This is a genomic window from Acidobacteriota bacterium (genome assembly GCA_030697165.1).
Classification (GTDB): domain Bacteria; phylum Acidobacteriota; class Vicinamibacteria; order Vicinamibacterales; family UBA2999; genus 12-FULL-67-14b.
The window spans coordinates 171,331-227,652 of the sequence record JAUYQQ010000019.1; the positions used below are offsets into that span (position 1 = coordinate 171,331).

Genomic DNA, 56,322 nt, shown 5'->3' on the forward strand with positions numbered 1-56,322 from the left:
CGTGCCTCCGCGCAGCAGGAACTCGCGCAGGATCACCACTTCCTTCTCCGTCAGCACCAGGTTGCTGGGCTCGACGATGTAAATCCAGGGGTATTCGAAGAGCTTCTCGTCTTCGAGCGTCAGCACCTGCGGCTCGCCCACTTCGATGGCGGTCACTGACTTGATGCGGCGCGACAGGTTCTGTTCGGCCGCCGGCGCGTCAATCGCCCACGGGTCGTCCCAGTACGCCAGCTGCGAATTCCTGGCGGCGCCCTCGCCCTGGTACGACCCGTATTTGATGCGCACGAAGGTCCAGGTCAGCCCCTGGAACTTGTCGCCGCCAATGACCGGGATCTGGGCGCTCACCTCGGTGGCGAGCCACACCGCCGCCACCAGCAGGGCGATGGCAGCAACCCATCGCGGCTGGCGCATCAGCGGCTTCCTTGCGCGAGCTTGAGCAGCAGGTCCTGTGCCCGGGTGTAAGTTGGCGCCACCTCGAGAGCCGCGAGCGCCTGCTTCCTGGCCTCGTCGCGCTGCCCGGCTTCGGCGAGCGCCTCGCCCAGGTCGGCGTGCGCACTCGCGCGATCAAGCGGCTTGGCGGCCAGCGCGACCCGGAACATCCGGATGGCGTCGTCCAGCCGCTTCGCTTCGAAATCGAGGCGGCCGAGAGTGGCATGCGCCGCCCCGTCGAACGGGTCGATGGCGACGACGCTCTTCAGCGCGACCTGTAAGTGGCTGCGATCGCGCGCGGGGTCGACCAGCGTTGCCAGTTGCCGGGCCGAAGCAATGTCGGTATTGCTCATGGCGGTCAGGGTCGCCAGGGCCGCCGCGGCGCGGGGCTGGTCGCCCTTCTTGGCGGCCACAGCGGCAATCAAGGCGTAGGGGCTGTCTCCGCCGGTCACGTTAGGCACCAGCTTCGCCGCGCGCTCGAAGGCGGCCATCGCGGCGTCGGGATCGCTCGCGGCGAGCGCTTCACCGAGCGCCATCTGCGCGGTGTAGTTGTCCGGGTTGGCTGACGCAATCGTCTTCACCTGTTCGAGCGGCGTATCAGCGGTCAGCCCCTTGGGCACGGCCAGCGCGCGGCGCACGCCGGCATACCGGCTTTCGAGGAACGCGTCGAAGCTTGCCTGCAGCGTGTCGAGATCGACGCCCAGGGCCTTCTTGATCGCAGTCTCCGTATCGGAGCCGTCACCGTAAGCCACCACCAACGCGCGCAGCTTAGGCTGCCCGTACACGTCAACGATGTGCTCGACGACGAGTGACGCCTGGTAGTAGGAGTACGAAATCTGCTCCGCGCTGCTGAAACCGGAGTTGAGGTCGCGCAGGCTGATCAGCTTGCCCTTGTCCATGTAGCGGGCGAACGGGATGTCCATTTCCCGTCCCCATTCCTGGCGCGCGCGCCGTTCTTCGTAGACCGACGCGCCTTCGCTCAGCCACCGCGGCAGGCGGTTGTTCGACAACTGCAACGTGATGACGTGCGCCATCTCGTGCCACAGGGTCTCGGCCCAGTTGAAGCTGCCCGGAGGGCGCGCTCTCGGCGAGTCCATGGTCACGACCTGGCCGAAGCACGCGCCGAGCGCGCCGATCATGCCTGGCAAGCCGAGCGTGCGCACCGCGAAGTCGTCGTGGTTGGGGAACAGTTGGACCAGGATGGGCCCCTTCGGCGTGAACTCCCACCGCTTGGTGAGGGCCGCCATCGACTCCTTGGCCAGCTGCGGCACGTACTGCCGCAGCACGGCCTGCTCGTCGGGATGCAGGCGAATCACCATGTCCCCTTCGTGAATGGTGTCGAAGGGCTCCAGCGTGTCGAGCAGCTGCAGCAGGTTGTAGGTGACCACGTTCCACGGGTCCACCTTGAACGCGGTTTCGAGCGCGCGCCGGGCGTTGCGCTCGTCGCCGGTGCGCATCAGGTGCGCGCCCAGGTCGGCGTACGACTTCGGATTGGCTTGATCGAGCGCAATGCCCTGGCGCACGTGCTCGACCGCTTCGTCGAAGCGGTAGTAGTGCGCGGTGATCGATCCCACCACCCGGTGAATCTCGCCGTAGGTGGGGTGGATCTTCAGGGCCGCGGCGACCGCCGCGTCGTAGTCGGCCATGCGGCCGTCGACGTAGGCCAGCGCTGCCTGCATCGACAGCGCCTCGAGGTGCCGTGGGTTGACCGCGAGCACCTGGTCGATCGAGGCGAGCGCATCTTTCTTCTTGTCCTGGTAGATCGCCATCTCGGCGACGAACAGGTGCGCGCCCGGATCAATCGGGTTCTGCTTGAGAGCCTGCTGCGCGAGGCCGACGGCCTGTGGCGGATTCTGGTCGGCCACCGAGCGGGCCAGGCCGAGCAGCGCGGGACCGTAGTCAGGATCGGCCTTCAGCGCCTCCTGGAACGAACGGGCCGCGTCCTGGTTGTTGTACTTCTCGACGAACAGGTTGCCCCACTCGGTGTTAATCACCGGGTCGTTGGGCGCCATGCCATCGGCATCGCGAAAGAACGCGTTGGCATCGTCGAAGCGGCCCAGGGCGCGGGCGGCCCGGGCGGCGCGCAGGTAGTCGCGAGCGGTGGGACTGCGTTGCTGGCCGAGCATGACCACCTGGAGGGCGCGGCGCGCATCGTTGCGGCGTCCCACCAGCTGGTGCAGCAAGCCCGCTTCGAGCGACGCATCGCCAGCCGGGTTGGCCGCGGCAAACGGCTGCAGCACCGCGTCGGCGCGCGCGTAGTCGCCGCGCGCGGCGATGGCCTTAGCCCGCAACACCGCCAGCTGTTCATCTTTCGGGAAGGCGTCGGCGAACTTCTCGATCTCGTCGAGACGGCCGGCGCGCCACGACTGTTCGGCGTTGGTGCGCGCAGCGGCCACCGTCGGCGATTGCTCGGCCGTCACGAACGGCGCGAGACCAATCGTGAGGACGACCGGACCCAGGAGCAACCAGAGACGGCGAGACATGGTCTGGGGTCGAGTATAGCCTCGGCGCATGTGATTTGGACGCCGGAACCGGCGTGCAGGCCGGGCTCGAAGCTCTGCGGGTCAGATGCGAAATCCGTCTAGGATGGTTGGGTGCCGCCCACGCCCCGCCCCACCCGCACCGCCGTCGCCGCCGACACGACCGAGGCCGTCGATCGGTTCATGGTCACGCTCGAACACCCGCACAAGGATGCGATCCAGCTGATCCGCCGGATCATGTGCAGCGCCGATCCGGCGATTGCCGAAGGCGTGAAATGGAACGCGCCGAGCTTCCGGACCACGGGGTACTTCGCGACCACGCACCTGCGCACGAAAGAGGGCATCGGCATCGTCATGCACCTCGGCGCAAAGGTCCGCGAGGTCCCGGCGTTTCAGCTCGAGGATCCACAGGGCCTGCTCAAGTGGCTGGCGAAGGATCGCGCGCTGATGAACTTTGCCGGGATTGAGGATGTGAAGGCGCACGAGGAATCGATCCAGCACATCGTGCGGCAGTGGATCGCCGCTTACTAAAACAACGGGCGCCAGGTAAAGAACATCACCGCGACGAACCCCTGCAGGCACGCGAAGCAGGCAATCCACGCGGTGCGGTGGCGCTCGGGAATGGCGTCGCCCATCCACAAGAAGGCCGGAAACAGCACTGCGGTCACGCGGCCCATTGAAAGCATGCCACCCGCCGCCATCGGCGGCAGCAAGTTGACGAGCAGCAGCACCGCATAGGGCAGGCCGAAGCGGCGATAGACCGGCCACGCGGCACCCAGCATGAACAACACCCCGAGCAGGTAGAACAGATCGATGGTCTGCGTCGACGCGTAGCTGTAAAGGCCGTTGCTGGCAATGTAATCGACCCGGTCCAACACCAGCGAGTCGAGGCCGCGGTAGACCCGCCCCCACGCCACGTTCTGCAGCGTCCACTTGAACGGGTTGCCGGTAAGTTGATAGATGAAGGCCGAGAACGCGAGCATGCCGAAACCCGGCGCCGCGGCCGACAGCAGGCGCTTGCCAATCTGCGGCCAGCCCGTGGGCGGCGGCAGGATCGGTCGCCAGCGCACGGCATCCCACATCGGCGCCACCGCCATCAGGCCGAGCACGATCGAAAGAAAAGCACCGTTCGGCCGGGTCAGGCCGCACCCGAAGCCCCAGGCGGCGGCGCGCCAGAGCTGGCCGTGACGGAAGTGATAGACCGCGCCGACCAGGGTCAGCAGGAACAGGGCCTCGGTGTAGGCGGCACTGAAGAACACCGCGAACGGATACGCGGCCAGCAGCATGACCGCCGTCGCGGCGGCCGCATCATCGCGCAGCTCGTCGCGCGCCAGCCGCAGGAAGTAGCCGAGCGCGAGAAAGAACGCGACCAGCGAGATGCCCACGCCGGTCCAGAGCGGCTGGTGGCCGAGCACCGCCGACAGGTAGCGCATGGCCATCGGGTACGCCGGAAAGAATGCGATGTTCTGCTGGACGTTGGCGTCGACGGCCGGGTCGAAGCGATACCCCTGCATCGCAATGCCGAGATACCAGCCGGTGTCCCAGCGGGCCGGCAGGTCGAGGAAGTCGTTGGAGTAAATGCGCCAGCGCGACGTGGCCTCTGCCGGGAAGCCGATCAGAATCACCGCGAGAAACCCGACCGCCAGCACGCCGCCGCGGGTCGCAATGTGAATGGGCAACACGGTCCTGGTCACCGGATCGCGCCACCAGCGGACGACCGCTTGCACCACCCGTTGTGGCAGCGGCAGTTGCCGCACCAGCGCGTGGCGAACGATCATCGCCACGGTGCTCCACAGCGCGGGACGCCACCAGTCGGTGACTGACAGCCGCACGTCGAACACGTTGACCCGGAAACCGCCGCCAATGATCACCGAGAGCGCAACGATGGCCATCACGACGGCAACCACGTCGAGCGCCGTCGCCCATTTGGGCAGTTTCACGCTGAGTATTGTAGTCCGCCTACGCCAAGGCTTCGGCGGGACAAGTCGGTGGCGAGCTACCGCTTCACGGAAGGCGGCCGAGCGCCCGATCTTCCACGCGGATGCGGGCGCGCATCAGCATGCCGAACGCGAAGGTCGCCAGCACGCCCGTGATCGGCGCAGCCACGATCATCGCCACGCTGACCAGCTCCCCCACCACAGCCAGGTAGTTGGGGTGGGCGATGAGGCGATAGGGACCGGTGGTCACGAGCGGCACACCGGGAAGAATCAGCACGCGGTAACTCCAGCGCGGGCCAAGCGACGAGATCGCCCACACCTTGAGCGCCTTCGCGAGCCCGAACAGCACCAACCCGCCAGCCAGGAAGGCGTTGGGACTGGGGCCGGCGATCGCGCCTTCGACGGCCATGGCCACAAACGAGAGTGGATAGACCCAGCGCATGGTGGCAATGACGTCGCCCGGCGGCTCGACCGCGCCCTTCGCGCGCAGTTGGCGCTCGTTGAACGACGACAGCACCAACTCGCCGGCCATCATCAACAACGCGGCCACGACGGTCAGGACGGCAATGGCAAGGGCTTGATTGGTCATCACTCTCTGCTGTGGCGTCCGGCCTGATTGATGTGGCGTCCGGGTCTATTCTCTGATGTAGCGTCCGGCTTTAGCCGGACCCGTCCCACAATCCCCAGCGTAGCGGATGACGGCCTGGAACACCGACGGCATCACGCGAGCCGCGAGCGCGGCGGTCGTCACGCCCTGGGGATACGTCACCAGTGACCGGAGGGTGCGGTTGAACCGCCATTTGGCGGCGAACGCGGTGCGCCGGCGCCGGGCCAGTTCGACGTGGGCGGCCAGCGGGGAGAGTCGGCCGGCCAGGACTTCGAGGGCAACGGCGGCGGCATGCTCCGCACCCGCCAGCGCCAGCCGCAAACCGTCGCCCGTCATCGGATCGATGAAGCCCGCCGCATCACCGGCCAACAAGAGTCCCGGTTCGCCGGCGGCGTCGGCATCGACCGCCATCGGCCCCAGCATCACCGGCTCACCGACTGGCCGTGCCGCCGCACAGCGATCGCGTAGTCCGGGATCGGCGTCGAGCCGCGAACGAATCAGGTCCATGGGCGATCCGAATGGCGGGTCGCCGGCCGCGTGCGGCATCACCACGCACACGTTGGTCAGGCCCCCGGGCACCGGCGCGACCCCAATGTAGTGGCCCGCGCGCACGTGCATCTCACCAACGGTGCTGCACCCGGCGACATCGGTGAAATAGGCGCCGATGGCCCACCGCCGTGGCCGCGCCGGCTGGCGCGCCAGGCCGCGGGTAAACGCGAGCGTCGAGCGACGCCCGTCGGCGGCGATCACCATGCGACCCGGGTGGGTCATGGCCCCACCGTCGTCGCGCGCTACCATCACGCCACTCACCCGCCCCTCAACGACGAGGGCGCCCTTGATGGCAGCGCCCTCTTCGACCTGTGCGCCCGCCGCGGCCGCCGCGCGAAGCAACCACTCATCGAAGACGCTGCGCGTCACGGCGCGCCCCGTGACGCCGCCGCCGTACACCCCGCGGACCGCGACGCGCCCCGGGCCGGTAATCAGCATGCCGTGAATGTCATCACTCTTCGCCACCAGCGGCGCCGTCTCGACGTGGCGCGCCAGCATGGCCAGCGCGCCGGGGTTCAACGTGTCGCCGCACAGCTTGTGCCGGGGAAAGCGCGCTCGCTCGAAGACGCGCACGCGGGCGCCGGCTCGCGCGAGGATCAGTGCCGCGAACGCGCCGGCGGGGCCGCCGCCGGCAATGACCACGTCATCCATGGGAACGGCCGAGCACGAGCGCGCTGTTCTTCGAGCCGAAGCCGAGGCAGTTGCAGAGCGCCGCCTCGGGTTGCGCGGCGCGGCCGTGGGTGGGGATGAAATCGAGATCGCAGGCGGGATCGGGATCGGTGAGGTTGATCGTCGGTGGCAGGAAGCCGCGCGACAACGCCAGGGCGGTGGCCACCACGCCGGCCGCGCCGCTGGCGCCCTGCGGGTGGCCGATCATCGACTTGGTGGACGAACCGGGGATGCGATCGGCCGCGCCGCCGAACGCCAGGCGGGTGCAGCGCGCCTCGATGGTGTCGTTCAACTGCGTCGAGGTGCCGTGGTAGTTGATGTAGCCAATGTCGGCGGGGTGCCGTCCGGCGCGGGCGATGGCCGTGTGCATGCAGCGCACGATCTGCTCGCCGTCCGGGTCCATCTGCACGCGGTGGTATGCGCACAGGTCGAGGCATAGCCGTCGATGGTCGCGTAGACCGCGGCGCCGCGCGCGCGGGCGCGCTCCTCCAGTTCCAGGGTCAACATCCACGCGCCCTCGCCCAGAACGAAGCCGTCGCGTCCGCGATCGAACGGCCGCGAGGCCTCGGCACCGCGATCGTTGTAGTGGGTCGAGACGGCGCGCATGCGCGAGAAGCCGAAGATCATGCCCGGCAGCACGCAGCCATCGGTGCCGCCCGACAGCAGCACGTCGCACTCGCCCTGGCGCAGCAGCATGCACGCGTAGCCCAGCGCATCGGTCGAACTGGTGCAGCCAGTGGACATGACATGGCTGATGCCGCGCACCCCGAGCGCGATCGAGATCTCGCTCGACACCATGCCGCAAATGCCGAGGGCAATGGCGTAGGGCGTCACGTTCTTGCCGCCGGTGGTGAAAAAATCCTGGTATTGCCGCTCGCCGACGTCGATGCCGCCGCCGCCACTGCCGATGATCACGCCGGCATTCGCCTCGCCGAAGACCAGGCCGGCGTCGTTCCAGGCCTCGCGGGCCGCGATCACGCCGAACAGTGCGGCACGGGAGTAACGCTTGGGATCGGCGTGCGAGTCCCTGGCGCTGGCTTCGCCGCTCAGGGGCTGGGCGGCGGTGATGTCCAGGGGCGGCACGGGCGCCGCCACCTTGCAGGGGTAGGTCGAGACGTCGAACTCGGTGATGGCGCGGGTGCCACTGCGCCCCTGGCGAATGGCGTCCCAGTACACCTCGCGCCCGGCCCCGAAGGCCGAGACGACCCCAATGCCCGTGATGGCCACGCGCGGCACGCTCACCCGCTGAACCCCCTGAACCCGTGAACCCGTGAACCCGTGAACCATTAATCCCGTCCATAATACGTCCGTGCGAACGGCATTTGTCTGGATCGGCGCGCTGCTCTTCGCGGTGTCACTGGCGTCGGGGGCGCTGGTCTACGGGCTCCACCTCGGCGTGCCCGCGCCGCCAGCGGAGCCGCTGTGGCCGGCCGTGGCCATCAACGTCGCGCTGTTCACGGTGTTCGCGCTGCATCACAGCCTGCTGGCGAGGACCGGCGCCAAGGCGTGGATCACGCGCAGCGTGCCGGCGGACCTCGAGCGCAGTGTTTACGTGTGGGTCGCCAGCTTGTTATTCATCGCCGTCTGCTGGCTCTGGCAACCCCTGCCTGGCGTGGCGTGGACCTTCAGCGGCGTCTGGAGCTGGGGCATGTGGTTGGTGGTGTTGACCGGCGCCTCAATGACGGGGCGCGCCGCAAGCGCGATCGGGGTATGGGAACTGGCGGGCGTTCGCGTGCCGGCGCCCGACCGCCCGGTCGTGTTCACGACCACCGGGCTGTTCGGCTTCGTCCGGCATCCGATCTACCTGGCGTGGATCCTGATGGTGTTCGCGGTGCACCCCATGACCAACAGCCGGCTGCTGTTCGCGGTGATCAGCACGGTGTACCTGATCGTGGCCATTCCGCTCGAAGAAGCGTCGCTGGTGGAAGCGTTCGGCGACAGGTACCGCACGTACCAGAAAGAGGTGCGATCGCGCCTGTTGCCCGGTATCTGGTAGTTACCCTCTCCAACCCTTGGTGGGCCGCGTGAAGCGTGCCGGGAGGGCGGCGCGGGTGGTCGCGTCCATCGGCTTCGCCGGCGCGTCGGCCGCCTCGCCTTCCTCGGTCTCGACGTCCTTCGGCAGGCCGTCGATTTGATCGAGGAACATCATCGAGTGCAGCGACGGGATCTCGAACTTCTTGCCGCAGGTCTTGCACGTCACCTCATCGTCCAGGCGCAGCAGGTGATCGCGCAGCTTGTCGAACTTCTTGCGGTCGTCAGCGTTCTGCGGCGCACCCTTCTTGGTGCGGCGCACCCAGCGGATGGTGTAGTCGTTGGTCCGCTTGCAGCGCGGGCACGGGTACTTGGCCGGGCGGGACTCGGGCTTCTCGCTGAAGAAGGCGCGTTCGTCAAAGCTCACGACTTCATTGTAGCTTGCCGGGCGGCCGATCTGGGACGGGGATGCACCATCTGACGGGGTGACGCCACGCAACGGGACTGTCCCGACCAATGGCACCGCCCCGTCGAGCAGTGTCCTCCCGTCAAGTCGTGCCTCCCGTCATAATCACCAGTGTGACAGTCGCGTTCTACATCTCTGGCCACGGGTTTGGTCACGCCTCCCGGTCGATCGAGGTCATCAACGCCCTGGTTGACCGGCACCCTGGCGTGCGCGTGGTCATCCGCTCCGCCGTGGCGCCGTGTCTCGTCAGCCGCACGGCGCGGCCAGGGGTCGTGCTCGAACCGGTCGAGACCGACACGGGCGTGATCCAGCTCGACAGCCTCAACCTGGACGAAGCCGCCACCCTCGTCCGCGCGCGGGAGTTCATGGCCACGTTTCCGGAGCGCGTCGCGGGCGAAGTGGCATACCTGAGGCAGGCCGGCGTGACGGCCGTGGTCGCCGACATTCCGGCACTGGGCATCGCCGCGGCGCATGCGGCGGGCGTGCCGGGCATTGCCCTCGGCAACTTTACCTGGGACTGGATTTATTCGGGCTACGCCGGCAGCGCCGACCTGGCCGACGCGATCGGCGCCGTGTACCGGCACACCACGCTCGCGCTGCGGCTTCCCATGTGGGGCGGGTTCGCCACCATGCCGGCGGTGCTTGACGTGCCGTTTGTCGCGCGGCGGTCGTCACGCGACCCGGCGGAGGTCCGCCGCCTGCTGGGCCTGCCGGCGGACGAGCGCCTGGTCCTCGTCTCGTTTGGTGGCTACGGGGTGGAGGGGTTGAACGTCGCGGCCCTGCGCCAACTGGCCGGCTACCGGGCGCTGCTGCCGGGAGATGTCGACGAGGCCGCGATGTACGCCAAGGGCTTACGCTACGAAGACCTCGTGCGCGCGGTCGAGGTCGTCGTCAGCAAGCCCGGTTACGGCATCGTGTCCGAATGCCTGGCCAACGAGACCGCCCTGCTCTACACGTCGCGGGGACACTTCATCGAGTACGACGTCCTCGTGGCGGCGATGCCGCGATTCCTGCGAGCCGCCTTCATCGACCAGGCCCACTTGTTTGGCGGCCACTGGCGTCCGCACCTCGATGCGCTGCTGGCGCAGCCGGCGCCACCCGAGCACCCGCCGACCAACGGCGCGGAAGTCGCGGCCGACCGGATTCTGGAAATTACAGGAGATCAAGAGATCAGGAATAAGTAATGAACAACTCCTGAACTCCTGATCTCCTGTTTATGTCTTGTTGAGCGCGTCCTCGCGCAGCACGATGAACAGCCCGTCGGACTCGGCCACGCGCCGTGCGCCATCGATCAACACCGCCCGCACGTAGACCTTCCGCCCGTCCACGCGCTCGATCCGCGACTCGACCGTCGTCTCGGTCTCGAGCTTCACCATTTCGAGGAACGACACCGAGATCTTCGCGGCCACAGTCCGGTGGCCGTTCATCCAGCACGCGCCGCCCATGGTTTCGTCGAGCACGGCCGCCATCGCGCCGCCGTGCACATGCCCGGGCGGTCCCTGCGTCTCGCGGCCGAACCAGGCCTTTGCGTACAGCACCCCCGGCTCGGGTCCGCGGAAATAAGCAATGCGCACGCTCTCACCCGACGGGTTGGCGACGAGAAACGAATGGGAGTCCAGAGACGGAAACGGCTGGACGGGTGTCCAGCCGGTTTCAGGATTCGCGGGCGGTGGTAACACCGAACTGTTAGTCTTTGACGACCGTGATCAGCGTCCACATTTTCGGGATGTTGACCTTCTCGAGCGACACCGGGTTCAGTTCGGCCTGCGCGAGGAACCCCGGCAAGTCGAGGTCGGCGGTGAAGCCGATGTGCACCGTCGCGGGCGAGATCACTTTTTCGATCCAGCCCATCACGCGGTTGGCACTCTTGAAGTGATTGAGGATGATGACGCGGCCACCGGGCCGGCACACGCGATACATTTCGCGCGCCACCTTCACCGGTTCCGGCACCACGCTGATCACGTACGGCGCGTAGACGACGTCGAAGGAGTCGTCAGCGAACTTGAGCTGGGTCGCGTCCATCTCGGCGAGGTCGCAGTGGTGCAGCCCCTTCTCGTCGATGCGGCCCTGGGCCTTGGCGAGCATCTTGCTCGACAGATCGATGCCGGTAATGCGGCAATTGCGCGGATACAAGGCGAGGTTGATGCCGGTGCCGACGCCCACTTCGAGAACGTGGGTGCCGGCACGAAGCGCCATCTTCTCCATGGCCTCGAGCCGGCCGGGATGAAGTGTCGGGCCATACGTGTAGTCGTACGCCGCGGCAATGCCTTGATAGACCTTCTCGACAAAATCGGTCTCGACTGTGGTGACCGACAGGGCCCTGGTGGCCGCATCGCCCGAACGCCGCGTTTCTGCGTCAAATAGGCCCATTTTTTAACAGTCTCCGAACCGAATCGGACTATACCACGTCGAGCACATCGAGGGCGGAGTCCAACCGGCCCGACGGCGTTGAGATCTGCACACCCGCAGCCATACCCTTGATGGCTTCCACGAGTTCTCGCGCCACTTTCACGCCCTCGGCGGCCGCGCTGTCGGCGCTGGTCGTCCGGCGCATCCGTTCGACGATGGCATCGGGCACCGTCACGCCGGGCACTTCATTCGCCATGAACTCGGCGTTCAGTGCGCTTTCGAATGGCCAGATGCCGACAATGATCGGCACGCCGAGCGGTGTGACACGGGCCAGGAACCGTTCGAAAGTGGACACATCGAACACCGGTCTCGTCACCGCGAATTCCGCGCCGGCCTCGACCTTGAACTCGAGGCGCCGCATCTCCTGATCGAGATCGCGCGACGGGTTGACCATCACGCCGGTGTGGAACGAGGTCGGCTCGCCGATCGACTGGCCGCCGATGTCGAGCCCATGATTGAGCCGCGTGATCACGTTGGTGAGTCCGATCGAGTCGACGTCGAACACGGCGGTCGCGTCGGGGATGTCCCCCAGGCTGCGCACATCACCGGTGATGCCGAGCAGGTTGCGCACGCCCATGGCATGCGCGCCGAGCAGGTCTGACTGGATGCCCAGCAGGTTGCGATCGCGACAGGAGTACTGCAGCAGCACTTCCACGGTGGCATGCTGCTGGACCAGCACCGCCAGCGACAACGCGCTCATGCGCGCGCCCGATCGCGGGCCGTCGGGAATGGTCACGACATCCACGCCGCGCTGGGCGAGGCGCGCCGCGTCGGCCAGCGCCGCGTTAAAGACGTGCCCGCGGGGCGGCACCAGCTCGATGGCGCGGATGAAACCGCCATTGGCCAGCTTGCGGCCCATGGCCGACTTCGACTCGCGCGGCAGGGCCGGGCGCGCGTTGGGCTGGCTCGCCACCGGGGTGCGCACCTCGGCGGTGCCGGCGTGGCGCGCCAGCCCCGGCGCCATCGACTTCGCTGCCAGCGCAATCTGGCGAATGTGCTCGGGCGTCGTGCCGCAGCAGCCGCCCACCAGCCGCACCCCCGACGCGATGAACCGGCGCGCGTACGATGCCATGTATTCCGGCGAACACAAGTACAGGTTGCGGCCCTCGATATCACGGGGCCGGCCGGCGTTGGGCAGCGCCGACAACCACACATCGGTGATGTCGCTGATGCGCTCGATGGTCTCGAGCATCGGCGCCGGGCCGACGCTGCAATTGACGCCGACAACGCTCGCGCCGCGCGCGATCAGCTCGGGCGCAAACTGTTCGGGCGGCGCGCCGTCGAGGCTGGCGCCGTCTTCCTCAGTGGTCATCTGCGCGACGATCGGCAGGTCGCACACGCTGCGCACGGCCGCGATTGCGGCGCCAATCTCGTTCAGGTCGCGAAAGGTTTCGAGGATGAAGAGATCGACACGGCCATCGAACAGCGCCTGAGCCTGCTCGCGGAACATCGCCTCGGCTTCGTCCACGCCGGTCTTGCCCCACGGCTCAATGCGCACGCCAAGCGGGCCGATGGCCCCGGCGACGTAGGCGGGCTGCCCCGACTTCTCGACCGCGCGCCGCGCCAGCGTGGCGCCGGCCAAGTTGATCTCGCGCACCTGATCGCCCAGGCCAAAGCCGCGCAGCTTCATGCGGTTGGCGCCAAAGGTGTTGGTCTCGATGACGTCGGCGCCGGCCTTCAGGTAATCGCCATGGACGTCGACGACCAGGTCGGGCTGGGTCTGGTTGAGCGACTCGAAACAGCGGTTGATGAATACGCCCTTGGCGTACAGCATGGTGCCCATCGCGCCATCGCACACGAGCACACGTTCATCCAACGCAGTTAAAAAGGGTTTCACTCGAGGTAACACTGATACAGACGGCCATCACCCGGACCGGGTTCGCGCCACGCCAGCCGGCGGCCGGCTACCGCACCGGCATCGGCGCCTTCTGATCGGCCGCGGCGGGCACCAGCAGCTCGGTCTTGTCCCACACGAAGTCGTCTTTGCTGTACACGGCCAACTCGTAATCCTTGCCCATGAAGATTGCCGCCACCGGGCAGGCTTCTTCGCAGTACCCGCAGAAAATGCAGCGCGTCTTGTGGATCTGGTAGGTCGACGCATAGCGCGGGCCCGCCATCACCGTGCCGTCGTTCTCGGCCGCCTCGAGGTAGATCGCGTCGGCCGGGCAGGCCACCGCGCACAGCCCGCAGGCCACGCACTTCTCGAGGCCCGCCTCGTCACGCATCAGGACCTGCTTGCCGCGATACCGCGGAAACATCGGGACCTTCTGGTCCGGATAGTTCACCGTGATGGGACGGCGGAACAGGTGTTTGAAGGTGAGGGCAAAGCCTTTCGCGAGCGGACCGATCATAGAAGGAAATGATACCATTTCGTCCGCCTGCGCTCGCCAGGATAGTGCGCGAGCTACGGCGGACGCCCGCCGTAGCGGCCAACGGCCGCGAAGGCGGGCGGACCAGCATGCTGCAAGAACCCAGATTCCTCTCCGCCACGCAGTTCCTGCTGACGACCCTGGTCGTCAAGCTCGCGGCCATGGCCGCGCTCGCGACCATGCTCGCCCGTTACCGGCGCTTTCGTCACATCCTGATCTTCGAGCAGCGCAACTGGCCCGACCGGCTGGTGTTCGCCCTGGGCCTGGGGTTGCCGCTCACGGCCGGGGTCGCGGCCCGCGTGCTGCTCAACTACGACGCCGCCGACCTGATGCTCGAGGGCGCGTTTCTCGCCGGCCTGATCGCCGGCCCCTACACCGGCGCGCTGGTGGGCCTGGCCATCGCCTTGCCGGCGCTGGCCGCCGGCGAGTACGGCGCGCCGTTCTTTGCCGTCGGGTGCGGCTTTGCCGGCGGCGGGTTGCGCGAGGCGTGCCCCAAGGCCGAAATCTGGAACTTCTCGCCGTTCGTGTTGCTAAGCATGCCGCGCCGCGTCTGGAACATGGTCCGCCGCCTCGAGGTGAACTGGCCGGTGGTGCTGCTGCTGGCCATCATCAGCCTCGAAACCCTGCGACAGGCCGTCGGCGCCCGCTACTCGGCACGCCTGTTCGTGCTGTCGAGCCCCTCGGCCTGGATCACGCTGGTCGTCTACCTCGCCACGATCATCATCGTGTCCACGCCGATCAAGATCTGGAACAACGCCCGCATCGAGCATCGCCTGCAGGAACAGGAAAAGCTGCTGCTGGCCGCCAAGGTCGAAGCCCTCAAGAGCCAGATCAATCCGCATTTCCTGTTCAACACGCTGGCCTCGGTCTCGTCGCTGATCCGCCTGCAGCCCGAAACCGCGCGCGAGGTGATCCAGAAGCTGTCGGGCCTGCTCCGCAAGCTGATGAGCAACCAGGTGCAGTTCGTCACGCTGCGCGAAGAGCTGGCCGCGCTCGACGAATATCTCGACATCGAGGTGATCCGGTTCGGGCCGCGGCTGGCCGTCCGCAAGTCGATCGCGCCCGACACGCTCGACATCATCATCCCCAGCCTCCTGCTGCAGCCGCTCGTCGAGAACTGCATCAAGCACGGCTTTGCCCGCAAGGTCGGGCCCGGCACCATCACCATCCGGAGCTGGCGTGAAAGCCGCCAGGTGTTCATCGAGGTCACCGACGATGGCCTGGGCATTTCGGAAGAGCGTCTCGTGGACGCGCTGTCGAGCGGCATCGGCCTGAGCAACGTCAACGAGCGCCTGCGCGTGTTGTACGGGGCGATGGGCCGCCTCGAGCTGACCGGCTCGCCCGGACGCGGGGCGTGCGCGCGGGTCCAGATCCCACTCGACCTCGCCAGCGAAAGAATCACCGCATGACCCCGGTCGCCCCCCTGACCGCCGTCGTGGCCGACGATGAGCAGCTGGCCCGTGACGAGTTGTGCTTTCTCTTGAACCAGCTGGGGACGGTCGAGGTCGTCGCTCGCGCCGCCAACGGCCCCGAGGCCCTCGACGAAATCGCGCGCCACGCGCCCGACGTCGCTTTCCTGGACGTGCAAATGCCGGGGCTGACCGGCTTCGAGGTCGCCCGGCAGTTGCTCGACCAGGGAACCGGACCGGGTGTGATCTTCGTCACAGCTTACGACCAGCGGGCCATCGAGGCGTTCGAGGTCAACGCCGTCGACTACCTGCTGAAGCCAATCGACGTGCGGCGGCTGGAGACCGCCGTGGCCCGGGTGCGGGAGCGCAAGGGACGAACCGACCCCCTGGCGGGCCAGTTGGACCGCCTGGTGCGGATGATGGCCGGCCAGAAAGACCGCCGGGACCAGGTGGCGGTTAAGGTCAGCGACCGGTTCGTGCTGGTCAAGGCCGACGACATCATCCATGCGTCGCTGGTCGAGGATTCGATTAATATTGTGACGAGCCAGGTCGCGGGAACGTCGAACGATCGCACCCTGGACGAGTTGCACGCGCGGCTCGACCCGGAGGTATTCTGGCGGGTTCACCGCTCGCACCTGGTCAATATCAACAAGGTCAAGGAGATCGTCCCTTGGTTCAGCCGGAACTACATCCTGAGGATGACAGACGCGAACGCGACCGAGATCCCGGTCAGCCGTTCGCAGACGCGCCGTCTTCGGGATTACCTGAAGCTGTAGTGCTGTTTGCCGATCCCGGCGACGAGACGACGCCGCTGCCGCCCGTGACGGCGGCCGACGCGATCGCGCGCGAGACCCCGTTGACCCTGGCCGTGGAGCAGGACCCGGCGCAGGTGGTGCGCCGCATGGAAGTGTGGCGCGACGAGTTCTTCGCGTGGGTGCGCACGCTGGCCTCGGCGGCGGTCTACGCCACGCTGATCGTCACGTTCGGCTTCCAGGTCGCCCGCGTCGAGGGCCTCAGCATGGCGCCGACCCTGGCCGATCAGGACCGCCTGATCGTCAACAAGCTGCGCTACCGCCTCACCTCGCCGCAGCGCGGCGACATCGTGATGCTCTACTACCCCGTCAACCCCGACAAGTCGTTCGTCAAGCGCGTGATCGCGGAAGACGGCGACACCGTGCGGGTGGTCGACGGCCGCGTCTACGTCAACGACGTGCCGATGCGCGACGACTTCGTGCCGGCCGAGTACCGCAGCCACGACGACTGGGGCCCGCAGGTCATCCCCGAGGGCTACTACTTCGTGATGGGCGACCACCGGAACAACAGCCTCGACAGCCGGCACTGGGGCTTCGTGCCGAAGAAATACATCATCGGCAAGGTGCAGATCCGCTGGTGGCCCGTGCCGAACGCGCGGGTGTTCTAGGCGGCCACGCGCCGCGCCCCACCATGTCACAGGAACTGCCAGACCTCGCCCCACCGGCGCCACCAGCCCCACCAGCCCTTCCGGCCCCACCGGCCCCATGCGAGCCGATCGCTTCGCCGGGCCAGCGGCTGGCGGCGTGGCGCGCCGGGTTCGTGGCGTGGGTCAGCACCCTGGCGCAGGCGACGGTCTACGCGACGCTGGTCGTGACGTTCGTGATGCAGGTCGCCCGCGTCGAGGGCCAGAGCATGGCGCCGACGCTGGCCGACCAGGATCGGCTGATCGTCAACAAGTTGAGCTATCGCTTGCACGCGCCGCAACGCGGCGACATCGTGATGCTCTACTACCCGCTCGACCCCGACAAGTCGTACGTCAAGCGCGTGATCGCCGAAGCCGGCGACGCGGTGCGCGTGGTCGACGGCCGCGTCTACGTCAACGACGTGCCGCTGCGCGACGACTTCGTGCCGGCCGAGTACCGCAGCCACGACGACTGGGGCCCGCAGGTCATTCCGGCCGGCTACTACTTCGTGATGGGCGACCATCGCAACGGCAGTTCCGACAGCCGCCACTGGGGCTTCGTCCCCAAGAAATACATTGTCGGCAAGGTGCAAGTTCGCTGGTGGCCCGTCCCGCACGCCAGGGTGTTTTGATCTGACAGCGCGCTACGCCCAGGTCTCGCAGGTCCTCTGGCGAGTCTTGTTCCTCAACCTGATCGTCGCCGCCGCCAAGATCGCGCTTGGCCTGGCGACCGGCGCCGTCAGCGTCCTGTCCGACGGCTTTCACTCCCTGACCGACACCGCCTCGAACATCGTCGCGCTGGTCGGCGTGCGCATTGCCGGCCAGCCGCCCGACGAAGACCATCCGTACGGCCATCGCAAGTTCGAGACCATGGCGTCGGTCGGCATCCTGATCTTCCTGGTGCTGGTCCTGTTCGAGGTGCTGTCGGCGGCGGTGGAGCGGCTGCAGTCTGGCGGCGAGCCGGTCATCAACCGGTTCACGTTCCTCGTGATGGGGGCGACGTTCCTGGTCAACCTGGGCGTCGTGATCTACGAGCGGGCGGCGGCGCGGCGCCTCGACAGCGAAGTGCTGCTGGCCGACGCACATCACACCACGAGCGACCTGTTCATTTCTTCCTCGGTGATCGGCGCGCTGATCGGGGTGCGAATGGGCTACTTGTGGCTCGACCCGGTGGCCGCCCTCGTGATTGCCGGCTTCATCGGCCGGGCCTGCTGGGAGATCTTCCAGTCGACGTCGGGCATCCTGGCCGACCGCTTCGTGATTCCGGAAGCGGCCATTCGCGAAGTGGTCAGCAGCGTGCCCGAGGTAATCGGCTGCCACCACATTCGCACGCGCGGCTCGAACGACTTTGTGTTCCTCGACCTGCACGTCTGGATGGATCGCGACCTGCGCCTGGACGACGCGCACCACTTGTCGCACGTGGTGAAGGACCGGTTGATGGCGCGCTTCCCGCAGATCAAGGACGCGATCATCCACATCGAGCCGCCGCCGCGAGAAATCGACACTTGAGAGTTGAAAGTTGAGAAGCTGGTAGTTGGTAGTTTCAGTTGGTAGTTTCAGTGTCAGTTGTCAGTGCCACTGAAACTGTAACTACCAACTGAAACTACCAACTACCAACTCTTCAACTTTCAACTTACTAGTAGCCCAGTTCCGGCTCCACCCGAAACCGCGGCAACTCTCCTCGTTCGAACCGTTCAAGGTTCTCGGCGAACAGATCGATGACCTCTTCCCAGTGTCCCTGGCGGAAGCCGGAGGTGTGGGGCGTGAGGATCACGTTGGGACAGGTCCACAGCGGATGCTCCGGCGGCAGCGGCTCCTGCGGATACACGTCGAGCGACGCCCCGCCGAGATGACCGGAATGGAGCGCGGCGACGAGCGCGCCGGTATCGAGAATCTTCGCCCGGCCCACGTTCACGACCACCGCACCTTTCGGCAGCAGGGCGATCTGCTCCGCGCCGACCAGGCCCAGCGTCTGCGGCGTCAGGGGCGCCGCGATCACGAGCACGTGGGTCTGGCGAAGGAAGGCCTCGAGCTCACCGGGGCCGAACAGCTCGTCCACGGCCGGCACCGCCCCGTGTCCGCTCCGCCGCCGCAGCGCCACCACGCGCATGCCGAAGGCCCGCGCGCGCGAAGCGATCGCCGACCCGATCGTGCCCACGCCAATCAACCCGAGCGTGCGTCCGCCGAGCAGCCACGGCAGGCACTCGCCCATGAAGTCGTTCTGCGCCCAGTGCGCCTGGCGCTGGTGCTCGAGCACGAGGGGCAACTGCTTCGACAGCGCGAGGACGACGGCGAGGGTGTGTTCGGCGATGGCTACGGCCTGCACGCCCCGGGTGTTGCTGACCACCACGTTCCTGGCGAACAGTTCAGGCAGGCACAGCGTCTCGACGGCCACGGCCGAGGTGTGAAGCCAGCGCAGCTTCGGCGCGGCCGCGAACTCGGCAGCTTTCAGAATCCACGTATAGGCCACGTCGCAGCCGGCGAGTCCGCGCGTGCGCTCCTCGTCGGTGGTGGCATGGATGAACTCGATATGGGGGAATCGCGCGCGCAGCGTGGCGACGCCGTCGGCAGGAATCTGCCACTGCGTCACCGGCTGCTGGATCGAGATGAGAACCTTCAATGGAAGTTGAAAGTTGAAGGTTGAAAATTGAAAGTTGAAGTGGTCAGTTTCAAGTTGCGGATCAAACTGTAACTGTAACTGTAACTGTAACTGGGAACTGAAACTACCAACTGTCAACTTTTCAACTTTCCACTCCTCCTGTAGTGCCCCGACCGGCCGCCCTTCTTCTCGATCAACTCAATGTCGCTGATGGTCATGGTCTGATCGACCGCCTTGACCATGTCATACAGCGTCAGCGCCGCCACTGACACGGCGGTCAGCGCCTCCATTTCGACGCCGGTCTGCCCCGACGTGCGCACCCGCGCCTCGATGCCGTAGCCGCTGGCCGTCGGCGTGAGTTCCACCGAGACGTGCGTCAGCACCAGCGGATGGCAGAGCGGAATCAACTCGGACGTCTTCTTGGCGGCCATGATGCCGGCGAGGCGGGCGGCCTGCAGCGGGTCGCCCTTCGTCACGGCCCCCGCGCGAATCTGCTTGCGCGCGGCGGCTGACATCGCAATGCGGCCGCGGGCCACCGCCTCGCGAGCGGTCACCGGCTTGGCGCCGACATCCACCATGCGGATGCGGCCCTTCGCATCGACGTGGCTCAGTTTATTCTTCAACGTCGATTCCCTGCGCCAGATGGAACGACAGGCTTTCGAGCGACACCGTCAGGTCCACGCCCTTCATCTTCACCCCTGGCGGGACCTTAAGGGAGCCGGGCGAGAAATTCAAGACCGCCTTGATGCCGGCGGCCACCACCTGATCGAGCACGTGCTGGGCCGATTCGGCCGGCACGGCAATCACGGCAATGTCGATGTGCTCCTTGCGAACCACTTTCTTGAGGTCTTTCAGGTCGTAGATGGGAACGCCGCTGCGGGATTCGTCGCCGATCTTGGCATCGGCCACATCGAACATCGAGACAATCTCGAAGCCCTCGCGCTTGAAGCCGGGATAATCGGCCAGCGCCTGGCCGAGATTGCCGGCGCCCATCACCGCCACGCGCAGCTTACGGTCGAGGCCGAGAATCTGGCGGAGGTTTCGCTTCAGGTCCTTGACGTAGTAGCCCACGCCGCGCACGCCGAACTCGCCGAAGTAGGCGAGGTCCTTGCGGATCTGGGCGGCATTCAGGTGGAACTGCTCGGCCAGGGCCTGCGACGAAATGGTCTCGTCGCCGGCCGCCTCGAGTTGATTGAGGCAGCGGAGGTAGACCGACAGCCGATTGGTGGTCAACTCGGAAACGGGTTCGGCGACCGGTCTCCGCTTGTTCGTAGAATTCACAAGCAGTTTTCAGAATACCGCAATCGACCGGGTGGAGGCGAGCCTGATGATTTGGTGATTTGGTGATCTTGTGATTTGGTGAATTGATGCGACGGCCCGTTCTCGCGCTCGTTATTGCCGGCAGCCTGCTGACCGCGCACCCAGACGCCCAACCCGCGACGCGGCGGGCCACGACCATTGCTGCGCTCCGCAGCTATCCCGGCTTCTACCACCAGCAAACCGTCTCGGTGGTTGGCGCGGTGAAGGGCGAGGACGTCGAGAACCTGTTGTTGGCCAATGACGAGGCGACCATCCGGGTGATCGCCAGGGAACTGCCCCGCGAGGGCCGGCTCGAGGCCCGCGGCCAGTTTCTCGACATCGGGCGGGTCTCGCAGGACGACCCGCGGCTGATTCCGTTCAACCTCGGTGATCGCATTCGCGCGCTGTATCCGGAGCGCTGGCCGCGCCCGGGCGAAGAGTTGTTGCTGCTGCTGTCGGGCACGCTGCCGCCCCCGCCGCCGGCGGATGCGACCACTCCCCCGCTGCGCTCGGTCGCGCTCGAACCGGCGCGTTTTGAGGGCCAGCGCGTCGCGATTGTCGGCCAGTTCCGCGGCCGCAACCTCTACGGCGACCTGCCCGAGGCCCCGGCGCCCGCGCGGTGGCAGTTCGTGCTCCGGTCCACCGACACCGCGCTCTGGGTGATGGACCTTCAGCCGAGGGGTAAGGCGTTCAATTTCGATCCGACCAAGCGCGTCGACGCGGGGCGCTGGGTCAGGGTGCAGGGCACGGTGCGCACGGCCAAGGGCCTGACCTGGCTCGAAGGCACCACGATCGAACTGGCCCAGGCGCCGGCCGAGCCGGCCACGGAGGTGGCGATCGCCGCGCCGCCTCCGGCTCCGGTCGAAGTGCTGTTCACCGCGCCGGTCGAGGGCGAGACCGACGTGTCGGTGGGCGAACGCGTGCGCCTGCAGCTGTCGCGGGACCTCGATGCCGCGTCGCTCACGGATCGCGTGCGGATCACTTACGCCAAGGACTCGACCGGGCGCGCGATCGGGTTCGCCACCAATTACACGCGCGAGAATCGAGCGATCGAGATCAGACCAAACGAGCCGTTCGAGGCATTTCGATTGGTGCGGATCGAGTTCCTCGAAGGGATCAGGGGCACCGACGGCGGCGCGCTCGCGCCGTTTGCCCTGACGTTTACCACCGGCGGATCGTAAAAAGGACCTGCTCCCCTGTTACGGCACGATGCGGAAGCCGTAGCCGACGACCTCGGTCTGATCGTTGGTCTTGATCGTGAACTCGAGCACGTATTCACCGGCGGCCAGCGGCGACAGCGTGACATCGGCGACACCCAGCCGCTGTCCGGTCGCTTCATCCACGCGGCTCGAGTAGGTCACGACCAACGGCATGGGCTGCCCTTCGCGCGTCAGCATGCGGCCGGTGGCCTCGGTAGCCGGCTCGGCGAGCGGCACCTCGATGCGCAGCCGTTCGGTTCGGCGGAACCGCGGGTCCGCCGTCGGGATATACGCCAGGCCGGTGCTGGGCCCTCGGCGCATCGCCAGCGCCCCGGTGCCGATTACCGCCGTCTCTGGCGGAACCGTGACAAACGTGCTGACCCGGATGGGCACGCGGCCGGCCCGTGGCGTGAGCTCCGCGCGCACCAGGTAACGGCCGGGCGTCACCGGCGCGTCCAGGCCGTCGATCGAGATGCTGCGTTGCCCCGGCTCAATGGCTACGACCTTCGTCTGCGATGGCGCGGCCTGGGCCGTGGCGTTGGCGCGCTCGGGTTCCACGGTGAGTCGCAAGGTGCCGCCCGACAGCCACTCGGGCTGCTTCGCCGTCGCCACATCGAGTTCGATCACCGCCCGGACCAGTCCGCGGCCGCCAGCGGCCTGGATGCGGACCGGGAGATTGCCACGGCCGGGCGCGATCGCGTCGAGCGCGCGCGTGACGGTTGGCGGGGGTGGCGCCCGCATGCCCGCAGGGCGCTCGGGCACGACGCCATAGGCGCGCGCCTCGGCCTCGGTCGGCGCGAGGTAGCCCGGACGGGCGCGGATCTCGACGTTCTCCCGCTTCACCTCGACCCGGAGGCGGCGGAAGCGGCCATCGAGCTTCGGGTTCGAGGAGTAATAGCTCGCCAGGTAATACGAGCCGACGTCCACGAACAGCTTCTGCATGGCGCCGGCGAGGTTGTTGGTATCGAGCACGGCGCGGCCGTCGGTCTGCTCCGCCATCATGCGAAGGTCGTCGTGGCGGCGCCGCAGCCAGGCGTTGTCCACCGAGAACGGCAGGTCCCAGCGTTCCGGCTGGTCGAGCACGATCAACCCGCGAGCGTCGATTGGGTAGAAGCTGACGTTGGCGCGGTTCGCGCGCTGCAGGAGCTCGCGAAACTGGACCTGGTGGTCGATGAAGGCCAGCCGGATGCGGTCGCGCTCGCAGGCCTCGAACGACTGCGGCATGCCGCTCTGGGCATCGACGGCACCCGGCCGCCGAACGCCGCCGGTCAACGGATCGGTGCCCAGTCGATCCTGCTGGGGGGCCTGGCCGCCGAGGGCACCGCCAAGAACCTCGTCGCGCTGGTAGAGCGCCCAGCCCTCGGTGAAGACCATCACGAACTTGCGATCCGGCCGCAGGCCATCGAGGTGCGCGACGAGACCCTCGAGGGCGTCGAGCGTTCCCTGCTCCCGTAGCCTTGCGATCATGGCTGCGGCGATGCCGGGATACATGTGCGAGGGGTAGCAGGCCTCGAAGGCCTCCTCGCGCGGCGACCGCTGGTTGGCCCGGCCCTTGAGGCCCCAGGCCCAGTTGTCGGCAATCATCCGCTCGATGCTCGCGGTCTTGCGGCTGAACGTGATCATGCCGGGCGTCATGTCGGCGGTCATGGCCCCGATCATGTCGTCGGCGCCGATCACGCGATCCAGGGTCTCGACGATGGGTTGGTTGGCGTGGTAGGCGCCGTCAACGGATACGTGGAAGCGATCGAAGAAGACGGTGAACAGGCGCGATGCGTCGACGGCGGCGTCCCGCATGCTGGTGACGGTCGTGGCCTCGGTCCGCGATGGTGACGGCGCCGCCGGGCCGCCCGCTTCGATCAGCTCGAGGTTCTCGATCTTCTGCGGTGTGTCGTCTTCGAAGATCTGAATCTCGTCGGGCGTCAAGTCGGTGACGGCCACGCCGTTGAGCGAGATATAGGTATCAACGCGCACCAGGTTGGCGCCGGCGCGAAAGCGCGGCAGTTGGTCCTCGGCCTGCCGCTCCTGGGCCAGGCCCACGGCCAACGACACTGCCATGAATCCGAGGACAGCCAGCCGAATCCGCATCTCGCCACTTTACCCCGAACGTCCCTGGCTTGGTCCCTGTAAACCATTGGCACAATTCGACGTATATAGAAGAAACATGTCTGGTGCGCAGGGCGACGCCACCGTTGAACAGACGGACGTCGGCAGTTATTTCATCGCCAATTACCCGCCCTTTTCGACCTGGTCGGCGGCAGGAATCAAGGACGCGGGGGCGGCCCTGCGCGACGCTGCGCACGTCGAACGGGCGCTTGGCCTGTACCTCCACATCCCGTTCTGCCGGAAGCGCTGCCACTTCTGCTACTTCCGCGTCTACACCGACAAGAACGCGCGCGAGGTCGAAGGCTACCTGGACCTGCTGGCGCGCGAGTGGGAGTTGTATGCCGCCACCCCGGCCGTGGCCGACCGCAAGTTCAATTTCATCTATTTCGGCGGCGGCACGCCGTCGTTCCTCTCGACGAAGCAACTGCAAGGTCTGGTCGGCCGCCTGAACGCGACCGGCGCGTGGGCGGGTGCTGACGAGATCACGTTCGAGTGCGAGCCCGGCACGCTGACCGAAGCGAAGCTGGCCGCCATCCGCGAGCTGGGCGTCACGCGCCTCAGCCTGGGCGTCGAGAACTTCGACGACCGCATTCTGGAACTGAACGGCCGCGCGCACCGCTCGCCCGAGATTGGCCGCGCCTACGAGTACGCGCGCAGCCTCGGCTTTCCGCAGATCAACATCGACCTGATCGCGGGCATGCTCGGCGAGACCGACGCCAACTGGCAGCGGTGCATCGAGCGCACGCTCGCGCTCGATCCCGACAGCGTGACCATTTACCAGATGGAACTGCCCCACAACACCACCATCTCCGGCGACCTGATCAAGCAGGGCGGACAGTTCGACGACCCGGTCGCCGGCTGGCCGGTGAAGCGGCGCTGGGTCGCCGAGGCCTTCGCGGCCCTCGAGCGCGCGGGGTATCACATTGGCAGCGCCTACACGGCGGTGAAGAACCCGGCGAAGACCAGGTTCGTGTATCGCGATCGCCTCTGGGAAGGCGCCGACCTGCTCGGCCTGGGCGTGGCGTCGTTCGGCCACATCAACGGCGTGCACGTGCAGAACCTCGACACCTGGCCGAAGTACCAGGAGGCGATCGAACGCGGCGAGATTCCGCTCGGCCGCGCCTATCGCCCGACCGACGAAGAGCGCCTGATCCGCGAGTTCGTGCTGCAGTTGAAACGCGGCGCCATTCGCCCGGACTACTTCGCGCAGAAATACGGCGTTGACGTGCTCAGCCGCTTCCGCACCGGCCTCGACAAGGTCCAGGCCAGCGGGTACCTGGCCGAGCGCACGGCCGACCGTGTCGCCTTGACTCGTGACGGGTTGCTGCGCGTCGACGTGCTGCTGCCCCACTTCTTTCTCCCGCAGCACGCGGGAATTCGGTACACCTAGATGCTCGACGTTGTCGTGATTGGTGGCGGGCCGGCTGGCTCGACCACCTCGACCCTTCTCGCGCAGGCCGGACTCAAGGTGGCGCTGTTCGAGCGCGAGCAGTTTCCGCGCTTCCACATCGGCGAATCGCTGATCCCCGAAACGTACTGGGTGCTCAAGCGGCTCAACATGCTCGAGAAGATGCAGCGGAGCCACTTCGTCAAGAAGCACAGCGTGCAGTTCATCAACGCCAACGGCAAGCTGTCGGCACCGTTCTACTTCTGGGACAACAAGCCGCACGAGTGCTCGCAGACGTGGCAGGTGGTGCGCAGCGAGTTCGACCAGATGATGCTGGAGAACGCGCGCGAGCACGGCGTCGACGCCCGGGACGGCGTCCACGTGATCGAAGTGCTGTTCGAGGGCGATCGCGCTGTCGGCGTGGCGATTAAGCAGGACGGCGAGCGAAGAGAGATCCGCGCCAAGGTCGTCGTCGATGCCAGCGGCCAGGCCGCGCTGCTGATGAACCGCATGAAGCTGCGGCTCTGGGATCCGGTGCTGAACAAGGGCGCGATCTGGACCTACTGGGAGGGCGCCTACCGCGACACCGGCCGTGATGAAGGCGCCACCATGGTGATCCAGACCCCGAACCGCGACGGCTGGTTCTGGAACATCCCCCTTCACAACCACATCGTCTCGCTCGGCGTCGTCGCGCCATTTGATTACCTGTTCAAGGGCCGCAAGGGCGATCATGAAGCGACCTACCAGGAAGAAGTCGAGAAGACGCCGGCCATCCAGGAGCGGATCAAGAACGCCAAGCGCGTCACCGGCTACTTCGCCACGCGCGACTACTCGTACCGCTCGACGCAGGTGGCCGGCAACGGCTGGGTGCTGGTCGGCGACGCGTTCGGCTTTCTCGATCCTCTCTACTCGTCAGGCGTCCTGCTCGCGCTCAAGTCGGGCGAGCTTGCCGCCGATGCGATCGTCGATGGCCTCAACAAGGGCGACACCAGCGCCGCGCAGCTCGGCCGGTGGGGCGAGAACTTCAATCACGGCGTGGACCGGATGCGCCGGCTGGTGTGCGAGTATTACGACGGCTTCAGCTTCGGCCAGTTCGTCAAGAACTACCCCGGCCTGCGCAACACCGTGACCGACCTGCTGATTGGCGACCTGTTCACCGACAAGGTCGACAAGGTGTGGGGACCCATGGAGACGCTGTACGCGCCCGACAAGAAACGGCTGGAAACCTGGCGTGAAGGCATTGCCCCCGAGGCCGCCGAGCACAAGGTCAACGAGCTGACGCTGCCAGAAGGGCGACGGCCATAGCCGGCTTCCGCTACGGCCGCCGGGTGCAGTTTGCCGAAACCGATTTGGCCGGCATGGTGCACTTCTCGAACTTCTTTCGCTACATGGAGGAGGCCGAGCACGCACTGTGGCGGGCAGCCGGCATGCGCATCGACTCGCCTTCGCTCGCGAGCTCCGGCGAAGCAAGCCCGCACGCGCACCTCAAGTGGCCGCGCGTGTCGGCGGCCTTTGACTTCAAGCGGCCGCTCCGTTTCGAAGACGAGTTCGAGGTCCTGGTCGGCATTGCCGCGGTGACGACGCGGTCCATCCAGTACAACCACACCATCATGCGCGGCGAGATCACGGTCGGCATCGGCACGGTGACCGCGGCATGCGTGCAGCTCGGAGCGGATCACGTCCTCAGGGCGGTGGAGATTCCGCCGGAGATCCTAAGCCGGCTTCGCGGCGTCGTCGGGACGTAGCCACTTCCACAACCGCCGCGCCAGCCACACCATCATCACGAGGATCGTCGCGCTGACCGCCAGTGCGAGCAGTGGAAACTTGAGCGTCAGCAGGCTCAGCCCGATGACGAACACGTCTTCGGCCAGGCTCGCAATCCAGTTGGTGAACGGCTCGGGGCTGGTGTTGATGGCGACGCGGGTGCCGGCCTTGGTCATGTGGCTCCCGGCCGCCACGGTGCCGCCGAGCAGCGCAATCATGCCCATCACGGCCGGCGAAGCCTCACCTAGCGCGGCGACCGCGATCAGCGCGCCGCCGACAGGACGAATCACCGTGTGGATGGAATCCCAGATCGAATCGACCCAGGGAATCTTGTCGGCGACAAACTCGATCACGTACAACGCGCCGGCAACGCCGATCACCCACGGATTGTTGAAGACCTGGAACTGTTCGGGAAGCTGCACCCACCCGTAGCGCGCGGCCAGGCCCAACACCGCCACGGTCGCGTACAGGTTCACGCCGGCGGCGAGGGAAAACCCGAGTGTGCGGCCAAGGGTGGCGAGTATCTCCATCAGGTGCGCAGCAGGTCCTCGATTCGAGCCCGGACGACTTCAATCAACCGATCGCGATCGTCCAGCGACAGGCCCGCGGTCGGCACAGGTTCGCCAATGCGGATGCGGCACAGCACCGGCCGCACGAACCAGCTGCCCTTGCGCATGGCGTCGCGGCCGCCGGAAATGGCCACCGGCACAATCGGCGCCTGCGCCTTGATGGCCATGATGAAGCCACCCTTCTTGAATGGCAAGAGCTCCGAGGTGCGGCTGCGCGTGCCTTCTGGGAAGATCAGGAACGAGTTGCCGGCGCGGATCGAGTCGGCGGCGCGCTCGATCGACGCCATCGAGGCCTCTTTGCGCTCGCGTTCGACGGCGACAAACCCGCCGGCCAGCATCACCTTGCCGAGAATGGGAAGCTTCTTGAGCTCTGCCTTGAACAGGACGTGCAGCCGGCGATGCAGCGCCTGGAACAGCACCGGCGGATCGACGTTGCTCTCGTGGTTCGAGCAAAACACCACGGCCTGCCCCGCCGGCACCTTTTCGGCCCCGGTCACCCGGTAGCGGATCCCGGCCATGCCCAGGGCCAGGCCGACACCGATGTGGCCGAGCTCGTAAAGCACGCCCTTGAGTTTGAAGGGGATGGCGATGCCAAGCCCGATGGGCCCGGCGATCAAGACGTAAAGGGAGACGACGACGTAGGTCAGTACAGAACGGACGGCCGCAAGCAAGGACGCCGGGTTCATTTCTTCCCTCGTTTCAAGGAAAAATGAACCCGGCGTCTTAAAGAGTTAGCTGGCGCGAGCTTGGCGCCGCGGCGCCGCCACCGGCGTGACGCGTGCGGCCGCCTTGGCGGGCGCCGCCTTGGTGGCACGGGTCGCGGCCCGCTGGGCCGAACGCGCCTTCTGGACGAAGCACTTCTCGAGGGCGGTGGTGACCCGCTCTTCGATGTCGGCCACGGTGGTCCGCATCACCTCGGAGATCTCCGAGACAATGAGGGCCTTGGCGCGGTCGAGCATGCGCTTTTCGCGGAACGACAAGCTCTTCGATTTGGCCAGGAACGTCAGGCTCTTCAACACATCGGCCATGTCGTAAATGGAGCCGGTGCGCATCTTGTCCGAGTTGTCCTTGAAGCGGCCTTTCCAGTTCTGGTGGTTGTCGATCTTGCCGTCGCCCAACAGTTGGAACAATCGTTCAACTTCCTCATCCGTAATCGCCCGGCGCAGGCCAACGTTATCCACGTTGGCGACGGGGACTAGTACGGTCGTTTCGTTCGACAGAATCCGGAGGTGAAAAAATCCACACGTGGTTCCGAGAATGGTCTTTTCTTCGACCTTCTCGACGACCCCGAGCCCATGATTCGGGTATATGACCTTGTCACCGATCTTAAATCCCACGTGCCCCTCGTTTCGAGATGATGTTACTGGCAGGAGTGAGTGCGCTATCAGGTTTAGGCAGTATAGCCGAGAAACGGGTCAAAATCAACGAAAATAGGCCGGAAACAGCGCGTTTTCGGGTATTCCACGATACCGAGTAACCCCTGATTCGACACACGGTTAGGGACTTTTCGCCTCCCTTTTGCGGCCACTTGATATGCTCACGGACTATGTTCAGATTTGCGCTCCAGTTGAGCTTGGCCCTGGCCCTCGGCACTCCCCTTTCCGCCCTTGCCCTGAGTGACGTCGCAGGGCAGACGCCGGCCACCAAACGGCCCGATGCGCCACAACTGGCCCCCTACGTCCCCACTCCCCAGGACGTCGTCGAACGCATGCTCGCGCTGGCCGGGGTGACCAAGAACGATGTGGTCTACGACCTGGGCTGTGGTGACGGTCGCATTCCCATTGCCGCGGCCCGGATGTACGGCGCGCGCGGGGTGGGCGTGGACATCGACCCGCAGCGCATTGCCGAAGCCAATGCCAACGCAATGGCTGCGGGGGTCGAGCACCTGGTGACGTTCCGCCTGCAGGACGCGATGAAAACCGACGTGTCGCCCGCCACCGTGGTCACAACCTACCTGCTGACGGCCTCGAACCTCAAGCTGAGGCCGCTCTTGACCGCCCAACTCAAGCCCGGCTCGCGGATCGTGGCGCACTCATTCGGCTTTGGCGACTGGACGCCCGAGAAGGCCGACTCGTTCACCGACGCCGAGGGCCGCGCCCGCATGCTGTATCTCTATCGCGCCGACGGTAAGGTCCGCCAGTGACCAGTTTCGAGAAGCTCGGCCTGTTCTACCTGGGACGCGAGGTGGACGCGGCCACCAGGACGCGTGGCGATGCCCCGTTGCTGTACGACTCGTCCGACCTGGTCACGCACGGCGTGATCGTCGGCATGACCGGCAGCGGCAAAACGGGCCTCGGCATCGACCTGATTGAAGAGGCGGCCATCGACGGCGTGCCGGTGATTGCCATCGACCCCAAGGGCGACCTGGGCAACCTGATGCTGACGTTTCCCGGCCTGTCGGCGGCCGAGTTCACCCCGTGGGTCAATCCGGATGAGGCGCGGCGTGCCGGCCAGTCCCCCGAGGCGTTCGGGACGGCGGAAGCGGCACGCTGGGCGAAGGGGCTCGCCGAGTGGGGCCAGGATGGGGCGCGCATCGCGCGGCTGCGCGACGCCGCCGAGTTCGCGCTGTATACCCCCGGCAGTTCGAGCGGCCGGCCACTCTCGATCGTGCAGTCGTTCGCCGCGCCCGAGCCGGCGATCCTGAACGACCCGGAACTGCTGTCGGACCGCGTCACCACGGCCGCCACCAGCGTGCTGACCCTGGCCGGCGTGACCGCCGAGCCGATGCGCAGCCGCGAACACGTGCTGGTCTCGACCCTGTTCACCGAGGCGTGGCGGGCCGGTATCGACCTGGACCTGCCGGCGCTGATCGCGCAGGTGCAGACGCCGGCCATCACCAAGGTCGGCGTGCTCGACCTCGAATCGTTCTACCCCGCCAAGGAACGCTTCGCGCTGGCGATGCAACTCAACCAGTTGCTGGCCGCCCCCGGCTTCAGCGCCTGGCTGCAGGGCGAGCCGCTCAGCATCGACCGCCTGCTGCACGGCGCCAATGGCCATCCGCGCGTCAGCATCATCTCGCTCGCCCACCTCGACGATCAGGAGCGGATGTTCTTCGTCTCGCTGCTGCTGAACGAACTGGTCGGCTGGATGCGCAGCCAGCGCGGCACGTCGAGCCTGCGCGCACTGGTGTACTTCGACGAGATCGCCGGGTTCCTCCCGCCGGTCGCCAACCCGCCCTCGAAAGCGCCGCTGCTCACGCTGCTGAAGCAGGCGCGCGCGTTCGGGCTGGGGCTGACGGTGGCGACGCAGAACCCGGTGGATCTGGACTACAAGGCGCTCGCCAACGCCGGCACCTGGATGCTCGGCCGCCTGCAAACCGACCGCGACAAGGCGCGCGTGCTCGATGGTCTCGAGGGCGTGGCCGGCACGGCCGGCACCGGATTCGACCGGGCCGAGATCGATCGGCTGCTGTCGTCACTCGGCAAGCGCGTGTTCCTGCTGCACAACGTGCATGAGAAGGCGCCGGTGCTGTTTGAAACGCGGTGGGCGATGTCGTACCTGCGAGGGCCTTTGGGGCGCGATGAGATTCGAACCTTGACAGGAGCGCGCCCCGCACCGCCCCCGGTTCCGGTGCCTAGGGTGCTTACGGTGCCTAGGGTGCCTAAGGTGCCTGAGGTGCCAAGGGTGCCAACGGCGCAGGCGCCAGTGCTCGATCCGGGCATCCCGCAATTCTTCGTGCCAGGCGGCGACGCTTACGTGCCCATGGTGCTGGGCGTGGCGCGGGTGTCGTATTCCGATGCCAAGCTCGGCCTCGATGAAACACGCGAGGTGGCGGTGTTGACGCCCATTGGCGACGGCCCCGTCGCGCTTGATTGGGAGCATGCCGAGCCGGCCGACTTCGCGGTGACGGACCTGCTGAAGACCCCCGAGGGTGATGCGGCCACGTTTGCCGCGCTGCCCCCGCCCGCGGCCAAGCCCCGGAGCTACGCGACCTGGGAGAAGGATTTCTCCCGATGGGCTGCGCAGTCGCAGTCAATCGAACTGTTCAAGAGCCCGCGCGTCAAGCTCCTGTCGGCACCCGAGGAAACGGAGCGCGACTTCCGCGTCCGCCTGGGCCACGAGGCCCGCGAAGCCAGGGATGCCGCACTGTCCAAGGTGCGCGACAAGTACGCCCCGAAACTCACCACACTGCAAGACCGCATCCGCCGCGCCGAGCAGGCCGTGCAGGTGCAGAGCGAGCAGGCCAGCGGCGCCAGGGTGTCGGCCGCCGTCTCGATCGGCGCGACCATCTTTGGCGCGCTGCTCGGCCGCAAGGCGGTCAGCGCCAGCACGCTTGGCCGCGCCACGACGGCGGCCCGCGGCATGGGCAAGGTGGGCAAGGAAGCCCAGGACGTGACGCGCGCCGCCGAGACCGTCGCCGCCCTCACCGAGCAACTGAACGACCTGCAAGCCGCGCTCGAAGCCGACCTGCAGGCCGTGTCGGCCGAATGGGATCCGGCGGGCGACATACTCGAACGCGTGCTGGTGAAACCCAAGCGCGGCGGCGTCTCGGTGCAATTGCTCGCCCTTGTCTGGGTTCCCCGCGCATGATTGCCGCCCTCCCCATGGCGAAATGCGTACTCGCGATTACATTTCGGACGGCCCGATAGTCCGATCGCCAACTCAACCCGAAGGCGTGGGCGAAGATCGCCGCGGCATCGAGCTTGCTTCAGCTTGTCTTGGGCGCGAGGCGCTACTACGCTCGACCCAGGGGAAGTGAACGTGCAACGCATCTGCCTTCTGTCCGCCTTTCTGATTCCGCTCGCACTCCCGGCGTGCTCGGGATCCTCTTCGTCCGCCTCATCGCCGACTTCTCCCACTTCGCCGGCGTGTGTCTATACGCTCGGGACGACTTCGTTGAACATGGCAGGCGTCGGCGGAACGGCCACCATCGGCGTCACCACCAACGCCGGTTGCGCGTGGACGGCGGCGTCGAGCAGTTCGTTTGTGAACGTGACGTCGGCGGCCAGCAGCAGCGGTCCGGGCACCGCCAGCCTCGCCGTCGCCGAGAACACCGGCAATGCGCGCAGCGCGACCCTCACGGTGGCCGGGCAGAGCGTGACCGTGAACCAGGCGGCCGGCGATCCGGTGTTTGGCAACTGGGCCGGCACGATTGCGAAGGGGACCGGCTGTCCCGCCACCCTGCCGGCATCGGCGGCATGGAGCGGCACCATCCGCCGCAACGCGGCGGGCAATCACGAGTTCCTGATCAACATCCCGTCGGCGCTGGTGTTCAACCAGGCGGTGAGCCTGCAGATCATCGGCAACGCGATGCAGTTCGCCGTGGCGGTCGACACGCTCTACACCTTCAACGCGACGCTGGCCGAGGACCGCCGTTCGTTCACGGGCACGTTCAGCGGTGGCTCGTGCAGCGGCACCTGGTCCGGCACCCGCCAGTAAGAAGCACCACCGCACCACTTCGTCGCCGCCCCTTTTATGGGGGCCGACATGGTATTATTCTTACCTGTAAGAGTCTTACCATGCGAATTACCAGCAAGGGCCAGGTCACCATCCCACAACACATCCGCGAAGAGCTGGGGCTGCTTCCAAACACCGAAGTTGAGTTCTCGGTTGAGAACGGACGTGCGGTGCTCAACCCCAAAGCCGATCCGCTGAGCCCCGGCGCGAAGCTGGTGAAGCATATTCGCGAGAGTGGGACGGGGAAAATGAACATGAGCAGCAAGGAACTGATGGCGCTACTGCGTGACGAGCCCGATGAACTCGACGCTGATTGATTCGAATGTCCTGATCGATCTCGTCGATGATGAGTCGGAGTGGCGATCGTGGTCGGACGCCATGCTCCAACTGTGCCGGGATCGTGGTCCCGTCGTCATCAACCCCATCATTTTCGCGGAAGTGTCATCGGGCTTCACATCGGCTGACCTGGTCGAAGAGATATTCCCGGCCACTATGCTGCATCGCGAGTCGCTGCCATGGGGGGCCGCCTTTCTGGCCGGGCAGGCGTTTCGCGTGTATCGAAGACGAGGCGGCGAGCGCCGATCGCCGCTCCCGGACTTCTACATCGGGGCTCACGCGGCGGTGGCCGGTCACACATTGCTCACCCGCGATGCGCGGCGTTATCGGCACTACTTTCCGACACTGCGGATCATCTCGCCGTAGCCGGGCGGCGGTCAGGCTATAATTCCAAGTTCGGGCCGGAGTGGCGGAACTGGCAGACGCGCGGGACTCAAAATCCCGTACAGGCAACTGTGTGTGGGTTCGACCCCCTCCTCCGGCACCAGCCTTCGCTCGCGCATGTGTCTGGCGAGCTTCGGCTAGGCAGGCCAGCGTTCACTGGATGATCACGCGAAGGCTGCCCACCATAGCGGCTCATTTATGATGCGCCGCGACGGTGGGCATCACGACGCGACTGAGAGCTACGGCCGGGCAGGCCGCCTCTCCTCCACGGGATTACCAAACCCACCACCCTCAGCCTGTCCATCGAACATCGCAGCGACGCGGTCTGCGTCAGGCGCCGGACAGCACCACTTGACGCCGCTCGGCAAACTCCGCGCAGAGCGACGCGCGCACGTCTGGATGCGCGATGCCGATGAGCGCCTCGGCGCGCTGGCGCAGCGACCTGCCGAACAGATTGACAGCGCCGTGTTCGGTCACCACCCAGTGCACGTGACCGCGCGTGGTCACGACCCCGGCGCCGGGCCTGATCGCCATCACGATCCGCGAGGCTTTGCCACCGGCCGCCATTGACGGCAGCGCGATGATGGGCTTGCCCCCGTGCGAGAGCGCGGCGCCGCGGACGAAGTCCATTTGTCCGCCGATCCCCGAGTAGATGCGGAAGCCGATCGAATCGGCCACCACCTGACCCGACAGGTCCACCTCGATCGCCGAGTTGATGGCCACGACCTTGTCGTTCTTGCGGATGAGCGAGGTGTCGTTCGTGCGATCGCACGGGTGGAACTCGACGAGCGGGTTGTCGTCGACGAACCGGTACAGCCGCTCACTGCCGATCACGAACGACGTGACGATCCGGCCCTGGTGCACCTTCTTCTTGCGGTTCGTGATGACGCCGCCTTCGACCAGATCGATGATCCCATCCGAGAACATCTCGGTGTGGATGCCGAGGTCGTGTTTGTTGCCGAGCCGGCGCAGCGCGGCGTCGGGAATGGCGCCGATGCCCATCTGCAGCGTGGCGCCGTCTTCCACCAGCGCGGCGACCTGCGCGCCGATGGCGTCGTCAATCGGGGTGGGCGGCGCCGCGAGGTGCTGGTGCAGCGGCCGGTTCGTGTGGATGCAGGCATCGAGGCGCGCGAACGGCACCAGCGTATTGCCGAGCGTGCGCGGCATCTGCTCGTTCACCTCGGCGATGAGGATCCTGGCCGAGAGCGCTGCTGCGAGGGCCGCGTCCACCGACGTGCCGAGCGAGCAGAAGCCGTGCCGGTCGGGCGGCGAGACCTGCAACAGCGCGGCATCGAGCGCGATCGTCCTCGTGCGGAAAAGCGATGGAATATCCGAGAGGAAGATCGGCATGAAGTCGGCCGCGCCGTCTTCGATCGCCGCGCGCAGTGGCGGGCCCGTGAACAGCGAGACCGACAGGAAACGGTCGCGGTGTTCAGGGTCCACGAACGGCGCCGGCCCCATCGTGTGCAGGTGGTACAGCGTCACGTCCTGCAGCGACGCCCGCCGCACCATCGCCTCGACGAGCGGCGTGGGCGTGGCGGCGGCGCCGTGCACGAAGACGCGCATGCCGCTCGTGAGGCGAGACACGGCATCATCGGCCGAGACCGCACGGGTCGAGATCTCGATTCGCGGCGCGCTGCTCCCGACTCCCATGGGCGGGATCACCGGGTCCCGAGTGGCCGCAGTTGCTTCCAGCGTTCGATGAACGCTACGGCCGCATTCACCGACGCCTCGGTCTCCTCGCGGCCGCGCTCGGCGGTCGCGGTCTTCACGTCAAGCGCACTCCACACGCCGGTCTCGGTCATGTCCTTCGCCGAGGTGCCCTTCCCGGTGGCGGCGGCCTTAAGCGCCTCGGCCAGGAACACCCGCGTCGCCGTGGGGTCGCCGGCCACTACCTCCGGAAGGATCTTCTCGAGATGCGGGCGCAAGGTGAGCGGGGCGGTGCGGGCTACGCCCATGTTCACGAGGTTGGGCGTCAGGTAGAGCGACCTGGAGGTCTCGCTCACGCCGCCATGCCGGTCGAAGGCCGGCGCGCCCGGCCGGGTCGCGCGCTTCACAAACGGCTGGGCGGCCGCGTCCAGTTCCACGGCAATGCCCGCCGTCTCCTGGTTGATGCGGTCGACGACATACTGCACGATGCTGGCGTTGCCGCCATGGCTGTTCATGATCAGGAAGCGCTTGAAGCCGTGGGCCAGCAGGCTCTGCGCTGCCTGGAAGTACACCAGCTGAATCGTTTCGGCCGGCAGCGTAATGGTGCCGGGAAACGCCATGTGATACGGCGAGTTGCCGGGAAACAGAATCGGCGCCACCAGCACGTCGGTCTTCTGTGCGATCAGCTTGGCACGCTCGAGTCCGTTCAGGAAGTCGGTGCCGAGCGGGCCGTGCAATCCGTGCTGCTCGAGCGACGCGACCGGCAGAATCACCATGTCGGTGCGCGTCAGCAAGTCGGCGACTTCGGGCGAGGTCATGTGCGGCAGGTAATTCCTGACCTTCTGCTCGTGCCACAGCGGATTGGCCGGCGCCGGCGCCTGCGCAAACACCGTCGAGGCTGACAACACGCACACCATCACAACGGCCACATGGACTCGCTTCATGACGAACTCCTGTCTCTCGGGTGGGTGAGCCGACGCCTACTTGCTGCGTACAGCCGTCATCGTGATTTCAAGCCGCGCCCCACGCGCCAGCGCTGACACAGCTACGGTGGAACGCGTGGGATAGGCGCCGTTCGGGAAATACGACTTGTAGAGCTCGTTGTACCTGGCGAAGTCGCTCATGTCAGCCAGATACGTCGTGACAGCGACGACGTCGTCGAGCGACATGTCGGCCGCGGCCAGCACGGTCTGGACGTTGGTCATGATCTGCTTCAGCTCAGGCTCGAGCCCGCCGGGCACCAGCTGGCCCGACACCGGGTCACCACCCGTGCTGCCGGATAGGTACAGCGTGTCGCCCACCAGGATGGCCGGCACCAGCGGCGACGGCGTGGGCTTGTAGCCGGCGGGCTGAATCACGCGTCTGGCCGGCGCCGGACCGCGGGGCTGCTGGCCCGCGACGCCGCCGAAATACAAGACGTTCGGAGCCTCGGATCGCGCCACTGCAATGTCGAGCCGGCCGTCCTTGTCGACGTCGCCGATCGCCAGGCCGTACGCCGTGCCCTGATCGTCGCCGAACGGCACGGCCGTGAACTGGCGGCCGGAGCCGTCATTGAAGAACACGGCCGGCCGCGCCTGGATGTAGCCGACGACGATGTCCGTCTTGCCATCGCCATCCAGATCGCCAAGCGCCAGCGCGTACGGCGACTTGTCTCCCAGGCCGATCGGCACGGGCGCCGACAGGCGGCTCCCGGCCTCGCCGAAGTAGACCGCCACGCCCGTCTTCTCGTCGATGGTGACCAGATCCTGCCGGCCATCGCCATTCAGATCGGCCGCGGCCGACATGCGGATGCTCGCGTTCGCGGGTCCGAACGGCACGCGGGCCGCGCCGGCGAACGTTCCCGTGCCGCCGTTGACATAAACATGGCTCTGGCCCCCGTCGCGGTGCGGCACGACCAGGTCGACCAGACCGTCGCCGGTGACATCCGCCGCGGTGATCGTCGTCGCCGACTCGGTGGCGAATTTCTCACACGCGCCGTCGAACTGGCCGCGCCCCTTGTTGAAGCAGATGTAGCTGGCGCCGGGCCGGTCGCCGGTACGATTGGCCACCACGATGTCGGGCAGGCGATCGCCGTTGAGATCCACAACGGTGGCGTTGCGCGTGGGCCAGTCGGGCTGGCCGAAGTGGGAGGCGAGGCGGAAGTGGCCCGTGCCGTCGTTCAGGTACACGAGCTTCGGATCGCGGTCGTTGCTGATGGCCACATCCAGGTCGCCGTCGCCGTCGAGGTCGACGAGGTGGCCGGAGTACGAACGGTCGGAGGCGGTGCCGAGATCGTGGGCCGCCGGAAACCCGCCGCGGCCATCGCCGAGCAGCACGCGGTCGACCAGCGGCCAGTGGCGGCCCTTGGCGAGCACGAGGTCGGGGTTGCCGTCGCCGTTGACGTCGCCGATGCTGACGTTGGCCGAGGTCTCGGCGGTTGACTCGAGCAGCACCATCCGCTCGTAGTGCGGCAGCGCGGCCGGCCGTGGCGGCGCCGCGCCGTCGAAGTACTTGACGATCTCGCGAGCCGCATGGCCCATGCGATCCTCCGCCTCGCCGTACGACCCGGTCACGCCGTTCACGAAGAACGAGATGATCACCGTGCCGGAGCGCGCCGACACCAGCGCCACGTCGTTGGCGATCACGCCGCTGTCGCCGGTCTTGTGGGCCACCGGCACGTTGAGGAAGTGTGGAATCCGACGGCTGCCGGCCAGCTGGCGGCCCAGGATCGTCTTCATCTCGGCGGCACTGGCCTTCGACGTGAGCGTGCCGCGCTCGATCGCCTCGAGCAGTCGGCCGGTTTCACGCGGCGTCATGTCGCCCAGCCAGTAAGCGCGATCCTGCACGGTGAGACGGCTTCGCTGCTGAGCCAAGGTGCGGCGGTTCGCGGGGTCGCGGACCATCTCGACCCACTTCGCCCGGTTGCCCGTGAAGAGGTCTGTGTAGAGGCCAAACAGCGCGCTGTCCTGCAACGCATACTGCAGCCCCGTGGTCTCTTCGGGCGTCAGGTTCGCGAACTCGGGGTTGATGAGCATCAGCAGCTTCTTGCGGTACTCGTGGCCGCGGCCCACCATCTGCGTGTGCGTGAAGCCGGATGCCACGAGCCACCTGTTCAACGCCTCGACGCCGCCAATTCTGCGGACCATCAGGTCGGTGGCGGTGTTGTCGCTGGTGATGATCATCTCGGTGATCAGGTCGCGGTAGGTCGGCGTCAGTCCGAGGTCGTGATACTGCAGCACGCCGCTGCCGTCGCGCAGGTCGGCGCGGCGAATGGTCACGCGCTCGTTCAGGTCGAGCGACTTCTCGTCGGCCAACTGGAAGGCGCGGACCATGATCGCAAGCTTGATGACGCTGGCGCTGCTGAACGATTCGTCGCCGCGCACGGCGGCTTCCTCGCCGGTACCCAGGTGCTTGACGTAAAGCCCGGTGCGGGCCGGAAAGCCCGCCAGTTGCGATTCGAGCAGCCGCGTGAGGCCACCGGGGGGCGCCTGCGCGGACACGGAGGCGGCCAACGGCAAAAGCAGGACGAGGGCAACGGTTCGTGGATGCATGATGATCACCCGATTAAGGTCGACGCGATATGGTAGCGCCAAACACGCCGAGACGGCGCCGCCGCCCGGATACTTCCAACTACGGGCAGTTAGGGCACCGCCGCCACTCGCCGTCCGAGCCCCGCATTAGCGACTTGCCACACTCCGGGCATTGGGCGATGCGGCCCACCGCCGGACCGGCGCGCTCCTTCGGCTTGCTCGCTTCGAGCTCGGCCGCGCTCACCGCCTCCAGGAACTCCTCCGCGAACGAAATCTTGATCGTCTTGAGCTGGTCGCCGAACCGGACGAAGACGCTCTCGCCGTTGGTGCCCTCGACCTTGCCAATGCCCCACTCCGCCCGCGTCTTGTGCCGAACGTGTGTTCCCGCTGCCATTGCCATCCTGCCAGCATAGCCGTTCGGTGATGACAGGATCCTGCGTTGCGGGCAGAATCTTCCTGACATGCCCACCCTGCCCTCCCTGTTCGACCTCACCGGCCGCGTCGCCATCGTCACCGGCGGCTCCCGCGGGCTCGGTCTCGAAATGGCCGACGGCCTCGCCGAGGCCGGCGCCCGGTTGATGATTTGCGCGCGGCGCGACGAGTGGCTCACGCCCGCGCTCGCCGACCTGCGGGGGCGCGGCCACACCGTCGAGGGCATGCCCTGCGACGTGTCGCGGCCCGACGACGTGCAGGCCGTGGTCGACAAGACCCTGGAGGCCTACGGGCGGCTCGACATCCTGATCAACAACGCCGGCATCACCTGGGCGGCGCCGCCGGCCGAGATGCCGCTCGAGAAGTGGCGCAAGGTGATCGACGTCAACCTCACCGGCGCGTTCCTGTTCTCGCAGGCGGCCGGCCGCGAGATGCTGACGGCGGGTTACGGCCGCATCATCAACGTCGCGTCGATCGCGGGCCTGATTGCGTCGGTGCACGGGCCGCACTACGCGGCCTATGCGGCCAGCAAGGCCGGCCTGATGGGCCTGACGCGGGAACTCGCGGCGTCGTGGGGACGCCAGGGCATTCGCGTGAACGCGATCGCGCCCGGCTATTTCCACTCGCGGCTGGCCGACGGCGCCATCGAAATGGTCGAACCCGAGCTGCAGGCGACGAGCCCACTCGGACGGGTCGGCGCCGACGGCGAATTGAAGGGGGTCGTGGTGTTCCTCGCGGCCGACGCGTCAAACTACGTCACCGGCCAGGTGGTGGTCGTTGACGGCGGCTGGTCCGTGACCTAGCGAATCGACGCCGCGCCTTGGCTCGCGAGGTGGCGGACCCGCACATCGAACTTCGCGAAACGCTCGTCGCTCGTCTGCCCGCGCTGGTAGCGGAAATAGATCTGCTGAATGACGACGGCGATCTTGAAGAACGCGAAGGCTTCGTAGAAGTGGATTCGCGACAGGTCGCGGCCGCTGTTGGCGCCGTAGCACTCGAGCACCTCGTCGCGACTGAACCAGCCGGGCCGATTCGTGACCGAGCCGAGGGCGTCGTTGGGTTCCAGACGGCGGCCCTGTGCCCAATAGGCCAGGAAGATCCCAACGTCGACCAGCGGGTCGCCAAGCGCGGTCATCTCCCAATCGAAGACGGCCACCAGCCGCCCTGGGTCCGACGGATCGAGCATCACGTTGTCGAGCTTGAAGTCGCCGTGGACAATGGCCGGCGGGTCGGCATTGGGCGGCAGTTGCTGCGGCAACCAGGCGGCCAGCGTCTCCATCTCGGGAATCTCGTCGGTCTTCGCACGCTGCCAGCGCTCGGTCCAGCCGCGCACCTGCCGTTCCACGAAGCCGGCCGGCTTGCCCAGGTGCGCCAGGCCATGCGCCGCCACGTCCACGGCATGCAGCGCCGCCAGCGTTTCGACCATCGCGCGGCTGGCGCGGCGGCGCGACTCGGGCCGATCGGCCAGTGGCGGCGGCTCTTCGGCGCGAATGACCAATCCGTGGCGGCGTTCCATCACGTAGAACGGCGCGCCGGCGATCTCGGGGTCTTCGCACAACAAGTAAGTGCGCGGCGCGAGGGGAAAATGCGGATGAATCGCGTCGAGCCAGCGGTGCTCGCGGGCCATGTCGTGCGCGGTCGGCGGCAACGGACCAAGCGGCGGCCGCCGCAAAACCAGCTCCACGCCGCCGTAGCGCAGCAAGTAGGTCAGGTTGGAGTGGCCGCCGTGAAACTGTTCAACCAGCGGATCGCCAGACAGGTCGAGGCCGGGAATGCCGCAGGCGGGCAGACGCTCGCGCAGAAACGCCGCAACGCGTGCCCAGTTGAGCTCCTCCCCCGCCCGAACCGGCCGCACGTCGCCAGACATGTAAGGATTCCGTCTGTGCCTATCTGTGTGAATCTGTGGCCTAGTCGGTGTAAATCTGTGGCCCTAGGCAAACCGGAGGCGCTTGAGGAGGCGCACGAACTTGGCGCGCAGGCGGTCGTCGGCGAACTCGCCTGCCGAGTCGCGCTTGTCGGACGGCGTGACGCCGTCGGAGATGTGCCCGAACATGAGCAGCCGCGCCGCTTCGAGCAGGCCCTCGGCGCCGAAGGGTTTCTCGATGAACGATTCGCCGTCACCCAGCTCGTTCACGCCCTTGAAGAGCGTGTCGGCAAAACCGGTCACGTACAAGACGCGCACCGACGGGTAACGCTGGCGCACCACCGCCGCCAGTTCGCGCCCGTTCATGTTCGGCATCATCAGGTCGGTGACCAGCAGGTCGACGCCGCGGAAACCCGGCATGTCGAGCAGCCGGGCCGCCTCGACGCCGGAATCGGTGGACTGGATCTCGTAGTTGTCAACCGCGAGGATGCGCACCAGCAACTTCAGCACCGGTTGCTCATCGTCCACGACCAGCACGCGCTTGCGGACCGGGAGCGGCGGACGCGCGAGGGTCGCCGGTGCCTCGGACGTGCCAGGCCGGTGAATAAGAGGGACGTTCGGAATCGGCACTTCTGCCGTTGGCGGCGTGGGACCGGCGGCGACCATCGATCTCACATCTTACTGCCTTCGGGCCGGCGCCAGCGGTCGACGGGGGGGGCGTGCAAGCGACCGCAACGGACTGCAGATGACGCAGGGGACATACGGCCCTGCGTCACCTGGACGAAATCGGCCTCGGCTAACGCTTGGTCGATTCGTAGATCGTCGCGGCGCCACCGCCGATGGCGGCGCCAATGAGCGCGCCCTTCTTGCCGCCAATGAGGCCGCCAATGCCCGCACCGCCGCCGGCTCCGCCGCCGATGATCATCGCGGTCTTGCCCCACGAGCGATCGTCGCGCCGATCCTCCTCGCGAGACACCACCCGCTCACGGGTCGCCACCGGGCGTGCCGCCGGTCGCGCCACGGCGCGCGGGCGCGGCGCCGGCATCGTCACGATCTCCGCCGGCGCATACGCCGGCAGTGGTGCGTAGTACGCCGGCTGCGGTGCGTACGACGCCTGCGGGTAATAGCCTGGCTGCGCCAGCATCGGCGCCCCCTGGCCCGGGGCCCCGGGGTAGGCCACGGTCGTCGCGTACGGGTGGTTCGGATCCACGCCCATGAACGGTGCGGCAGCAGGACGCGCGTATGCCGCGACACCCAGTGCGACCGCGCCCGCCGTGAGACCGCCGATTGCCGATCCGAGGATTGTTCTCAACATGATGTATCTCCCCCATGGCCACCGGCGCATCTTCGCGACGGGTGGCTGTCTCCCACTACTTCAAGGCATGTGCCATCGGTTACGCCGCCAGAACGACTTGAACTGAGGACGAATGGAGGTGTTTGCGGGGCGCGCCTGCGGCCGGATGTGCCGCGAACAGGACAGCTCGACCGTCGTTCAGGGGCGCCGCGTCCGGACGGTCACCGCGCGTGTATGACCCGGATCGCGCAGGCTACGGCAGGACGGTCCACTGGAACGTCACCCCGACCGACAGCCGGACGAACCCGAAGCCATCAGGGCGCTGCAAGTCGGGATGGTCGGCAAACGACTTGAAGTACCGCAGGTCGCCGCGAACGGCGACCGCGTCGTTCATGGCGTAGAGCACGCCGCCGCCGCCGTTCACACCCAGGTCGTAGGTCTTCGCGGGCCGGTTGCACGGCGTGTTGCAGCCGTCGATCTGCATGATGCCGACACCGGCCGACACGAACGGGCGCCACCGGCCGCGCGGCTGGATGTAGCTGCCGTTGAACATGTAGGTGGCCAGGTCCAGATCCTGTAATCCAGCGTCGGCGTCGGCGGCGTAGCCGAAGTCGAACTCGGCGCCCCAGCCGTTGTACTCCTGCACCGACACGGTGAGTCCGGGCATGAACACCGGGCTGGTCACGTCTCCGCCCGACGCCCACCCCGCCTGGGCGGTGAAGTAGCCATGGAAGGCGTCCATGCTCGACTGCGCGTGCGCGCCGGTCGCCCCCGCCAGCACCGCCGCCACGACTCCGACTGAGACCACGATCCGCTTCATCACATCTCCTCGCACCCGCCGCTGACGGGCGCGCCCGTGAACAGCCGCTGCCCCTCGGTCAACAACCACTGGCGCGCCTCCTGGTGCCTGGGGCACACCGCGCGCACGTGCCGCCAGAAACGGGGCGAGTGGTTCAGCTCGCGCCGGTGCATCAACTCGTGCAGCATCACGTACTCGCACACGAACGCCGGCACCAGGATCAACCGCCAGTTCAGGGTTATGGCGCCGGCGGCCGAGCAGGCGCCCCACCGCGATCGCTGGTTGCGGATGGAGATGCGCGTGACGGTGAGGCCGTGCGCCTCGGCTAGCCGCCGCAACGCCGGCGGCAATTCACGCAGCGCGCGCCGGCGCAAGGCCGGTTCGTCGGGGTGCACCACGGCCGGCCGGGCCGCGCGCGTGGCGCGCTGCCGCTCGATCCAGGGCTGGCTCGTCTCGACAAACGCCAGGGCCTCGCGTTTCGATCCCCAACGCGGCAGCGTCACCCGCAACGTCCCATCGTCCAGGACGCGGAGAATGTAACGACGTGCCCACTGGTGACGGACGAAAACCGTCGGGGCGACGCGGAGGGGCAAATCGAGCTGCATTGAACGCCACTTAGAGTAACAGGTTCCGCCTTCGCTAAAGCTACGGCGCGACCGGCCGCCTTCGCCAAAGCCACGGCGAGACGGTAAAGTAGCCGCATGGCTTCAGGCTTCGACGCCCTCGCTGACCTGGTGCGCGGCGCCACCTTCGACGACTTCCTGCTGCGACCGCAGTACAGCGTGATCGAGCGCCGCGACCCCTCGGCGATTGACCTGTCGTGCCGCTTCTCGACGCACATCACGCTCAAGCGGCCGCTGGTGTCGGCCAACATGGATACCGTCACCCGCGCGCCGATGGCGATCGTGCAGGCCGAGGAAGGCGGCCTCGGCATCATCGACCGCGGCTTCAGGAGCGGCGACATCGAGCCGCAGGTGCGCGAGGTCGAGAAGGTCAAGCGGATGCAGCACATCATCATCCGCGATCCCTATGCCGTGACCCCAGAGACGCCGCTGGCCGCCGCAGCGACGCTGATGCGGCGCGCACGGGCCGGCACGCTGGTGGTGATCGACGCCGAACGCCGGCTCAAGGGACTGCTGACCGAGCGGGACGTGCGTTTCGTCGATACGAAGCAGGGCGTGGTGGCCTCGCGCATGACCCCGGTCGCAGCCCTGGTCACCGGCCGCGGCGAGTTGACGCTGGCCGCCGCCGAACGGGTGATGGTCGAGCGCAAGGTGAAGAAGCTGCCGCTGGTCGATGACGCCGGTGTCCTGATCGGCCTCATCACCGCCAAGGACATCGACCGCCAGGAACGGCTGCCCTTTGCCACCCGCGACGCCCAGGGCCGCTTGCGCGTCGGCGCCGCCATTGGCGCCACCGGCGACTACCTGGAGCGCGCCGCCGAGCTGGTGAAGGCGCAGGTCGACGTCATTGTCATCGACATCGCCCACGGCCACTCCACGGTCATGGGCAAGGCCATCGAGGCATTTCGCAAGGGGTTCCCCAATGCGGAGCTGGTCGCAGGCAACGTCGCCACGGCCGAGGGCGTGCGGTTTCTCGCCGAGCGCGGCGTCAACGCCGTCAAGGTGGGCATCGGGCCCGGCGGTGGCTGCACGACGCGGCTCACCACCAGCTTCGGCGTGCCGCAGCTGCAGGCGCTCGTCGAGTGCCGGCAGGGCGCCGGCGAGAACGGCGTGCCGCTCATCGCCGACGGCGGCATCAAGCGCCACGGCGCGATCCTCGAGGCGCTGCTCTTTGGCGGCGATACCGTCATGCTCGGCAGCATGTTTGCCGGCACCGAAGAGACCCCCGGCGACGTGGTGCAAAAGCCCGTCGTGCTGCCCGATCAACAACGCTCGGTGAAGGTGCCGTTCAAGGTGTTGCGCGGCATGGCGTCGATCCAGGCGATTCGCGATCGGCTCGACGTTGAAGACGACGAGGTGGTGGACCTGGAGGCGCTCGGCGCCGAAGGGACCGAGATCAGCGTGCCGGCGCGCGGGTCGGTGCGGCCGATCATCCAGGACATCCTGAAACACCTGTGTTCGTCGATCAGCTACGGCGGCGCCCGGAGCCTCGATGAACTGCGGCAGTTGTTTCGCGATGACCCGATGCGCTACCTGGTGAAGCTCTCCGCTTCGTCGAAGCGAGAGAGCTATGAGCGGTAAGGTCCGCCTAAAGGCGGACGCCACACCTAACCATGTAGTGTCCGGCTTTAGCTGGACCAGTCGAGGTAGCGTCCGGCTTTAGCCGGACCAGTCAATGTGGTGTCCGGCTTTAGCCGGACCTTCACTGCGCCGGACCTTCACTGCGACGATCGGCGCGACCAGCCGGCCAGCACCACGTGGCTGTTGACGCCGGGATTTGACGACAACTGGTTGCCGTTCGAGAAATGCTGGAACCGGTAGGAGACGACGACGCTGTCGCGCGGCGAGGTGTGCCACCGGACGCCGCCACCCCAGTGCGCGGTGAAGTTCACCGACTGGGTGTCCTCCGGCACGGGCTCGGTGGTCCACAACCCACCCATCGCGAGCTCGGCGAACACCGACCACGTGCGCAGCGGCAGAAAGTTCCAGCGCCACACCACGGGCGCGAAGCCCGCGCCGTAGACGCCCGCCGGCTCGAACTGGACATAGAGCGGCGTGGCCTCGGCCGCCCACGCAAAGCAGCCACGCAGCCAGCCGGGGCCATGGGGCCGGGTCAACGACCGTCCCCACGACACCGTTTGCACACCGTACGAACGTTGCCCCGCGGACTGAAACAGCGCGACGCTGCGCGCAGCTCCGGCCGACACTATCCATTCGGATCGCGTCTCTCCGCTCCGGCCCGGCTGCAGGCACGTGGCCACCGGCGCCGCCGCCAACTGCAGGACCAGCAGCGCCGCCAGCCCCATCAGCCGCCGGCCTTGGTGACAATAATCATCGGCACTCGGAAAAAGCAGTTGAAAGTTGAAATGTGTCCAGTTGGTAGTTGAAGTTGACAGTTTCAATTACAGTTTTCACGCACTGAAACTGAAACTCCAAACTTCAACTGCCAACTATCAACTCGTCAACTTGCAACTCTACTTCAATCAGTCCACCCGCAGCGCCTCCAGCGGATCGACGCGGGTCGCGCGCATGGCCGGCAGCAGGCCGGCGATGAATGCCACCACGGCCAATAGCAGCGGCAACGAGATGAAAGTCATCGGATCGGTCGTGCTGATGCCGTAGACCAGGCGCTCGAGCGTGCGCGTCAACGCCAGCGACGCCACCACGCCCACGACCAACCCGGCCGCCACCGGCTTCAGCGCGCTGAACAGCACCAGGTTGAGGATCTCGCGGCTGGTCGCGCCAAGCGCGACGCGAATGCCGATCTCCTGCGTGCGCTGTGCCACCGAATACGCCACCGTCCCGTAGATGCCGGCAAGGGCCAGCACGAGCGCGATCCCGGCAAACACGATCAGCAACGTCATGTTGAACTTGCGCTGCGTCAGCGACGCACCCACCACCGCATCGAGCGTCCGCGGCGGCGAGACCGGCAGCGACGGGTCGAGCGCCTGCAGCGCCGTACGCACGGCGCCGGCCGCGGCCAGCGGGTCTCCCTTCGTGCGGATCATCAGGTTCTGGGCCCGGCCCGGCGCGGCGGTGTACGGCGCGTAGGTCATCGGCACCGGATCCTGATCGGCTCGGTACTGCCGCACGTTGCCGACCACGCCGACAATCTCCACCCACTGGGGCGTGCCGTCTTCGCCCGGCCCGAACGAAAACCGGCGGCCGAGAGGGTCGCTGTCAGGAAACTCGCGCCGCGCCATCGCCTCGTTGATCAGGATGGTGCGCGGATTCTCGGTGGCATCCTGCTCGGTGAACTCGCGGCCGCGCAGCACCGGAATGCCCATGGTGCCGAAATACCCGGGACTGGTGTCGACGTAGTACGAGAGCGGCTGCTGGTTCGGCGGCACCTCGGGCTTGCCTTCGGCCTGGTACGTCAACACGTTGATGCCGCCGCCAAGCGGCAGCATGCTGCTGAGCGCCACCTGCTCGACGCCCGGCACCGCGCGCACGCGCTCGAGGACCTGCTGCCAGTAGCCGAGGAACTGCCCCGGCGACCGATAGTTCTCGCCGGTGGGCGCCACCGCCATGGTCAGCATGCGCGACGTGGTGAACCCGAGCGGCGTATCCATCAGCGTCATCAGGCTGCGGAACAGCAGGCCGGCGCCGACCAGCAGCACCAGCGAGATCGACACCTCGGCCAGCACCAGCCCGGCGCGCGCCAGGTGCTGGTGACCGTCGCCAGTGGCCCCGCGCGTGTTGTCCTTGAGCGTGCTCTGCAACTGCGGCTTCGAGGCCTGCCACGCCGGCACCACCCCGAACAGGACTCCCGTGACCAGCGAGAGCGCGAACGCGAACGTCAGCGCGCGGCCATCGACGCCGATCGGCGCGACCCGCGGCACCTCACCAGGGTCGAGCGCCAGGATCAGGTCCACGCTCCAGAACGCCAGCAGCACGCCAAGCACGCCGCCGACCAGGGCAATGACCACGCTTTCAGTCAGCAGTTGCCGGATCAGGGCCGACCGGTTGGCGCCGAGCGCGGCACGGATGGCGAACTCGCGCGCGCGCACCGTCGCGCGCGCCATCAACAGGTTCGCCACGTTGGCTACGACAATCAGCAGCACGCACGCCACGGCGCCGAGCAGCACCAGCAGCGGCGTGCGCGCCGAGCCGACCAGCTGATCCTGCAGGGGCGTGGCCACCCCAATGAAGTTGGAGGCGTCCTCGGGATACTGCTTGGCCAACTGATCCGAGATCGTCTTCAACTCGGCGTTGGCCTGCTGCAGCGACGTGCCGGCCTTGATGCGCGCGATGCCGCGCAGGCAGTGCATGCCGCGCTGGCCGCGCGGGTCGCCCGACGGGCCGCCGCACCCCGGCACGTCGTACGACGCCGGAATCCAGAACTGCGCGTTCTGCGGAAAGTTGAGCGTGGCTGGCATGACGCCGATCACCGTGAAGGGTTGGCCGTTCAGCCGCACCGGCTGGTTGATCACGTCTGGCGATGCTGAAAAGTAGCGCTGCCACAACCCGTAGCTCAGCACCACGTTTTGCCCCTGGCCGGGTTCGGCGTCGTTGCGCGTGAACTGACGCCCGAGCAGCGGCGACACGCCGAGCACGTCGAAGAAGGCCGTCGAGGTCACCGCGCCACGCATCCGTTCCGGCTCCCCCGCCGCCGGCGCGACGTTGAAGGTGCGGGGCGCATACGCGCTCATGGCCTCGAGCGTCGTCGACATTTCTTGCCAATCCAGGAAGGTAGCCGGGGCAATCGCCCCGCCGCCCGCCGGGTCGCGGCGCTCCACTTCGTTGATGTCGACAATGCGGTCGGCGTCGCGAAACGGCAACCCCTGCAGCAGGACGCCATTGACGATGCTGAACATGGCCGTGTTGGCGCCGATGCCGACGGCCAGCGTGAAAATGACGACGGTGGTGAAGACCGGGGTCTTCAACAGCATTCGGAGGGCGTGACGAAGATCTTGTGTGAAACGATCCATGCGCGCCGGATATTGCAGCTTGCTTGCCAATGCAGTGGCAGCCCGTAACCGTATGTATTTAGGCCACTTGCACGGAAACACTCGCATTCGTCACGTGGTCGATCTGTCCGATTGCGGAACTGCTATGCTCCGGGGATGGCGCGCGGGTGGGAGAGTAAGTCGGTCGAGTCACAGCAGGACGAAGCGGGCCGCAAGCCCAGCGTCAAGCCGGCGCTGACACCTGAGGAGCGCGACCGAGTGCAACAGAAGGCCGGGCTGCAGCTGGCCCTGGCCGAAACCCAGTCGCAAATGGGCGCCGCCTGCCGCCCGGCGCACCGGGAAATGCTGAAGTTACGCCTTGACGCCATCCAGGCTCAACTGGGGGACTTGTGACCTCAGGGCATATTTGCTAAGCTACCCGCCCAAGCAAAGACCCACCCAACATTCCACATCCACGTTGGATTTGACCACGAACACCCCATTGCCTTCAGCCGTTACCCGTTAGAGTTCACCAGTGCCACCAGTCCGATTGTTCGTGGGCAATTTGCCCTATCAGGCGACCGAAGACGATCTGCGTACGCATTTCGCGCAGGTCGCCCCACCGACCCAAATCGTGCGTCCGCTCGACCGGGAAACCGGCCGCGCCCGCGGGTTCGCATTTATCGAGTACGCGGAACGCGCCCCCGCGGAAGAAGCCATCAAGAAGTTCGACGGCCAGTTGTTCATGGGCCGTCCGCTGGCGGTCAGTGAAGCCCGCGCGCGCGAGGCCGGCGGCCCGCCGCGTCCAAGCGGCGGCTTCGGTGGTCCCCCCCGGCCGGGTGGATTCAGTGGCGGCGGCGGTGGTGGCTTCAGTGGCGGCGGCGGGTTTAGTGGCCCGCGGCCCGGCGGCGGCTTCGGCGGCCCGCCGCGGTCGGGCGGTTACGGCGGCGGCGACGCCACCGGCGGCGCCAAGAACTTCGGTCCCCCGGCTCCGCCGAAGGACAAGAAGAAGCCCTTCACCAAGAAGGAAGACAAGCCGCGCGGTCCGATTCCGACCAAGTTCACCGGTCGCATGTATGACCTGGACGATTCGGAAGAGGACAACATCGACGCCCTGCCCGACTTCATGAAGCACGACGACCCGGATCCCGACGCGCCGGACACGGCGGCCGACGCGACCCCGGACACCGGCAGCGGGCCTGAAGGCGGCGGCGACCCCGACGGCGGGGACAACGGCGGGGACGACAAGGAGTAGCGAGTCATGCCGAAGCGCGAGGACGTTATCCTCTTCAGCGGCGGCGCCCAGGGCGCCGAAGCGGAGTTTGGAGCCTGTGCGGAGCGCTTCGGGATCGAGGAGGTCAACTTCTCGTTCGACGGCCACAAGCCGCTACGGACGCGCGGCCTGCGCGTGCTCAATCATGAGGAGCTCTACGCCGGCGAGGTCAGCCTCGCCTACGTCTCGCGGCTGATGAACCGCCGCTACCCGGACACTCCGACCTTCCGCAAGATCCTGCAGAGCATTTGGTACCAGGTCAATCATGGCCAGGAGATCTACGTGATCGGCGAGATCCAGCCGGACCAGACCGTGCGCGGCGGCACCGGTTGGGGCGCCGAGTTCGCGAAGCTCTGCAACAAGCCGCTGTTCGTCTTCGACCAGGAACGGTCTGGGTGGTTCGAATGGGACGGCGACCACGCGAAGTGGGTCGAGCGCAGCGGTAGCCAGGAACCGGTGATTACGCACGTGCACTTCAGCGGCACGGGCACACGCACCGTGAACGCCGCGGCACAGAAGGCCATCGAAGGCCTGTTCGCCCGCTCGTTCTAGATCAGCAAGGCAACCCCAAGAAGGGGTTGCCTCCACCGACCACAATCAATCAGAAGCGCAGGCCGAACGCGCCGAGGAACGTGCGCCCGCCGGTCATGCCCGGCCGCGGCCGCGGGTAGTGCGCCGTGGACGTGCCCTGGCCGAACCGCGCGCCAGGGCGATAGCCGGTGGGCAGGCCGTCGGCGTCAAGCGCGCTCGACGCGTCGGCCGTGACCGTGGTGTCCCAACCGATCAGCTTGTCGTTGTTGAGGGCGTTGAGCACCTCGAGCTTCAGCCACGGGCGCAGCGTCTTCCACACCGGCACCTGGTAAGTCACACCGAGGTCGACCAGGCCGAAGCCGGCAAAATCCTGGCTGCCGCGGCCACCGAAGAAGAGCGTCTGCGAGCCGTTGGCGCCCGATCCCGGCAGGCGGGCGTAGCCGGGGTTGCGCGAGCGTTGAATGGCGCTGAGCGGCACGCTGGCAGCCGCCAGGCTGTAGGTCAGGGCCGAGTTGTAGCGCCACAGCGGCGTGATGTCGACGCTGCCGAAGCGGCCCAGGCCAAGCTGGTAGTTCGACCACACACGCACTTTGTGCCCCTGGTAGTCATCGAGGCGGCCCGTCGGGAAGTTGCGGCCTTCCACGAGAATCTGGGGATAGTCGCCGAGCACCGACGCCGCGCCGGGCTGGTTGGCGGCTTCGCCCTCGAAGTTCCCCTCGTTCTTCAGCTGCCGCGTCCAATGACCGGCCACCGTCCAGTTCGCGCGCAGGCGGTAGTTGCCCTGCAGTTCGAGCGCCTGGTACTCGCGGATCGCCGCGTCGGAGTTGCGGTAGTAGACGTTGTCGAACGTGCCGAAGGTCACGCCGTTCTGGACGACGGTGGTCTTGCCGGCGGCCGTCGGGTCGTCGATGAATGTTTCGACCAGACTGTTGGCCTTGCGCCAGACGTAGGTGGCGCGAATCGCGCCCGCGCCAATCTCCTGCGCGCCCGTCACGGTGAACTCGCGGGTCAGCGGCGAGTGCAGACCGTCTTCCAGGAAGACGTTGGCGGTCGGGAACGAGCCCGACACGACCGAGTAGTTGGTCAGGTCGTAAGCAGGCGCGAAGTCATAACCCTGGCCCGCGGGGCCGTTGTAGACGCTGGTGACGCGGCCGGCATTGCCGACCGGCGTGTTCCGGCCGAAGATGCTCGAGGTGTAGCGGCCCGAGTAGTGGGCGTACGACCCGCTCACCACGGTGCGGCCGCTGTCGTTCAGGGCGTAGGCGGCGGAGAGCCGCGGCACGAACGACTGCGCGTCGATGGCCGGCGAGTCGCCGGTGGCCACGCTCGAGACCCGCTCGTAGCGCAGGCCCAGGTCGACGGTCAGGCGCGACGTCGGCGTCCAGCGATCCTGCACGTAGAACGCCGTCGTCGTGATGTCGAGCTCGGCGCCGCGCGTCGGCGTCGTGTTGGCGACGGTGGTGGCGCCGGGAATCCAGACCGGCACCACCCGGCCGCTGGCCTCGGTGACCGGACGGCCGGCGACGCTGGCGTAGTCGGTGTTGAACAGGTAGCCGGTGGACGACTGCGAGTTGCCGCCGCGCAGCACCAGCGAGAACAGCTCGAACCCGCCCTTGAGATCGTGCGTGCCCCAACCCGGGCGCGAGCCGAAGTACGACACGCTGCCGGTCAGCTGGTCGTTGTCGCGATCTTCGGGATCGGTGCGATCGAAGTAAACCGGGCCGAAGTGCTGGCCGCCCGGCGAGACCCGGCCGATGGTCAGGAACGGCGAATCCTGCAACCGCGTGCTGGTGTTGCCGAACCGCGGGTGGTTGGTTTTCTGCGAGTACTGCGCGGTGGCGTAGAACCGGCCCGACATCACGCCGTTCCAGTTGGCCACCAGCAGGTGACCCGGGGTGTCCTGCGTATCAATGGCAGTGGGGTCGATGGTAATCGGCAGCGACGGCCGCACGCTGGTCTGGCGGCGGTCGAGATACTGCACCTGCACGGTCTGGTTGGTCATCGGCGTCGCGGTGATCTTCAACTCCCAGCGAGTCTGGTCGTCGACCTGCTGGACCGGCGCGGCGGTCTGCGCCAGTGTCAGGCTGGTCTCGCTCGACTGCGAGCGGCCCGCGAAGAAGAACCAGGCCCGGTCCTGGCGCAGCGGGCCGCCGAACGTGCCCTCGTAGTAACGATCCATCTTGCTCTTGCGTTCCTGGGAATTGGTCTTCTCGAAGGGCGTCTCGTCGGTCCACGCGGCATTCGACAGGTTGCTGCGGATGGTGCCCGAGAAGACATTGCCGCCGCGCTTGGTCACGGCGTTGACGACGCCGCCAGAGAAGCGGCCGTACTCGGCCGAGATGGCCGAGGTCAGGACCTGCGTCTGGTCAATCGCATCCTCGATGAAAAGGTCGTCGGGCCGGGCGAACAGGTTGTCGCCGATGTCGACACCGTCCATCAGGAAGACGTTGTCGTACGCGACCGCGCCCGAGATCGTGACCTGGTTGACGTTGGGGGTGTTGTTGGTGAGGCCGGGTGCCAGCTCGGCCACGAGTGACGGCGTGCGTCCCGTCGGCAAGGCATCAACCTCGGCGAGGCGAAGGCGCGTGCCACCGCTGGTCGCCGACACGAGCGACGGCGTGACGCCGCCGACCGTGACGGTCTCGGTGACGCCCGCGGCCTTCAACGAGGCATCGACCTGCTCGATCGCGCCGACGCCAACGAGGACCGCGCTCGCAGACGGCTCGAGGCCGGCGAACTCAAAGGTCACCGTATACCTGCCAGGCGCCAAGCCGGCCAGCCGGTAGGCGCCGGCCTGGTCGGTGGTCGTAACCCGCGCGCCCTGCTGAGAGGGGGACTCGGCCCGGACGGTGGCGCTCGACAGCACCAGCCCGGTCGCGTCGCGCACGACGCCGGTGACCGAACCGGTCTGAACCCCCTGTGCTGACAACGAATCGACAAGGATGACTGCGAATAAGAACGGCGTAGCGAGCACAAACGTTACAAAACGAGACATAACTAACTCCTAGACCTTATTACGGTAACTCAGGCGTATAGTTCATCACGCTAGCGCACTTTAAGGGACTTTGGCGCACTTAATTGTGCCCGGCTGAATTCTCCGGGGCCGAACGGTGGGCCAAGTATGATTTCGCCCAGAATGGCACGCAAAATATGCCCACAGACTCACCCATCCTGACCGCGGTCCTCGACGAGTTCCAGAAGATCAAGAAGCTGGCCGACAAGACCATCGCGCAGCTGTCGGACGAGCAGCTGCACCAGACCATCGACCAGGAATCAAACAGCGTCGCCGTGATCATGCGGCACATGGCCGGCAACATGCGGTCGCGCTGGGTCGACTTCCTGACCACCGACGGCGAGAAGCCGGACCGGATGCGCGATCGGGAGTTCGAGGTGCCGACGCAAACTCGCGCCGAGCTCCTGGCCGAATGGGAACACGGCTGGCAGTGCGTCTTCAACGCGCTGACGCCGCTGACCGATGCCGACCTGCAACGCACCGTGATCATTCGCGGCGAGCCGCATTCGGTATACAAAGCCACGAGCCGGCAGGTCGCGCACTACGCAGGGCACACCTACCAGATCCTGTTCCTGGCCAAGCACCTGTTGGGCACGGCGTGGAAGACCATGTCGATTCCGCGCGGCCAGTCGGAGGAGTTCAACCGCCGCATGCTCGCTCAACTCCGTTCAGAACAGTGATGGGGATGCTGCGCTGGGGCATTCTCGGCACGGCCCGGATCAACCGGCGGGTGATCCCGGCCATCCGGCTGGCCCCGCGCAGCGAGCTCGTCGCCATCGCGAGCCGCACCCGGCCGCGCGCCGAGGCGTACGCGGCCGAGTGGCAGATCCCCAGGGCCTGTGCCGGCTACCAGGCGCTCGTCGACGATCCGGCGATCGACGCCGTCTACATTCCGCTGCCCAACACCGAGCATGTGCCGTGGACGCTGGCGGCCGTGGCCGCCGGCAAGCACGTGTTGTGCGAAAAGCCGATGGCCCTCGACCCGGACGATGTCGACCATATCCACGCCGCGGCAGCGACCGCGAAGGTCGTCGTCGAAGAGGGCTACATGTACCGGCACGAGCCGCTCACGGCGAAGGTGCAGGACCTCGTGCACAGCGGCGCCCTCGGCACCGTCCGCGCCATTGTCTCGGGCTTTACGTTCGCCTTGACGAACGCGACCGACCCGCGGCTCGATCCCGCCCTGGGCGGCGGCTCGCTCTGGGACGTGGGCTGCTACCCCGTGACCTACGCCAGCCTGCTGGCCGGCCGCGACCCCAAGATGGTGTTTGGCTCGGCGCATTGGCACGCGACGGGCGTGGACGAAGAGTTCATGGGCATGCTGCGCTTTCCGGGAGGCACCACCGCCACCATCTATTCGGGCTTCCGCGCGGCGCTGCGCACCTGGCTCGAGGTGATCGGCAGCGAGGGTTCGCTGACCGTGCCCAATCCCTTCAAGCCGGGCATCCGCGAGACGCTGGAACTGGAGCGCCACGGGCGGATTGAAGCGATCGAGGTGGCCGGCTCGCCCGAGTTGTTCGTGCGCCAGATCGAGCATTTCGAGCACTCGGCGCTGGACGGCGCGCCGTCGGTGGTGACGCTGGCCGACAGCCGCGCCGCGGCGGCGACCCTGTCAGCCCTGCTCGACTCGGCACGCGACAGCACGGCGTTGTATCCTGCATAGGTGGAGACGGCCACGCCGACGGTGTTGTGGCGCCTGTTCAAGGTTCCTGGCGCGCATGCGCGCGCGGTGATCCTCCCCGGAGGTCCGCCGTATACGCTGGCCTTTTTCTCCAACGACCAGATGGACCGCGTCGAGAATTTCGACGCGCTGGAGATTGCGCTGTTTCGCGCGGATGAGATCCGGCGGTCCCTGATGGATGACGGGTTTGTGGAAGATCAGTGATCTCGTGACGTGGTGATTTGGCGACGTGGTGATTTCAGAATGTTGAGTATCGACAAGCGGCATCGCACGGTCGGCGTGAAAGTCGGCCACGTCATGGTGGGTGGCGGCGCCCCCGTGGTCGTGCAGTCGATGACCATGACCGACACCGCCGATGCCAGGGGCACGGCGCAGCAGTGCATTGAGTTGTGGCAGGCCGGGTCGGAGATGGTCCGGGTCACCGTAAATGTGAACGAGGCCGCGGCCGCGGTGCCCGAGATCAAGCAGCGCATGCTCGATGCGGGTTGCACCGCGCCGCTGATCGGCGATTTCCACTATAACGGCCACCTGCTGCTCACCCGCTACCCGGAGGCGGCGCGCGCGCTCGACAAGTACCGCATCAACCCCGGCAACGTCGGCACCGGCAAGCGCCGCGACGAGCAGTTCGCGACCATCTGCCAGGTCGCGATCGACCACGGCAAGCCGGTCCGCATTGGCGTCAACGGCGGCTCCCTCAACCAGGAGCTGGTCATGGCGAAAATGCAGGAGAACACCGACCGCAACCTGGGCAAGGAATCCGACGACATCATCAGCGAGTGCATGGTGCTGTCGGCGGTACAGTCGACCGAGCTCGCGCTCGAGACCGGCCTGCGCGCGGATCAGATCATCATCTCCTGCAAGCTGTCGCGGCCCCGCCACCTGATCGAGGTGTATCGCGCGCTCGCGAAGCAGACGACGCAGCCGCTGCACCTGGGACTGACCGAAGCCGGCATGGGCACCAAGGGCCTGGTGTGGTCGTCGGCGGCCATGGGCGTGC

The 56,322-nt window shown here is 66.9% G+C and carries 57 protein-coding genes and 1 tRNA gene (2 of these 58 cut by a window edge); 27 read left to right on the plus strand and 31 right to left on the minus strand.

Annotated features, from left to right (window positions below):
- A protein-coding gene (locus tag Q8T13_18230; protein MDP3719703.1) for a DUF4159 domain-containing protein crosses the window boundary here: on the minus strand, positions 1-411 show its 5' portion. 384 nt of this gene lie to the left of the window's left edge; 411 of the gene's 795 nt are visible here — the first part of the coding sequence; the start codon lies at positions 409-411; the stop codon falls past the left edge of the window.
- The gene (locus Q8T13_18235) at positions 411-2,912 is read right to left on the minus strand and encodes a tetratricopeptide repeat protein (GenBank protein ID MDP3719704.1); all 2,502 of its coding nucleotides are present in this window, start codon (positions 2,910-2,912) and stop codon (positions 411-413) included. Before Q8T13_18235 ends, Q8T13_18230 begins: the two co-directional genes overlap by 1 nt.
- Positions 2,913-3,023: 111 nt before the next feature.
- Between Q8T13_18235 and Q8T13_18240 the strand changes: the two genes are divergently transcribed.
- Positions 3,024-3,440 (plus strand): DUF1801 domain-containing protein, encoded by a 417-nt coding sequence (locus Q8T13_18240; protein ID MDP3719705.1) that lies wholly within the window; start codon positions 3,024-3,026, stop codon positions 3,438-3,440.
- Here Q8T13_18240 and Q8T13_18245 read toward each other — a convergent pair.
- The 5 genes from Q8T13_18245 to Q8T13_18265 form a co-directional block, all read right to left on the minus strand.
- Positions 3,437-4,849: a mannosyltransferase family protein gene (locus tag Q8T13_18245; protein ID MDP3719706.1), complete on the minus strand. Its 1,413-nt coding sequence runs from the start codon at positions 4,847-4,849 to the stop codon at positions 3,437-3,439. The genes Q8T13_18240 and Q8T13_18245 overlap by 4 nt on opposite strands.
- A gap of 64 nt (positions 4,850-4,913) precedes the next feature.
- A complete protein-coding gene (locus Q8T13_18250; GenBank protein MDP3719707.1) occupies positions 4,914-5,435 on the minus strand; it encodes an isoprenylcysteine carboxylmethyltransferase family protein in 522 nt (173 codons plus the stop codon).
- Positions 5,436-5,480: 45 nt separating this feature from the next.
- Positions 5,481-6,653, minus strand: coding sequence for an FAD-dependent monooxygenase (locus Q8T13_18255; GenBank protein MDP3719708.1), 1,173 nt, complete (start codon positions 6,651-6,653; stop codon positions 5,481-5,483).
- On the minus strand, positions 6,646-7,041 hold the full coding sequence (locus Q8T13_18260; protein ID MDP3719709.1) for a hypothetical protein: 396 nt from the start codon (positions 7,039-7,041) through the stop codon (positions 6,646-6,648). The genes Q8T13_18255 and Q8T13_18260 overlap by 8 nt, the downstream gene beginning before the upstream one ends.
- Positions 6,960-7,913, minus strand: coding sequence for a beta-ketoacyl synthase N-terminal-like domain-containing protein (locus Q8T13_18265; GenBank protein MDP3719710.1), 954 nt, complete (start codon positions 7,911-7,913; stop codon positions 6,960-6,962). The genes Q8T13_18260 and Q8T13_18265 overlap by 82 nt, the downstream gene beginning before the upstream one ends.
- A gap of 67 nt (positions 7,914-7,980) precedes the next feature.
- On the opposite strand from Q8T13_18265, the gene Q8T13_18270 reads away from it, so the two are divergent.
- Entirely contained in the window at positions 7,981-8,667 is a 687-nt protein-coding gene (locus tag Q8T13_18270; protein MDP3719711.1) for a methyltransferase, read from the plus strand.
- On the opposite strand, the gene Q8T13_18275 is transcribed toward Q8T13_18270, so the two are convergent.
- Positions 8,668-9,069: a hypothetical protein gene (locus Q8T13_18275; protein ID MDP3719712.1), complete on the minus strand. Its 402-nt coding sequence runs from the start codon at positions 9,067-9,069 to the stop codon at positions 8,668-8,670. It abuts the gene before it with no gap.
- A gap of 152 nt (positions 9,070-9,221) precedes the next feature.
- Here Q8T13_18275 and Q8T13_18280 point away from each other — a divergent pair, with 152 nt between their 5' ends.
- Complete coding sequence (locus Q8T13_18280) at positions 9,222-10,292, plus strand: hypothetical protein (protein ID MDP3719713.1); 1,071 nt, start codon at positions 9,222-9,224, stop codon at positions 10,290-10,292.
- 30 nt (positions 10,293-10,322) lie between these two features.
- On the opposite strand, the gene Q8T13_18285 is transcribed toward Q8T13_18280, so the two are convergent.
- From Q8T13_18285 to nuoI, 4 genes are all read right to left on the minus strand, one after another.
- On the minus strand, positions 10,323-10,787 hold the full coding sequence (locus tag Q8T13_18285) for a PaaI family thioesterase (protein ID MDP3719714.1): 465 nt from the start codon (positions 10,785-10,787) through the stop codon (positions 10,323-10,325).
- A gap of 7 nt (positions 10,788-10,794) precedes the next feature.
- Positions 10,795-11,478 (minus strand): methyltransferase domain-containing protein, encoded by a 684-nt coding sequence (locus Q8T13_18290; GenBank protein MDP3719715.1) that lies wholly within the window; start codon positions 11,476-11,478, stop codon positions 10,795-10,797.
- Positions 11,479-11,506: 28 nt separating this feature from the next.
- Positions 11,507-13,354: a bifunctional homocysteine S-methyltransferase/methylenetetrahydrofolate reductase gene (locus tag Q8T13_18295; GenBank protein MDP3719716.1), complete on the minus strand. Its 1,848-nt coding sequence runs from the start codon at positions 13,352-13,354 to the stop codon at positions 11,507-11,509.
- Between the two features lie 67 nt (positions 13,355-13,421).
- The gene (nuoI, locus tag Q8T13_18300) at positions 13,422-13,886 is read right to left on the minus strand and encodes an NADH-quinone oxidoreductase subunit NuoI (protein MDP3719717.1); all 465 of its coding nucleotides are present in this window, start codon (positions 13,884-13,886) and stop codon (positions 13,422-13,424) included.
- 26 nt (positions 13,887-13,912) lie between these two features.
- Between nuoI and Q8T13_18305 the strand changes: the two genes are divergently transcribed.
- From Q8T13_18305 to Q8T13_18325, 5 genes are read left to right on the plus strand one after another with little or no spacing between them, the layout of a single operon-like run.
- Positions 13,913-15,295 (plus strand): histidine kinase, encoded by a 1,383-nt coding sequence (locus tag Q8T13_18305; GenBank protein MDP3719718.1) that lies wholly within the window; start codon positions 13,913-13,915, stop codon positions 15,293-15,295.
- Positions 15,292-16,071, plus strand: coding sequence for a LytTR family DNA-binding domain-containing protein (locus Q8T13_18310; GenBank protein MDP3719719.1), 780 nt, complete (start codon positions 15,292-15,294; stop codon positions 16,069-16,071). Before Q8T13_18305 ends, Q8T13_18310 begins: the two co-directional genes overlap by 4 nt.
- Positions 16,071-16,715 carry a signal peptidase I gene (gene lepB / locus Q8T13_18315; protein ID MDP3719720.1) on the plus strand — a complete coding sequence of 215 codons (645 nt, stop codon included), beginning with the start codon at positions 16,071-16,073 and terminating at the stop codon, positions 16,713-16,715. The genes Q8T13_18310 and lepB (Q8T13_18315) overlap by 1 nt, the downstream gene beginning before the upstream one ends.
- Before the next feature lie 23 nt (positions 16,716-16,738).
- Complete coding sequence (gene lepB, locus Q8T13_18320; protein ID MDP3719721.1) at positions 16,739-17,362, plus strand: signal peptidase I; 624 nt, start codon at positions 16,739-16,741, stop codon at positions 17,360-17,362.
- The gene (locus tag Q8T13_18325; GenBank protein MDP3719722.1) at positions 17,307-18,239 is read left to right on the plus strand and encodes a cation diffusion facilitator family transporter; all 933 of its coding nucleotides are present in this window, start codon (positions 17,307-17,309) and stop codon (positions 18,237-18,239) included. The genes lepB (Q8T13_18320) and Q8T13_18325 overlap by 56 nt, the downstream gene beginning before the upstream one ends.
- Before the next feature lie 127 nt (positions 18,240-18,366).
- Here the strand turns inward: Q8T13_18325 and Q8T13_18330 are convergent, their stop codons facing one another.
- The 3 genes from Q8T13_18330 to Q8T13_18340 form a co-directional block, all read right to left on the minus strand.
- Positions 18,367-19,350, minus strand: coding sequence for a D-2-hydroxyacid dehydrogenase (locus Q8T13_18330; protein ID MDP3719723.1), 984 nt, complete (start codon positions 19,348-19,350; stop codon positions 18,367-18,369).
- Positions 19,351-19,463: 113 nt separating this feature from the next.
- The gene (moaC, locus tag Q8T13_18335) at positions 19,464-19,952 is read right to left on the minus strand and encodes a cyclic pyranopterin monophosphate synthase MoaC (protein ID MDP3719724.1); all 489 of its coding nucleotides are present in this window, start codon (positions 19,950-19,952) and stop codon (positions 19,464-19,466) included.
- The gene (locus tag Q8T13_18340; GenBank protein MDP3719725.1) at positions 19,942-20,610 is read right to left on the minus strand and encodes a redox-sensing transcriptional repressor Rex; all 669 of its coding nucleotides are present in this window, start codon (positions 20,608-20,610) and stop codon (positions 19,942-19,944) included. The genes moaC and Q8T13_18340 overlap by 11 nt, the downstream gene beginning before the upstream one ends.
- An 86-nt stretch (positions 20,611-20,696) precedes the next feature.
- Here Q8T13_18340 and Q8T13_18345 point away from each other — a divergent pair, with 86 nt between their 5' ends.
- Complete coding sequence (locus Q8T13_18345) at positions 20,697-21,809, plus strand: Ig-like domain-containing protein (protein ID MDP3719726.1); 1,113 nt, start codon at positions 20,697-20,699, stop codon at positions 21,807-21,809.
- 18 nt (positions 21,810-21,827) lie between these two features.
- Here Q8T13_18345 and Q8T13_18350 read toward each other — a convergent pair whose 3' ends face one another.
- Positions 21,828-23,912 carry a VWA domain-containing protein gene (locus Q8T13_18350; protein ID MDP3719727.1) on the minus strand — a complete coding sequence of 695 codons (2,085 nt, stop codon included), beginning with the start codon at positions 23,910-23,912 and terminating at the stop codon, positions 21,828-21,830.
- A gap of 76 nt (positions 23,913-23,988) precedes the next feature.
- Here Q8T13_18350 and Q8T13_18355 point away from each other — a divergent pair, with 76 nt between their 5' ends.
- From Q8T13_18355 to Q8T13_18365, 3 genes are read left to right on the plus strand one after another with little or no spacing between them, the layout of a single operon-like run.
- Positions 23,989-25,320, plus strand: a complete 1,332-nt coding sequence (locus Q8T13_18355) for a coproporphyrinogen-III oxidase family protein (protein ID MDP3719728.1) — start codon at positions 23,989-23,991, stop codon at positions 25,318-25,320.
- The gene (locus Q8T13_18360; GenBank protein ID MDP3719729.1) at positions 25,321-26,622 is read left to right on the plus strand and encodes an NAD(P)/FAD-dependent oxidoreductase; all 1,302 of its coding nucleotides are present in this window, start codon (positions 25,321-25,323) and stop codon (positions 26,620-26,622) included. It abuts the gene before it with no gap.
- Between the two features lie 23 nt (positions 26,623-26,645).
- Positions 26,646-27,062, plus strand: coding sequence for a thioesterase family protein (locus Q8T13_18365; GenBank protein MDP3719730.1), 417 nt, complete (start codon positions 26,646-26,648; stop codon positions 27,060-27,062).
- Here the strand turns inward: Q8T13_18365 and Q8T13_18370 are convergent.
- From Q8T13_18370 to Q8T13_18380, 3 genes are read right to left on the minus strand one after another with little or no spacing between them, the layout of a single operon-like run.
- Positions 27,030-27,611 (minus strand): DUF4126 domain-containing protein, encoded by a 582-nt coding sequence (locus tag Q8T13_18370; GenBank protein MDP3719731.1) that lies wholly within the window; start codon positions 27,609-27,611, stop codon positions 27,030-27,032. The genes Q8T13_18365 and Q8T13_18370 overlap by 33 nt on opposite strands.
- A complete protein-coding gene (locus Q8T13_18375) occupies positions 27,611-28,336 on the minus strand; it encodes a lysophospholipid acyltransferase family protein (protein ID MDP3719732.1) in 726 nt (241 codons plus the stop codon). Before Q8T13_18375 ends, Q8T13_18370 begins: the two co-directional genes overlap by 1 nt.
- A 45-nt stretch (positions 28,337-28,381) precedes the next feature.
- Positions 28,382-28,987: a CarD family transcriptional regulator gene (locus Q8T13_18380; GenBank protein ID MDP3719733.1), complete on the minus strand. Its 606-nt coding sequence runs from the start codon at positions 28,985-28,987 to the stop codon at positions 28,382-28,384.
- A gap of 209 nt (positions 28,988-29,196) precedes the next feature.
- Here Q8T13_18380 and Q8T13_18385 point away from each other — a divergent pair, with 209 nt between their 5' ends.
- The 6 genes from Q8T13_18385 to Q8T13_18410 all read left to right on the plus strand — a co-directional run bounded on the left by Q8T13_18385 (position 29,197) and on the right by Q8T13_18410 (position 33,870).
- Complete coding sequence (locus tag Q8T13_18385; protein ID MDP3719734.1) at positions 29,197-29,793, plus strand: 50S ribosomal protein L11 methyltransferase; 597 nt, start codon at positions 29,197-29,199, stop codon at positions 29,791-29,793.
- Positions 29,790-32,180 carry a DUF853 family protein gene (locus Q8T13_18390; protein ID MDP3719735.1) on the plus strand — a complete coding sequence of 797 codons (2,391 nt, stop codon included), beginning with the start codon at positions 29,790-29,792 and terminating at the stop codon, positions 32,178-32,180. The genes Q8T13_18385 and Q8T13_18390 overlap by 4 nt, the downstream gene beginning before the upstream one ends.
- Before the next feature lie 312 nt (positions 32,181-32,492).
- Positions 32,493-33,029 (plus strand): hypothetical protein, encoded by a 537-nt coding sequence (locus Q8T13_18395; GenBank protein ID MDP3719736.1) that lies wholly within the window; start codon positions 32,493-32,495, stop codon positions 33,027-33,029.
- Between the two features lie 80 nt (positions 33,030-33,109).
- A complete protein-coding gene (locus Q8T13_18400; protein ID MDP3719737.1) occupies positions 33,110-33,364 on the plus strand; it encodes an AbrB/MazE/SpoVT family DNA-binding domain-containing protein in 255 nt (84 codons plus the stop codon).
- Positions 33,345-33,749 (plus strand): type II toxin-antitoxin system VapC family toxin, encoded by a 405-nt coding sequence (locus Q8T13_18405; protein ID MDP3719738.1) that lies wholly within the window; start codon positions 33,345-33,347, stop codon positions 33,747-33,749. The genes Q8T13_18400 and Q8T13_18405 overlap by 20 nt, the downstream gene beginning before the upstream one ends.
- A gap of 34 nt (positions 33,750-33,783) precedes the next feature.
- A tRNA-Leu gene (locus tag Q8T13_18410) sits at positions 33,784-33,870 on the plus strand.
- A 227-nt stretch (positions 33,871-34,097) separates the two neighbouring features.
- Here the strand turns inward: Q8T13_18410 and Q8T13_18415 are convergent.
- From Q8T13_18415 to Q8T13_18430, 4 genes are all read right to left on the minus strand, one after another.
- Positions 34,098-35,420 (minus strand): acetyl-CoA hydrolase/transferase C-terminal domain-containing protein, encoded by a 1,323-nt coding sequence (locus tag Q8T13_18415; GenBank protein MDP3719739.1) that lies wholly within the window; start codon positions 35,418-35,420, stop codon positions 34,098-34,100.
- A gap of 8 nt (positions 35,421-35,428) precedes the next feature.
- Positions 35,429-36,361 carry a creatininase family protein gene (locus Q8T13_18420; protein ID MDP3719740.1) on the minus strand — a complete coding sequence of 311 codons (933 nt, stop codon included), beginning with the start codon at positions 36,359-36,361 and terminating at the stop codon, positions 35,429-35,431.
- Between the two features lie 36 nt (positions 36,362-36,397).
- Positions 36,398-38,947, minus strand: coding sequence for an FG-GAP-like repeat-containing protein (locus tag Q8T13_18425; GenBank protein MDP3719741.1), 2,550 nt, complete (start codon positions 38,945-38,947; stop codon positions 36,398-36,400).
- A 79-nt stretch (positions 38,948-39,026) separates the two neighbouring features.
- On the minus strand, positions 39,027-39,320 hold the full coding sequence (locus tag Q8T13_18430; GenBank protein MDP3719742.1) for a DUF3553 domain-containing protein: 294 nt from the start codon (positions 39,318-39,320) through the stop codon (positions 39,027-39,029).
- A gap of 67 nt (positions 39,321-39,387) precedes the next feature.
- On the opposite strand from Q8T13_18430, the gene Q8T13_18435 reads away from it, so the two are divergent.
- Positions 39,388-40,161 (plus strand): glucose 1-dehydrogenase, encoded by a 774-nt coding sequence (locus Q8T13_18435; protein MDP3719743.1) that lies wholly within the window; start codon positions 39,388-39,390, stop codon positions 40,159-40,161.
- On the opposite strand, the gene Q8T13_18440 is transcribed toward Q8T13_18435, so the two are convergent.
- The 5 genes from Q8T13_18440 to Q8T13_18460 form a co-directional block, all read right to left on the minus strand.
- Positions 40,158-41,225, minus strand: coding sequence for a phosphotransferase family protein (locus tag Q8T13_18440; GenBank protein ID MDP3719744.1), 1,068 nt, complete (start codon positions 41,223-41,225; stop codon positions 40,158-40,160). The genes Q8T13_18435 and Q8T13_18440 overlap by 4 nt on opposite strands.
- Before the next feature lie 63 nt (positions 41,226-41,288).
- Positions 41,289-41,888 carry a response regulator gene (locus Q8T13_18445; protein MDP3719745.1) on the minus strand — a complete coding sequence of 200 codons (600 nt, stop codon included), beginning with the start codon at positions 41,886-41,888 and terminating at the stop codon, positions 41,289-41,291.
- Positions 41,889-42,018: 130 nt separating this feature from the next.
- Positions 42,019-42,537, minus strand: a complete 519-nt coding sequence (locus tag Q8T13_18450; GenBank protein ID MDP3719746.1) for a hypothetical protein — start codon at positions 42,535-42,537, stop codon at positions 42,019-42,021.
- A gap of 232 nt (positions 42,538-42,769) precedes the next feature.
- Entirely contained in the window at positions 42,770-43,324 is a 555-nt protein-coding gene (locus Q8T13_18455) for an outer membrane beta-barrel protein (protein ID MDP3719747.1), read from the minus strand.
- 11 nt (positions 43,325-43,335) lie between these two features.
- Positions 43,336-43,920 carry a SprT family zinc-dependent metalloprotease gene (locus tag Q8T13_18460; GenBank protein ID MDP3719748.1) on the minus strand — a complete coding sequence of 195 codons (585 nt, stop codon included), beginning with the start codon at positions 43,918-43,920 and terminating at the stop codon, positions 43,336-43,338.
- A 96-nt stretch (positions 43,921-44,016) separates the two neighbouring features.
- Between Q8T13_18460 and Q8T13_18465 the strand changes: the two genes are divergently transcribed.
- Positions 44,017-45,519 (plus strand): IMP dehydrogenase, encoded by a 1,503-nt coding sequence (locus Q8T13_18465; protein MDP3719749.1) that lies wholly within the window; start codon positions 44,017-44,019, stop codon positions 45,517-45,519.
- A gap of 137 nt (positions 45,520-45,656) precedes the next feature.
- Here the strand turns inward: Q8T13_18465 and Q8T13_18470 are convergent, their stop codons facing one another.
- Together Q8T13_18470 and Q8T13_18475 are read right to left on the minus strand one after the other, a co-directional pair.
- Positions 45,657-46,244 carry an acyloxyacyl hydrolase gene (locus Q8T13_18470; GenBank protein MDP3719750.1) on the minus strand — a complete coding sequence of 196 codons (588 nt, stop codon included), beginning with the start codon at positions 46,242-46,244 and terminating at the stop codon, positions 45,657-45,659.
- Between the two features lie 177 nt (positions 46,245-46,421).
- Entirely contained in the window at positions 46,422-48,869 is a 2,448-nt protein-coding gene (locus tag Q8T13_18475; GenBank protein ID MDP3719751.1) for an ABC transporter permease, read from the minus strand.
- Positions 48,870-49,004: 135 nt separating this feature from the next.
- Between Q8T13_18475 and Q8T13_18480 the strand changes: the two genes are divergently transcribed.
- The 3 genes from Q8T13_18480 to Q8T13_18490 all read left to right on the plus strand — a co-directional run bounded on the left by Q8T13_18480 (position 49,005) and on the right by Q8T13_18490 (position 50,652).
- Positions 49,005-49,241, plus strand: coding sequence for a hypothetical protein (locus tag Q8T13_18480; protein MDP3719752.1), 237 nt, complete (start codon positions 49,005-49,007; stop codon positions 49,239-49,241).
- 121 nt (positions 49,242-49,362) lie between these two features.
- Complete coding sequence (locus Q8T13_18485) at positions 49,363-50,082, plus strand: hypothetical protein (GenBank protein ID MDP3719753.1); 720 nt, start codon at positions 49,363-49,365, stop codon at positions 50,080-50,082.
- A 6-nt stretch (positions 50,083-50,088) separates the two neighbouring features.
- Entirely contained in the window at positions 50,089-50,652 is a 564-nt protein-coding gene (locus Q8T13_18490) for a hypothetical protein (protein ID MDP3719754.1), read from the plus strand.
- A gap of 49 nt (positions 50,653-50,701) precedes the next feature.
- On the opposite strand, the gene Q8T13_18495 is transcribed toward Q8T13_18490, so the two are convergent.
- Entirely contained in the window at positions 50,702-53,626 is a 2,925-nt protein-coding gene (locus Q8T13_18495) for a TonB-dependent receptor (GenBank protein ID MDP3719755.1), read from the minus strand.
- A 155-nt stretch (positions 53,627-53,781) separates the two neighbouring features.
- Between Q8T13_18495 and Q8T13_18500 the strand changes: the two genes are divergently transcribed.
- The 4 genes in view from Q8T13_18500 to ispG are tightly spaced (at most 39 nt apart) and all read left to right on the plus strand, a layout consistent with a single transcriptional unit that may run on beyond the window.
- Positions 53,782-54,324, plus strand: a complete 543-nt coding sequence (locus tag Q8T13_18500; GenBank protein MDP3719756.1) for a DUF1572 family protein — start codon at positions 53,782-53,784, stop codon at positions 54,322-54,324.
- A 5-nt stretch (positions 54,325-54,329) separates the two neighbouring features.
- Complete coding sequence (locus Q8T13_18505) at positions 54,330-55,307, plus strand: Gfo/Idh/MocA family oxidoreductase (protein ID MDP3719757.1); 978 nt, start codon at positions 54,330-54,332, stop codon at positions 55,305-55,307.
- Positions 55,308-55,529, plus strand: a complete 222-nt coding sequence (locus tag Q8T13_18510; protein ID MDP3719758.1) for a hypothetical protein — start codon at positions 55,308-55,310, stop codon at positions 55,527-55,529. It abuts the gene before it with no gap.
- A 39-nt stretch (positions 55,530-55,568) separates the two neighbouring features.
- Positions 55,569-56,322, plus strand: partial view of a flavodoxin-dependent (E)-4-hydroxy-3-methylbut-2-enyl-diphosphate synthase gene (gene ispG, locus Q8T13_18515; GenBank protein ID MDP3719759.1) — the 5' portion only. Its footprint extends 485 nt past the window's final position; the window shows 754 of its 1,239 coding nt (coding positions 1-754); its start codon is at positions 55,569-55,571; its stop codon lies off the right edge, out of view.

Excerpts from the sequence above, each read along its gene's own strand:
- Q8T13_18235 (MDP3719704.1), bottom strand. The coding sequence starts at position 2,912 with ATGTCTCGCCGTCTCTGGTTGCTCCTGGGTCCGGTCGTCCTCACGATT.
- Q8T13_18250 (MDP3719707.1), bottom strand. The coding sequence starts at position 5,435 with ATGACCAATCAAGCCCTTGCCATTGCCGTCCTGACCGTCGTGGCCGCG.
- Q8T13_18255 (MDP3719708.1), bottom strand. The coding sequence starts at position 6,653 with ATGGATGACGTGGTCATTGCCGGCGGCGGCCCCGCCGGCGCGTTCGCG.
- Q8T13_18260 (MDP3719709.1), bottom strand. The coding sequence starts at position 7,041 with ATGCACACGGCCATCGCCCGCGCCGGACGGCACCCCGCCGACATTGGC.
- Q8T13_18290 (MDP3719715.1), bottom strand. The coding sequence starts at position 11,478 with ATGGGCCTATTTGACGCAGAAACGCGGCGTTCGGGCGATGCGGCCACC.
- nuoI (MDP3719717.1), bottom strand. The coding sequence starts at position 13,886 with ATGGTATCATTTCCTTCTATGATCGGTCCGCTCGCGAAAGGCTTTGCC.
- Q8T13_18310 (MDP3719719.1), top strand. The coding sequence starts at position 15,292 with ATGACCCCGGTCGCCCCCCTGACCGCCGTCGTGGCCGACGATGAGCAG.
- lepB (MDP3719721.1), top strand. The coding sequence starts at position 16,739 with ATGTCACAGGAACTGCCAGACCTCGCCCCACCGGCGCCACCAGCCCCA.
- Q8T13_18345 (MDP3719726.1), top strand. The coding sequence starts at position 20,697 with ATGCGACGGCCCGTTCTCGCGCTCGTTATTGCCGGCAGCCTGCTGACC.
- Q8T13_18350 (MDP3719727.1), bottom strand. The coding sequence starts at position 23,912 with ATGCGGATTCGGCTGGCTGTCCTCGGATTCATGGCAGTGTCGTTGGCC.
- Q8T13_18355 (MDP3719728.1), top strand. The coding sequence starts at position 23,989 with ATGTCTGGTGCGCAGGGCGACGCCACCGTTGAACAGACGGACGTCGGC.
- Q8T13_18360 (MDP3719729.1), top strand. The coding sequence starts at position 25,321 with ATGCTCGACGTTGTCGTGATTGGTGGCGGGCCGGCTGGCTCGACCACC.
- Q8T13_18370 (MDP3719731.1), bottom strand. The coding sequence starts at position 27,611 with ATGGAGATACTCGCCACCCTTGGCCGCACACTCGGGTTTTCCCTCGCC.
- Q8T13_18375 (MDP3719732.1), bottom strand. The coding sequence starts at position 28,336 with ATGAACCCGGCGTCCTTGCTTGCGGCCGTCCGTTCTGTACTGACCTAC.
- Q8T13_18385 (MDP3719734.1), top strand. The coding sequence starts at position 29,197 with ATGTTCAGATTTGCGCTCCAGTTGAGCTTGGCCCTGGCCCTCGGCACT.
- Q8T13_18395 (MDP3719736.1), top strand. The coding sequence starts at position 32,493 with ATGGCAGGCGTCGGCGGAACGGCCACCATCGGCGTCACCACCAACGCC.
- Q8T13_18400 (MDP3719737.1), top strand. The coding sequence starts at position 33,110 with ATGCGAATTACCAGCAAGGGCCAGGTCACCATCCCACAACACATCCGC.
- Q8T13_18405 (MDP3719738.1), top strand. The coding sequence starts at position 33,345 with ATGAACTCGACGCTGATTGATTCGAATGTCCTGATCGATCTCGTCGAT.
- Q8T13_18415 (MDP3719739.1), bottom strand. The coding sequence starts at position 35,420 with ATGGGAGTCGGGAGCAGCGCGCCGCGAATCGAGATCTCGACCCGTGCG.
- Q8T13_18420 (MDP3719740.1), bottom strand. The coding sequence starts at position 36,361 with ATGAAGCGAGTCCATGTGGCCGTTGTGATGGTGTGCGTGTTGTCAGCC.
- Q8T13_18425 (MDP3719741.1), bottom strand. The coding sequence starts at position 38,947 with ATGCATCCACGAACCGTTGCCCTCGTCCTGCTTTTGCCGTTGGCCGCC.
- Q8T13_18430 (MDP3719742.1), bottom strand. The coding sequence starts at position 39,320 with ATGGCAGCGGGAACACACGTTCGGCACAAGACGCGGGCGGAGTGGGGC.
- Q8T13_18435 (MDP3719743.1), top strand. The coding sequence starts at position 39,388 with ATGCCCACCCTGCCCTCCCTGTTCGACCTCACCGGCCGCGTCGCCATC.
- Q8T13_18440 (MDP3719744.1), bottom strand. The coding sequence starts at position 41,225 with ATGTCTGGCGACGTGCGGCCGGTTCGGGCGGGGGAGGAGCTCAACTGG.
- Q8T13_18445 (MDP3719745.1), bottom strand. The coding sequence starts at position 41,888 with ATGGTCGCCGCCGGTCCCACGCCGCCAACGGCAGAAGTGCCGATTCCG.
- Q8T13_18450 (MDP3719746.1), bottom strand. The coding sequence starts at position 42,537 with ATGTTGAGAACAATCCTCGGATCGGCAATCGGCGGTCTCACGGCGGGC.
- Q8T13_18460 (MDP3719748.1), bottom strand. The coding sequence starts at position 43,920 with ATGCAGCTCGATTTGCCCCTCCGCGTCGCCCCGACGGTTTTCGTCCGT.
- Q8T13_18465 (MDP3719749.1), top strand. The coding sequence starts at position 44,017 with ATGGCTTCAGGCTTCGACGCCCTCGCTGACCTGGTGCGCGGCGCCACC.
- Q8T13_18470 (MDP3719750.1), bottom strand. The coding sequence starts at position 46,244 with ATGGGGCTGGCGGCGCTGCTGGTCCTGCAGTTGGCGGCGGCGCCGGTG.
- Q8T13_18475 (MDP3719751.1), bottom strand. The coding sequence starts at position 48,869 with ATGGATCGTTTCACACAAGATCTTCGTCACGCCCTCCGAATGCTGTTG.
- Q8T13_18480 (MDP3719752.1), top strand. The coding sequence starts at position 49,005 with ATGGCGCGCGGGTGGGAGAGTAAGTCGGTCGAGTCACAGCAGGACGAA.
- Q8T13_18490 (MDP3719754.1), top strand. The coding sequence starts at position 50,089 with ATGCCGAAGCGCGAGGACGTTATCCTCTTCAGCGGCGGCGCCCAGGGC.
- Q8T13_18495 (MDP3719755.1), bottom strand. The coding sequence starts at position 53,626 with ATGTCTCGTTTTGTAACGTTTGTGCTCGCTACGCCGTTCTTATTCGCA.
- Q8T13_18500 (MDP3719756.1), top strand. The coding sequence starts at position 53,782 with ATGCCCACAGACTCACCCATCCTGACCGCGGTCCTCGACGAGTTCCAG.
- Q8T13_18505 (MDP3719757.1), top strand. The coding sequence starts at position 54,330 with ATGCTGCGCTGGGGCATTCTCGGCACGGCCCGGATCAACCGGCGGGTG.